The organism is Methylobacterium sp. Leaf112 (assembly GCF_001423295.1).
Taxonomy (GTDB): Bacteria; Pseudomonadota; Alphaproteobacteria; order Rhizobiales; family Beijerinckiaceae; genus Methylobacterium.
The window spans coordinates 1-57,671 of sequence record NZ_LMNG01000023.1; the positions used below are offsets into that span (position 1 = coordinate 1).

46 protein-coding genes, 1 tRNA gene and 4 pseudogenes (1 of these 51 running past the window's edge) are annotated in these 57,671 nt (G+C 70.2%); 24 read left to right on the forward strand and 27 right to left on the reverse strand.

Annotation, left to right across the window (positions count from 1 at the left end; translation table 11 throughout):
- Positions 1-163: 163 nt before the first annotated feature.
- The 3 genes and pseudogenes from ASF52_RS10430 to ASF52_RS22005 all read left to right on the forward strand — a co-directional run.
- Positions 164-660: pseudogene (locus tag ASF52_RS10430) on the forward strand (transposase); the annotation flags it as partial.
- A pseudogene (locus ASF52_RS10435) lies at positions 661-1,624 on the forward strand (IS3 family transposase); the annotation flags it as partial.
- A 25-nt stretch (positions 1,625-1,649) separates the two neighbouring features.
- Positions 1,650-1,796, forward strand: a complete 147-nt coding sequence (locus tag ASF52_RS22005; RefSeq protein WP_082515301.1) for an IS3 family transposase — start codon at positions 1,650-1,652, stop codon at positions 1,794-1,796.
- A 172-nt stretch (positions 1,797-1,968) separates the two neighbouring features.
- On the opposite strand, the gene ASF52_RS10440 is transcribed toward ASF52_RS22005, so the two are convergent.
- The gene (locus ASF52_RS10440; RefSeq protein ID WP_056172142.1) at positions 1,969-4,032 is read right to left on the reverse strand and encodes a M23 family metallopeptidase; all 2,064 of its coding nucleotides are present in this window, start codon (positions 4,030-4,032) and stop codon (positions 1,969-1,971) included.
- A gap of 442 nt (positions 4,033-4,474) precedes the next feature.
- Positions 4,475-4,822 (reverse strand): hypothetical protein, encoded by a 348-nt coding sequence (locus tag ASF52_RS10445; protein WP_056171537.1) that lies wholly within the window; start codon positions 4,820-4,822, stop codon positions 4,475-4,477.
- 146 nt (positions 4,823-4,968) lie between these two features.
- Here ASF52_RS10445 and ASF52_RS10450 point away from each other — a divergent pair.
- Positions 4,969-5,045 (forward strand) — tRNA-Arg (locus ASF52_RS10450).
- Between the two features lie 207 nt (positions 5,046-5,252).
- On the opposite strand, the pseudogene ASF52_RS22010 reads toward ASF52_RS10450, so the two are convergent.
- Positions 5,253-5,827: pseudogene (locus ASF52_RS22010) on the reverse strand (IS5 family transposase); the annotation flags it as partial.
- 728 nt (positions 5,828-6,555) lie between these two features.
- Here ASF52_RS22010 and ASF52_RS10455 point away from each other — a divergent pair.
- From ASF52_RS10455 to tssG, 7 genes are all read left to right on the forward strand, one after another.
- Entirely contained in the window at positions 6,556-7,356 is an 801-nt protein-coding gene (locus ASF52_RS10455; RefSeq protein ID WP_244473777.1) for a MetQ/NlpA family ABC transporter substrate-binding protein, read from the forward strand.
- Between the two features lie 91 nt (positions 7,357-7,447).
- A complete protein-coding gene (locus ASF52_RS10460) occupies positions 7,448-8,248 on the forward strand; it encodes a MetQ/NlpA family ABC transporter substrate-binding protein (protein ID WP_056171539.1) in 801 nt (266 codons plus the stop codon).
- Between the two features lie 2 nt (positions 8,249-8,250).
- Positions 8,251-9,384, forward strand: coding sequence for an ATP-binding cassette domain-containing protein (locus tag ASF52_RS10465; protein WP_082515281.1), 1,134 nt, complete (start codon positions 8,251-8,253; stop codon positions 9,382-9,384).
- Positions 9,365-10,018, forward strand: coding sequence for a methionine ABC transporter permease (locus ASF52_RS10470; protein WP_056172147.1), 654 nt, complete (start codon positions 9,365-9,367; stop codon positions 10,016-10,018). Before ASF52_RS10465 ends, ASF52_RS10470 begins: the two co-directional genes overlap by 20 nt.
- Entirely contained in the window at positions 10,015-11,388 is a 1,374-nt protein-coding gene (locus ASF52_RS10475; protein WP_056171541.1) for an LLM class flavin-dependent oxidoreductase, read from the forward strand. Before ASF52_RS10470 ends, ASF52_RS10475 begins: the two co-directional genes overlap by 4 nt.
- An 808-nt stretch (positions 11,389-12,196) precedes the next feature.
- Positions 12,197-14,005: a type VI secretion system baseplate subunit TssF gene (tssF, locus tag ASF52_RS10480; RefSeq protein ID WP_056171543.1), complete on the forward strand. Its 1,809-nt coding sequence runs from the start codon at positions 12,197-12,199 to the stop codon at positions 14,003-14,005.
- Positions 14,002-15,036 carry a type VI secretion system baseplate subunit TssG gene (gene tssG / locus ASF52_RS10485; protein ID WP_162241023.1) on the forward strand — a complete coding sequence of 345 codons (1,035 nt, stop codon included), beginning with the start codon at positions 14,002-14,004 and terminating at the stop codon, positions 15,034-15,036. The genes tssF and tssG overlap by 4 nt, the downstream gene beginning before the upstream one ends.
- A 51-nt stretch (positions 15,037-15,087) precedes the next feature.
- Here the strand turns inward: tssG and ASF52_RS10490 are convergent, their stop codons facing one another.
- The 8 genes from ASF52_RS10490 to ASF52_RS10525 all read right to left on the reverse strand — a co-directional run bounded on the left by ASF52_RS10490 (position 15,088) and on the right by ASF52_RS10525 (position 27,578).
- A complete protein-coding gene (locus ASF52_RS10490; protein WP_082515282.1) occupies positions 15,088-16,173 on the reverse strand; it encodes a serine/threonine-protein kinase in 1,086 nt (361 codons plus the stop codon).
- A complete protein-coding gene (tagF, locus tag ASF52_RS10495) occupies positions 16,151-17,614 on the reverse strand; it encodes a type VI secretion system-associated protein TagF (protein WP_056171549.1) in 1,464 nt (487 codons plus the stop codon). Before tagF ends, ASF52_RS10490 begins: the two co-directional genes overlap by 23 nt.
- Positions 17,615-17,630: 16 nt before the next feature.
- Positions 17,631-20,534, reverse strand: a complete 2,904-nt coding sequence (gene tssM / locus ASF52_RS10500) for a type VI secretion system membrane subunit TssM (RefSeq protein WP_056171552.1) — start codon at positions 20,532-20,534, stop codon at positions 17,631-17,633.
- The gene (gene icmH / locus ASF52_RS10505) at positions 20,531-21,994 is read right to left on the reverse strand and encodes a type IVB secretion system protein IcmH/DotU (RefSeq protein WP_056171554.1); all 1,464 of its coding nucleotides are present in this window, start codon (positions 21,992-21,994) and stop codon (positions 20,531-20,533) included. The genes tssM and icmH overlap by 4 nt, the downstream gene beginning before the upstream one ends.
- 187 nt (positions 21,995-22,181) lie before the next feature.
- Positions 22,182-23,519: a type VI secretion system baseplate subunit TssK gene (tssK, locus tag ASF52_RS10510; protein ID WP_056171558.1), complete on the reverse strand. Its 1,338-nt coding sequence runs from the start codon at positions 23,517-23,519 to the stop codon at positions 22,182-22,184.
- Positions 23,520-23,541: 22 nt separating this feature from the next.
- Positions 23,542-24,804, reverse strand: coding sequence for an FHA domain-containing protein (locus ASF52_RS10515; protein WP_056171560.1), 1,263 nt, complete (start codon positions 24,802-24,804; stop codon positions 23,542-23,544).
- 70 nt (positions 24,805-24,874) lie between these two features.
- The gene (locus ASF52_RS23475) at positions 24,875-26,257 is read right to left on the reverse strand and encodes a TrbI/VirB10 family protein (RefSeq protein ID WP_056171562.1); all 1,383 of its coding nucleotides are present in this window, start codon (positions 26,255-26,257) and stop codon (positions 24,875-24,877) included.
- 103 nt (positions 26,258-26,360) lie between these two features.
- The gene (locus tag ASF52_RS10525; protein ID WP_156630064.1) at positions 26,361-27,578 is read right to left on the reverse strand and encodes a DotH/IcmK family type IV secretion protein; all 1,218 of its coding nucleotides are present in this window, start codon (positions 27,576-27,578) and stop codon (positions 26,361-26,363) included.
- 296 nt (positions 27,579-27,874) lie between these two features.
- Between ASF52_RS10525 and ASF52_RS23480 the strand changes: the two genes are divergently transcribed.
- Genes ASF52_RS23480 through ASF52_RS10535 form a run of 3 tightly spaced genes read left to right on the forward strand, consistent with a single transcriptional unit; the run spans position 27,875 to position 29,741 of the window.
- Complete coding sequence (locus tag ASF52_RS23480) at positions 27,875-28,009, forward strand: hypothetical protein (protein WP_274533789.1); 135 nt, start codon at positions 27,875-27,877, stop codon at positions 28,007-28,009.
- Positions 28,006-29,160 carry a type IV secretory system conjugative DNA transfer family protein gene (locus ASF52_RS10530; RefSeq protein WP_056171567.1) on the forward strand — a complete coding sequence of 385 codons (1,155 nt, stop codon included), beginning with the start codon at positions 28,006-28,008 and terminating at the stop codon, positions 29,158-29,160. The genes ASF52_RS23480 and ASF52_RS10530 overlap by 4 nt, the downstream gene beginning before the upstream one ends.
- Positions 29,157-29,741 carry a YcbK family protein gene (locus ASF52_RS10535; protein ID WP_056171570.1) on the forward strand — a complete coding sequence of 195 codons (585 nt, stop codon included), beginning with the start codon at positions 29,157-29,159 and terminating at the stop codon, positions 29,739-29,741. The genes ASF52_RS10530 and ASF52_RS10535 overlap by 4 nt, the downstream gene beginning before the upstream one ends.
- Before the next feature lie 77 nt (positions 29,742-29,818).
- Here ASF52_RS10535 and tssE read toward each other — a convergent pair whose 3' ends face one another.
- From tssE to tssA, 6 genes are all read right to left on the reverse strand, one after another.
- A complete protein-coding gene (gene tssE / locus ASF52_RS10540) occupies positions 29,819-30,289 on the reverse strand; it encodes a type VI secretion system baseplate subunit TssE (RefSeq protein WP_056171572.1) in 471 nt (156 codons plus the stop codon).
- 8 nt (positions 30,290-30,297) lie between these two features.
- A complete protein-coding gene (locus ASF52_RS22585) occupies positions 30,298-31,107 on the reverse strand; it encodes a type VI secretion system accessory protein TagJ (protein ID WP_156630068.1) in 810 nt (269 codons plus the stop codon).
- Positions 31,108-31,135: 28 nt separating this feature from the next.
- Entirely contained in the window at positions 31,136-32,548 is a 1,413-nt protein-coding gene (gene tssC, locus ASF52_RS10545) for a type VI secretion system contractile sheath large subunit (RefSeq protein ID WP_244473779.1), read from the reverse strand.
- A gap of 7 nt (positions 32,549-32,555) precedes the next feature.
- Positions 32,556-34,049, reverse strand: coding sequence for a type VI secretion system contractile sheath large subunit (tssC, locus tag ASF52_RS10550; RefSeq protein WP_056171574.1), 1,494 nt, complete (start codon positions 34,047-34,049; stop codon positions 32,556-32,558).
- A gap of 2 nt (positions 34,050-34,051) precedes the next feature.
- Positions 34,052-34,588, reverse strand: coding sequence for a type VI secretion system contractile sheath small subunit (gene tssB, locus ASF52_RS10555; RefSeq protein ID WP_056171576.1), 537 nt, complete (start codon positions 34,586-34,588; stop codon positions 34,052-34,054).
- 120 nt (positions 34,589-34,708) lie between these two features.
- On the reverse strand, positions 34,709-35,785 hold the full coding sequence (gene tssA / locus ASF52_RS10560; protein ID WP_056171578.1) for a type VI secretion system protein TssA: 1,077 nt from the start codon (positions 35,783-35,785) through the stop codon (positions 34,709-34,711).
- A gap of 243 nt (positions 35,786-36,028) precedes the next feature.
- On the opposite strand from tssA, the gene tssH reads away from it, so the two are divergent.
- From tssH to ASF52_RS10575, 3 genes are all read left to right on the forward strand, one after another.
- The gene (gene tssH, locus ASF52_RS10565) at positions 36,029-38,695 is read left to right on the forward strand and encodes a type VI secretion system ATPase TssH (protein WP_082515283.1); all 2,667 of its coding nucleotides are present in this window, start codon (positions 36,029-36,031) and stop codon (positions 38,693-38,695) included.
- A 66-nt stretch (positions 38,696-38,761) separates the two neighbouring features.
- The gene (locus ASF52_RS10570) at positions 38,762-39,238 is read left to right on the forward strand and encodes an Hcp family type VI secretion system effector (protein ID WP_056171580.1); all 477 of its coding nucleotides are present in this window, start codon (positions 38,762-38,764) and stop codon (positions 39,236-39,238) included.
- A gap of 116 nt (positions 39,239-39,354) precedes the next feature.
- On the forward strand, positions 39,355-40,368 hold the full coding sequence (locus tag ASF52_RS10575; protein ID WP_156630070.1) for a LysM peptidoglycan-binding domain-containing protein: 1,014 nt from the start codon (positions 39,355-39,357) through the stop codon (positions 40,366-40,368).
- A gap of 34 nt (positions 40,369-40,402) precedes the next feature.
- On the opposite strand, the gene otnI is transcribed toward ASF52_RS10575, so the two are convergent.
- The gene (gene otnI, locus ASF52_RS10580; RefSeq protein WP_056171584.1) at positions 40,403-41,194 is read right to left on the reverse strand and encodes a 2-oxo-tetronate isomerase; all 792 of its coding nucleotides are present in this window, start codon (positions 41,192-41,194) and stop codon (positions 40,403-40,405) included.
- Positions 41,195-41,352: 158 nt separating this feature from the next.
- On the opposite strand from otnI, the gene ASF52_RS10585 reads away from it, so the two are divergent.
- The 3 genes from ASF52_RS10585 to ASF52_RS10595 all read left to right on the forward strand — a co-directional run bounded on the left by ASF52_RS10585 (position 41,353) and on the right by ASF52_RS10595 (position 46,875).
- Entirely contained in the window at positions 41,353-42,603 is a 1,251-nt protein-coding gene (locus ASF52_RS10585) for a molybdopterin molybdotransferase MoeA (RefSeq protein ID WP_056171587.1), read from the forward strand.
- A 521-nt stretch (positions 42,604-43,124) separates the two neighbouring features.
- Complete coding sequence (locus ASF52_RS10590; protein ID WP_056172148.1) at positions 43,125-43,820, forward strand: TerC family protein; 696 nt, start codon at positions 43,125-43,127, stop codon at positions 43,818-43,820.
- A complete protein-coding gene (locus ASF52_RS10595) occupies positions 43,813-46,875 on the forward strand; it encodes a PAS domain S-box protein (RefSeq protein ID WP_056171588.1) in 3,063 nt (1,020 codons plus the stop codon). Before ASF52_RS10590 ends, ASF52_RS10595 begins: the two co-directional genes overlap by 8 nt.
- A 6-nt stretch (positions 46,876-46,881) precedes the next feature.
- Here the strand turns inward: ASF52_RS10595 and ASF52_RS10600 are convergent, their stop codons facing one another.
- The 4 genes from ASF52_RS10600 to ASF52_RS10615 all read right to left on the reverse strand — a co-directional run bounded on the left by ASF52_RS10600 (position 46,882) and on the right by ASF52_RS10615 (position 48,878).
- The gene (locus ASF52_RS10600; RefSeq protein ID WP_056171589.1) at positions 46,882-47,133 is read right to left on the reverse strand and encodes a hypothetical protein; all 252 of its coding nucleotides are present in this window, start codon (positions 47,131-47,133) and stop codon (positions 46,882-46,884) included.
- Positions 47,134-47,210: 77 nt separating this feature from the next.
- Positions 47,211-47,690: a 30S ribosomal protein S9 gene (gene rpsI, locus ASF52_RS10605; protein ID WP_056171590.1), complete on the reverse strand. Its 480-nt coding sequence runs from the start codon at positions 47,688-47,690 to the stop codon at positions 47,211-47,213.
- Positions 47,691-47,692: 2 nt separating this feature from the next.
- Complete coding sequence (gene rplM / locus ASF52_RS10610) at positions 47,693-48,166, reverse strand: 50S ribosomal protein L13 (protein ID WP_056171592.1); 474 nt, start codon at positions 48,164-48,166, stop codon at positions 47,693-47,695.
- 271 nt (positions 48,167-48,437) lie between these two features.
- Complete coding sequence (locus ASF52_RS10615; RefSeq protein ID WP_056171594.1) at positions 48,438-48,878, reverse strand: PaaI family thioesterase; 441 nt, start codon at positions 48,876-48,878, stop codon at positions 48,438-48,440.
- A gap of 29 nt (positions 48,879-48,907) precedes the next feature.
- On the opposite strand from ASF52_RS10615, the pseudogene ASF52_RS10620 reads away from it, so the two are divergent.
- A pseudogene (locus ASF52_RS10620) lies at positions 48,908-49,357 on the forward strand (CoA-binding protein); the annotation flags it as partial.
- Positions 49,358-49,525: 168 nt separating this feature from the next.
- Here ASF52_RS10620 and ASF52_RS22590 read toward each other — a convergent pair.
- From ASF52_RS22590 to ASF52_RS10630, 3 genes are all read right to left on the reverse strand, one after another.
- Positions 49,526-51,394: a hypothetical protein gene (locus ASF52_RS22590; protein WP_156630072.1), complete on the reverse strand. Its 1,869-nt coding sequence runs from the start codon at positions 51,392-51,394 to the stop codon at positions 49,526-49,528.
- Positions 51,395-51,469: 75 nt separating this feature from the next.
- The gene (locus ASF52_RS10625) at positions 51,470-52,750 is read right to left on the reverse strand and encodes an MFS transporter (protein WP_056171598.1); all 1,281 of its coding nucleotides are present in this window, start codon (positions 52,748-52,750) and stop codon (positions 51,470-51,472) included.
- Positions 52,751-52,923: 173 nt separating this feature from the next.
- Positions 52,924-53,271: a DUF3140 domain-containing protein gene (locus tag ASF52_RS10630; RefSeq protein ID WP_056172150.1), complete on the reverse strand. Its 348-nt coding sequence runs from the start codon at positions 53,269-53,271 to the stop codon at positions 52,924-52,926.
- A 231-nt stretch (positions 53,272-53,502) separates the two neighbouring features.
- On the opposite strand from ASF52_RS10630, the gene ASF52_RS10635 reads away from it, so the two are divergent.
- The 3 genes from ASF52_RS10635 to ASF52_RS10645 all read left to right on the forward strand — a co-directional run bounded on the left by ASF52_RS10635 (position 53,503) and on the right by ASF52_RS10645 (position 56,699).
- Entirely contained in the window at positions 53,503-54,780 is a 1,278-nt protein-coding gene (locus tag ASF52_RS10635; protein WP_056172152.1) for an O-acetylhomoserine aminocarboxypropyltransferase, read from the forward strand.
- A gap of 198 nt (positions 54,781-54,978) precedes the next feature.
- Positions 54,979-55,374: a response regulator gene (locus ASF52_RS10640; protein ID WP_056171599.1), complete on the forward strand. Its 396-nt coding sequence runs from the start codon at positions 54,979-54,981 to the stop codon at positions 55,372-55,374.
- Between the two features lie 29 nt (positions 55,375-55,403).
- Positions 55,404-56,699 carry an O-acetylhomoserine aminocarboxypropyltransferase/cysteine synthase family protein gene (locus tag ASF52_RS10645; RefSeq protein ID WP_056171601.1) on the forward strand — a complete coding sequence of 432 codons (1,296 nt, stop codon included), beginning with the start codon at positions 55,404-55,406 and terminating at the stop codon, positions 56,697-56,699.
- Between the two features lie 174 nt (positions 56,700-56,873).
- Here the strand turns inward: ASF52_RS10645 and ASF52_RS10650 are convergent, their stop codons facing one another.
- Positions 56,874-57,602, reverse strand: a complete 729-nt coding sequence (locus tag ASF52_RS10650; protein WP_056171603.1) for an RNA methyltransferase — start codon at positions 57,600-57,602, stop codon at positions 56,874-56,876.
- A gap of 4 nt (positions 57,603-57,606) precedes the next feature.
- Positions 57,607-57,671: the final stretch of a formaldehyde-activating enzyme gene (locus ASF52_RS10655; RefSeq protein WP_056171605.1), read on the reverse strand. It continues 484 nt past the right edge of the window; 65 of the gene's 549 nt are visible here — the last part of the coding sequence; its start codon lies off the right edge, out of view; the stop codon is at positions 57,607-57,609.

The window sequence follows — 57,671 nt, forward strand, 5'->3', positions numbered from 1 at the left end:
CGATCTCCTGGTAGTAGCCCTCGACGTTGGACGGCATTGGAAATGCCCTGGCATCCCGCGAAGGCTGTTGGAAATGCCCTGGCATCCCGCGAAGGCTGAACTGATCCTCCCCCGGTCTCACGGACACCTCTGATACGCTCGTTACGGGCGGGGAAGGTGTTTGATGGCAAAAACGAGACGCGAGTTCACCCCCGAGTTCAAACGCGAGGCGGTAGCGCTGTTGGAGAGCAGCGGCCGACCACAGATGCAGATCGCGGCCGAACTCGGGATCCAACCCTCCATGCTAAGGCAGTGGCGCACGACGCTGATGGGGAGCCCTCCATCGCTGCGCGCAGCCGGATCGCCAGGAACCGCATCCGCGAGCCCGGTGGCTTCCCCCTCCGACCAAGCGGCCGAGATTGCTCGCCTGCGGCGTGAACTCGACCGGACGCGCATGGAGCGCGACGTCCTAAAAAAAGCGATCGGCATCTTTGCGGAGATGCCCAAGTGACGTTCGCCTTCATCGAGCAGCATGCGAGCACCTGGCCGGTGCGTCTCATGTGCCGCGTGCTCGAAGTCTCCTCCAGCGGTTACTACGATTGGCGATCATGCCCCGAGAGCGCCCAGGCGACGTCCAATCGGCAACTTTTGGATGACGTCCGGCGCCTCCACGCCGGGCATTGCGGAGATGCCCAAGTGACGTTCGCCTTCATCGAGCAGCATGCGAGCACCTGGCCGGTGCGTCTCATGTGCCGCGTGCTCGAAGTCTCCTCCAGCGGTTACTACGATTGGCGATCACGCCCCGAGAGCGCCCAGGCGACGTCCAATCGGCAACTTTTGGATGACGTCCGGCGCCTCCACGCCGGGCATCACAGSCGCTACGGCTCGCCTCGGATCCATGCCGCCTTGCTCGCGGAAGGACGAACGGCCAGCCGCGGGCGGGTGGAGCGTCTGATGCGCCGTCATGGCATTCGGGCTCTGGCAGGGCGTCGATTCCGGCCCTGCACGACCGACAGCCGTCACGACCTGCCGATCGCGCCCAACCTCCTGAAGCAGCAGTTCTCGGCGGCATTGCCCAACACGGTCTGGCTCGCCGACATCACCTACCTCCCCACCGGAGAGGGCTGGCTCGATCGCGCCCAACCTCCTGAAGCAGCAGTTCTCGGCGGCATTGCCCAACACGGTCTGGCTCGCCGACATCACCTACCTCCCCACCGGAGAGGGCTGGCTCCACCTGGCCGCCGTCCTCGATCTCGCCACCCGCAAGATCGTCGGCTGGTCCATGCGCGAGCACATGCGGACGGAGCTGACCTCGGCCGCCCTGATGATGGCCACCCAACGGCAGCGACCGGGGGCCGGCCTCATCTGTCACTCGGATCGCGGCAGCCAATACGCCGCCGAGGCCTACAGAGCGCAGCTCGCCGACATGAAGGCGACGCCCTCCATGAGCCGGACCGGCTGCTGCTACGATAACGCCCCGATGGAAAGCTTCTTCCACACCCTCAAGGTCGAACTCGTCCACCAGCGACGATGGGCGACCCGGGACGAGGCCCGACGCGACCTGTTCGCCTACATCGAAGGCTACGACAATCGACAGCGCATCCACTCGGCACTCGGTTATATCACGCCCGAGCAAGCCGAACGGATAGGACTCTCGGGGCGACGAGGACATGCTCGTCCACCAGCGACGATGGGCGACCCGGGACGAGGCCCGACGCGACCTGTTCGCCTACATCGAAGGCTACGACAATCGACAGCGCATCCACTCGGCACTCGGTTATATCACGCCCGAGCAAGCCGAACGGAACGCGAGCTAAACCCCCCGTCCGTGGAACCAGGGGAGGATCAGCCCATTCCTCCTCGGAAACGTCGGACGGGTGAGCGGCGTGCGAAGCGGTCACGCCTCCTTCGTCTGGATTCCCATCTTCACCGCTCCATGACAGCCTCGAGGATACGTCTCGCGACGTCGCACGGGCACCGTGAAACCGCTCAGCGGACGGGGTCGCGCTGCGCCATCGCGGTCGCGGAGCGCGATTTCTGCATCACGCCCTCGATCTGCTCCCGCTGACGGGTGAACTCCGCCAGCATTCGGCCGTCGAGCTCGCGTCCACGGGGAACGCGGATCTTCATGGGGTCGACGAAGTGACCGTTGATGATCACCTCGTAATGGAGGTGTGCGCCCGTCGACAGGCCGGTGGACCCGACATAGCCGATCACCTGCCCCTGCCGCACCTTCGCGCCGGCCGTGACCCCGCGGGCGAAGCGAGACATGTGGTTGTAGGTGGTGACGTAGCCGTTGATGTGCTGGACCTCGACCCGCCGTCCATAGCCCGAATCCCAATCGGCCTTGATCACGGTCCCGTTGCCCGCCGCGACGATTGGTGTGCCGATGGGGTTGGACCAATCGACGCCGGTGTGGAGCTTGGCGTAGCCGAGCACTGGGTGGCGCCGGTAACCGAAGCCCGACCGCATGATGCCGTCGGCGATGGGTTTGCGGATGAGGAACTTCTTGAGCGACCGCCCCTGTTCGTCGAGGTAGTCGATGGTGCCGTCGTCGGGTGACTGGAACCGGTAGACCTTGCGCGGTTCGCCACCGAGGTTGAGCGACGCGTAGAGAAGGTCCGGTCGCTCCGACGCGGTCTGTCCCGTCTCCTCGTCGAAGGTGTAGAACACGTCGAGGGCGTCGCCCGGCGAGATTCGGCGCTGGAAATCGACATCGTAGCCGAAGATCCGCACGAGATCCTCGACGGTGGTGCGCGGCAGGTCGTGCCGGGCCGCCGTCTCGTAGAGGCTCTGGTAGAGCCTCGGCCCCGAGCCGCCGTCCTCCTCCTCGTCCTCCGCCGCCGTCTCGGTCTTGCCGGAGGCCTTCGCGGCCGGCGCCCCGTCCGTGGGCGGGGCGACCGACACGAAGGCGCCCCGATCGTTGATGGCCGCGATGCCCTCGATGCCACCCTCTCCGTAAAGGATGAGCCGCGTCACCTGCCTTGGATCGCCGGGCTTCGGGCCGGGCGCGATCTGCAGGCGGAACTGCTGCCCCTCGGTGAGTTCGGCGATGCGTCCGCGCCCGCCCAGGGCCGAGACGATGCCGCGGATCTGCTCCTCGCTGGCCTGCCCCGTCGCACGCAGGACCATGTCCAGGGTCTCGCCACGCTTGAGCGCGAGGTCGCGCTCGTCGACGAGGGATACGTCGCCGGCCCGCAGTCCGACCTTGGCGAGCTTCGTCACGTTCTCGGGCACCACGAGCACGTCGATGGACTGGAACGGACTTTTCCCGACGGGTGCGGCCGGCCCATCGAAATCAGGCGTGACCCCACCCTGCTGCAGGGTGCGCGACAGCATGATCTGCGGCGCCACCGGCACGGCACTGCGCCGGCCGGCCTCGGTGGTGAGGCGGCGCTCCTCCTCGACCTGCGCGACGACATCGTCGTCCGTGAGGGCGGGTGCGCCGGGATCGACAGCGAGGCCGACCAAGTCCTGCTTGACCACCGACACCTCGCCGCCCGGCCCCTCGGCGAGGCCGGGATCCGCGGCACGCTCCGCCGGTTCGTCGGAGGTGAACTTCATCGGATCGAAGCGGGGCATCTCGGCCGCGAACACGCCCGTCGTCATGGATAGGGCCGTGGTGACGCGGACGAAGGGGCGGACCTTGATGATCTCCCGGTCGGCGAGCCGCACGGTGACGGGCGCCCGAAAACTCTGCTTGGCCGAGGCGATCATCAGGTTGCGCACGAGGCGGTCGCCCTTGCGGGCCAAGGCGATGTCGTCATCGCTCGGAGCCGGACGGACGACCACGGCCGCCCGCTCGGGGATCGCCGCGAAGGAGATGTCGCTCTGAAAGGAGACGTGGATCGCCGCACCGATGAGACCCGCTCCGGTCAGGCCCGTGAGGGTGCTGGCGCAGAGCCAGCGCAGATTGACCTCGCGTCGGTCGATCCGCGGTGCATCGGGCCCGAGCAGGTCGAGGGGCGGTTCGATCCCGTTCTGGGAGCGCGGAGTCGCACGCGCATCCTGGGTCGGGGCCGGATGGCCGATCTTGAGGCGACCGCGCTTCACGAAGAACCCTTGCGACACTGCCGGGCGAACTGGGGGCGCCCTTGCCCGGCGGGTCTAGGATGTCGAAGGTCAGCATGTCGAGAGTGAGGCGAGGCGCGGCGACCGCACGGCGCGATCGCCCCTCGCCCACACCCGTGCCTGCGATCCTTCACGGTTCAGGGGCCAACCGGGCCCGCCGCGCCGTCGCGGCGACCTGTTCGGGCGTCGGAGGATTCGCGGGACGACGATTCCAGCACAGTGGCGTGCTCCGCCTTGTCGCGCTTCCCGCACCCCCGCTGGCGTAGTGGAACTCGCCGGCCCTGAGCTTGCCGAATTGGCCGCCGTTCCCCCCGCTCGCACCCGGAATTTCCCGGGCGGCCGCGATGGTGCCAGGCGCAACCGTGTGCTGGAAGTGTTGCCTCGTGCGGTTCGAGACGACCTGGGCGTGGTTTCCTTCGGAAACTCAGGTCTCGACGGTCGCCCCGAGGCCGTCCCGGCAGCCCTGCGCCACGAACTCGCTCCCGCTGTCGAGGCTCGGCGGAGCTTTCTGGGCTTGGCAGTCGTGCTGACCCGGGAGGTGGCTCCGTGTCTCGGCCATGACGTAGAGGCGGCCGTGCAGCGGGGCATTCGACTCGATCCAGTCGAACAGCGCGATCTGGAGGCGGTCGACGAAATCCTCGCCCGACGCCGCCCAAGCGAGGCGCCGACAGGTTGCTCGACGAAACGCGCGTGCGTGCAGGGTCGGGGCCGGAAAACAATTGGCTTTGGCCGAAGGCGGTACCGTCGACCGGCAGGAGCGGGTTCGTCGCAATGGCGGCTGGCGCTGGACCGCCAGGGCTTGCGCATTCGGCGAGGCGCTGTCGATCTCCCACCGGGGCCGCGAACCGGGCCGGCCTTTCCCTGCTCACACACCCGTTGCACCCAACGGCGCCATGGGCTAGATCTTCGCCGCGGTCAGCACCCGTAGCTCAGCTGGATAGAGCGTTGCCCTCCGAAGGCAAAGGTCACACGTTCGAATCGTGTCGGGTGCGCCAATCATCAAGCCATTGGTCTCGCTTATGATTCGGCCCCGCGTTTCAACCTCCCCATGGCGTCGTTGATCGACCTGTCGCCCGTTTTGTCACAGGTAACGGGTTTCGAATCACGGCTGCCATTCGTCGGCGCAGTCGATCCTGGCAGGTTCAAGTGCGAGGCGCTGCCCCGCCTCGTCACGATCATTCTCTTCGAAAAGTGAAACCGTATCGTGGGCAGAAGCGCAGGCGCGTGAAGCCCAACGGCGAAGGCGTCTCTGCAAAGTCATGTGAGCCAGAGCATGCTGATGCCAGGGCGAATCGCTCGTGGCGCTCGCCCGCCATCAGCACCGTAGTGCTGGGTGCACAACCGCCTTCGGCGCGCAGAGGCAGCTTGGTCGACAACCCGCCCTGGCTGCGCCCAGGGGCGCCCCCCGCCTTCGACCGTGCCCTCATCCCCCAATGGCGCCGGACCGGCGTGCAGGTGGACGCGCACCACCGTGGTGTCCACGAAGTGCAGGTCCCAGTCGAGGTCGCCTCGGGCATCGGCTTGCGCCTGCAGGCGCCGCCGCACCCGGTCGAACACGGCTGGCCTGCCGCCCGCGATGGACCCGGCTCGACCCGGTCCCGACAGCACCATAGCGGGCCGGCAGATCCGCCCAGGGTGCGCCGCTCCGCAAGATCCACAGCGTAGTGTTCAGAATTTGCCGGTTGTCCTCGGAAGAAGGGCCCGTGCGTAGCTGCTGCGGAGGCAGCAGCGGAGCGATCGGCTCCCACTGCGCACCGGTCAGTTCGTAGCGTCGCATCCCGTCCACCTGGGGTCGATCACCCCGCCGATGAACCCTTCGCAGAGACGCCCTATGACGCGGTGTGTCGGCTGATCTGCCAGGTGGCGGCGCGCGCAGGGGGGGCCGGAGGCGAGGTCCGAGCCAGCACCGGGGCGTGTCGACGGCTGGAACCGGACCTTCGAGCCGGTATCGATCGCGGAGGCGCGCTGGGGCCCGACCACCTACGGCCACGATACCAACGGTCAGGTGACGGAGGCGCGGCGACGGACTGGCGGAGCGCTTCGATGACGATCTGGCCCTGAACGGGGCGGCGTTCCACGTGGTGGATGCGGGTCGGGGCGGTCTGGCGCAGGCGGCACGCCTGCCGGAAGCGGCAACCGACAAACGCCCGGGGGCGCCTTCGACGCGACGGGATCAACCCGGAGACGGTCGCCGAGTAGAAGAAGCGGGCCTGGGTCGCCGACCAGCGCACGGGATCGAAGAATCGCCGTTCGCCGGTACTGACGGTGCTGAGCGCTGTGTCGAATTTGTCTGGAAGCCCAAGCCGACGCGACACGAAGTTTCGTCGGCAAGGCTCGTCTCGGCGTCGTGCAGGGAGAAGATCGATGCGCTTCGAGCACGGCATGTGAAAACAACAGTCTGCAAAGTGGCAGAATTTTGATATTCAGTACTCTTGATGCGAGCCGTTCCTTTGGAGATACAGAGATCGTCTTTCCTTTTTCTAACAACAGCGAGAAGCGTGCGCCGTGCTTGCACCGACCCGTCGCGTCTTCCTGTCCGGCGCCCTGGCCCTGAGCATCGCACCGGCCCGCGCCGCATCGACGCCCCTGCGGGTCGTGGCCTCCTCGCTGCCGCATACGGAGATCCTCGAATTCGTCGGCGAAAAGCTCGCCCCCGAACTGCCTCTGAAGATCATCGAGATCTCGGGCGATCTGCGCCCGAATGCCCTGCTGCGTGACGGCGACGCCGATGCCAACTTCTTCCAGCACGTCCCCTTCCTCCGCTCGGAGGAAGCCGCCATGGGAATGCGCTTCGCCGTCGTCGCGGCGGTGCATGTCGAGCCCCTGGGATTGTACAGCCGCCGCGCCACGTCGCTCGCGGCCCTCCCGAGTGGCGGTACCGTCGCCCTGTCGAACAGCGTCTCCAACACCGGCCGCGGGCTGTCGCTGCTTCAAGCGAACGGCTTGATCCGACTGCGGGCGAGGGACGCGGGCGTGGCCGCGACCGTGGACGACATCGTCGAGAACCCGAAGAACTTCCGCTTCGTCGAGATCGCACCTCCGCAACTGCCGCGCTCCCTCGACGACGTGGCGCTCGCGGTGATCAACGGCAACTACGCGTTGGAAGCGGGGCTGGAGCCCGCGCGGGATGCGTTGGCCCTCGAAGCCGCCGAGGGCAACCCGTATGCGAACGTCCTCGTCACCACCGAGGGCTTGGCGAAGGATTCCCGCGTGCTGCGCCTCGGAACCCTGCTGACCTCGGCCGAAGTCGCTGGGTTCATCCGCAACCGCTACCGCGGCTCGGTCGTCCCTGTCCGCCCGTCCTGACCGGCGCGGGTGGGGTGAGACCGGCCGCCACCCTTCGAGATCCACAGCCTGCCCTGCCTTCGCCGAGTCGGGCGACCGGAGTCCACGACCGATGCGCTTCCTGAAGACCCTCGCCATCGCCTTCCTGTCCATGGGTACGATGGCGGCCCAGGCAGAGACCTTGACGATCGGTACCGTGCCGGGCGCCTACAGCGACGCCATCACCGCGGCCGCCAAGGAGGCCAAGGAGCAGGGCATTGTGGTGAAGGTGATCGAGTTCAGCGACTGGACGACGCCCAACGTCGCCCTCGATGCCGGCGACATCGACCTGAACTTCTTCCAGCATCGCCCCTTCATGGAGAACGCCGCGAAGCAGAAAGGCTACCGGTTCGACATCGTCGGGCTCGGCATCCTGCAGAACATCGGGCTGTTCTCGCTTAAGCATAAGAGCCTCGACGGGATCCCGGCGGGGGGCAAGGTCGCCATCGCCAACGACCCGGTTAACCAGGGCCGAGGCCTGCTGCTGCTGCAGAAGGCCGGCCTCATCAAGCTCAAGGACGGTGTCGGCTTCCTCGGTACCGTCGACGACATCGTCGAGAACCCGAAGAAGCTGAAATTCACCGAGGTCGAGGGTCCGCAATTGGTGCGGATCACCGGCGATGTCGATCTCGCCCAGGGCTACCCGCATTTCATCGTCGCCGCCGGGGCCTTCGACCCGAAGAGCGGGCTGATCTATTCCGGGATCGAGGACAAGCTGTTCGCCGTAAGCTTCGTCACGAAAGCCACCCGCAAGGACGATCCGACCATCCGAAAATTCGTCCAGATCTTCCAGAACTCCGAGGCCGTGAAGCAGAAGATCCACACATCGTTCGCCGGCAGCGAAAAGCTGTACCTGCTCGCGTGGCAGAACTGACCATGGTGAGCCTGGCTTTGGATCGCCTCGGGGCGACGGGTTCGGCCCGGTCGAAGGCGATCGGCCTGGACGCGATCCCCGCCGCCCGGACCGAAGCGGGCCGGCGCTGCACCGGCACCGTGCGGTTCGAGAACGTCTCGAAGACATATCGCTCTGCGGGTGGCGAGGTCCGTGCCCTCGACGACGTCAGCCTCGACGTTCCGTCCGGCGCGATCCTCGGCATCATCGGCCGCTCGGGTGCCGGCAAGTCGACCTTGCTCCGAACCGTCAACCGTCTGGAGGCGCCGACGTCGGGACGGGTGCTGGTCGACGACGAGCCGATCGAGGCCCTTCGGACGGACGGCCTCGTGGCCCTGCGCCGCCGCACCGGCATGATCTTCCAGCACTTCAACCTGCTGTCGGCCAAGACCGTCCGGCAGAACGTGGCCCTGCCGCTCAAGGTGGCCGGAATCCGCCCGTCGGAGATCGAAGGCCGGGTGGAAGCGGTGCTGCGCCTCGTCGGTCTCGAAGGCAAGGCGGAGGCCTATCCGTCGCGCCTCTCGGGCGGGCAGAAACAGCGCGTCGGCATCGCCCGCGCCCTGGTCAGCGACCCCGAGATTCTCCTTTGCGACGAGGCGACCTCGGCCCTAGACCCGGAGACCACCCTGTCGATCCTGGGCCTGCTGCGGGATATCAACCGGCGGCTCGGCCTGACCATCATCCTCATCACCCACGAGATGAGCGTGATCCGCGAGATCTGCACGGACGTCGTGGTGCTGGAAGCCGGGCGGATCGCCGAGTCCGGTCCGGTCTGGCGCGTGTTCGGCGCCCCGGAACACCCGGCGACGCGGGCCCTGCTCGCGCCCCTCACCCGCGACCTGCCCGACGATCTGGCGGAGCGGCTCGTGCCGCATCCCGTCCCGGGCGCCCAGGCCGTCCTGCGGATCACCTATTCCGGGGGGTCTGCCCCCGACCTGTCGGCCCTCGTCGCGGCGACGGGCGGCCCGCTGCGGCTCCTGCAGGCGAGCGTCGAGCGCATCCAGGGACACGCCGTCGGCCGCCTGCTGATCGCCGCCGAAAACCGGCAGGCAGAGGCCCGCCTGAGAGCCATCGGGGTCACCGTCGAGGGAATCGGCTATGTCGCCGCAGATGATTGACCGCCTCTGGCAGGCGGCGTTCGACACGATGGTCATGGTGGGCGTCTCGGCGGGAATCGCGGTGGCCGCCGGCATCCCGCTCGCGCTGTTCCTCGTCACCTCCGGGCCGGGCGGAATCTTCCCGGCACCGCGGACGAACCGCTTCGTCGGCCTTCTCGTGAACGGCTTTCGCGCCGTGCCCTTCATCGTGCTCCTGGTCGCGCTGATCCCGTTCACCCGGCTCGTCATGGGAACCACGATCGGTGTCTGGGCGGCCATCGTTCCCCTCGCGGTCAGCGCGACACCCTTCTTCGCGCGAATCGCCGAGGTCTCGCTGCGGCAGGTCGATCCCGGACTGGTCGAGGCGGCCCAGTCCATCGGCTGCCGCCGACGCCACATCCTGCTCCACGTGCTGCTGCCCGAGGCGCTTCCGGGAATCGTCGGCGGCTTCACCATCACGATCGTGTCGATGATCGGGGCCTCGGCCGTGGCCGGCGCGGTCGGCGCGGGTGGGCTCGGCGACGTGGCGATCCGCTACGGCTACCAGCGCTTCGACACCACGGTGATGTCGGTGGTGATCGCGATCCTCATCGTCCTCGTCTGCCTCGTGCAGTTCGCGGGCGACAGCGTGGTGCGGAGGCTCCAGGCACGATGACGGGCGCCGCCAAGCAGATCCGGCTCAACGCGTTCAACATGAACTGCGTCGGTCACATCAACCACGGCCTCTGGACCCATCCGCGCGACCGCTCGGCCGAGTACAACACGCTGCGCTACTGGACGGACCAGGCCAAGCTCCTGGAACGCGGCCTGTTCGACGGGATGTTCATCGCCGACATCCTCGGCGTCTACGACGTCTACGGCGGCGGCATCGACGTGACGGCACGGGAAGCCGTGCAACTGCCGGTGAACGACCCGACGCTGATCGTTCCGGCCATGGCGGCGGTGACGGAGCATCTCGGCTTCGGCGTCACCGTCAACGTCTTCGCGGAAGCGCCCTACACCTTCGCCCGGCGCCTCTCGACGCTCGACCATCTCACCGGCGGGCGGGTCGGCTGGAACATCGTCACCGGCTATCTCGAGAGCGCCCATCGCGGCCGGGGCGAGACCCTTCCGGCGCACGACCGCCGCTACGATTACGCCGATGAGTATCTGGAGGTGCTCTACAAGCTCTGGGAGGGAAGCTGGGACGACGCGGCGGTACGCCGGGACCGCGGGGCACGGGTGTTCGGCGATCCGGCGTTGATCCGGCCGGTCTCCCATCGCGGCGAGTTTCTTTCGGTCGACGGCTACCACTTGTGCGAACCCTCGCCGCAGCGGACGCCCGTGCTCTATCAAGCGGGCGCCTCCGGCCGGGGCCGCGCCTTCGCCGGGCGACACGCCGAGTGCGTGTTCATCTCGGCGCGGGACAAAGCGGCGGCCCGAGACGCCGTCCGGGCGATCCGGGCAGAGGCCGCCGCCGCCGGGCGCGACCCACAGGACGTGAAGGTGTTCATCGGCATCGCCGCCATCCCCGGCCGCACCCGTGCCGAAGCGGAGGATAAGCGCGCCGAGTACATGCGCTACGCCAGCGCCGAGGCCGGGCTCGCCCACTTCTCCGCCTCCACCGGCATCGATTTCGCCCGCTACGGCCTCGACGAGCCGATCCCCTACGCCCCCGGCAACGCGATCCAGTCGGCCACCGCGGCTGCGGCCAAGCGCGGGCTGACCAAACGCGACCTCCTTGCGGAACTCGGCCTCGGCGGCCGCTACGCGGTGCTGACCGGGGACGCTACGTCCATCGCGGACGAACTGCAATCCTGGGTCGAGGAGGGCGAAGTAGACGGGTTCAACCTCAGCCGCATCGTCGTGCCGGAAAGCTTCTCGGACTTCATCGATCTCGTGATCCCCGAGCTTCAGGACCGCGGCCTGTACAAGACCGCCTACGCGCCGGGCTCGTTCAGAAACAAGCTGTTCGGCGCGGGCGACCGCCTACCCGCCCGCCACGCCGCCCAAGCCTACCGAGGCGCCGCCGCCGTGAGCGGCTGACGGCAGACGCCGCGATACCGGCGGGCATGGCCGCGGCGATGGACGGGCGAAGCAGAACACCCCCAAACGCGTCTTGGAGATCGTCGCAGGGAGAGATCCGCAAGTGTCCGGCCGGCGCCGTCGGCCAAGGCAGCGGTGGGATCGTGCTCACAGGCTTCATCCCCCTGATGTCCTCATCCCCCGTGGTATCCTCATCCTCCGTGGTATCTTCATCCCCCGTGGTATCCTCGGGCCGCGTCGTACGGGTAGGCCCGGACGCGTTCACCGACGCGCGCGGGATTCGCGGCGGCGCCGTTGTCAGGCCGCCCGCCGCGCCCGGGGAGGCAGCTCGCGAAGGTGGACTTGGCCGGGTGGGTCCGGGTCGCCGCACAGGAAGGCGAGTGCACCAGGCACCGCGATCGGTGCGCCGCGATCGCCCGGGGTCGCATCCCGAACCTATGTCTTCGCATGAGAAAGCGCGATCCCCGCAGGGAAACGACAGCGCGAGCGCGCGGCGGTCGAACATCCGCGGGCACGCTTCACCGGCTCGGAGCCACCTCCTCAAGACAACCCAGGGTCGCATAGAATACGGATCGCTGGTTCCGGGACGGGACGGCTCGGCACAACAGGACGTCCAGGATCGATTGCTGCGCGACCCAGCACGTGTACCTATGGCTGGATCGGAAGTACAAATCTGTATTTGCGACGATCTCATGAAGACCATCATCGTCCATGTCCCTGCACAACCAAGCAGACCGGCGCGATTTTCCGTGATTCGACCGATCGTCCGGTGTAGGTTTTCTACCGTCCGAGCCTGGAGAGCGCCCCCGTGAACGACCGCCTCTACGGCTTTTACAATTCCGAACTCGAGGCCCTGCGCGGCCTCGGCGGCCGGTTCGCCGAGCGGCATCCGAAAATCGCCGGGCGGCTGCGGCTGTCGCCAGATGCCATCGACGATCCCCATGTGGCCCGGCTGATCGAGAGCTTCGCCTTCATCGCTGCGCGCCTGCGGCTCAAGCTCGACGACGACTTTCCCGAGCTCACCGAGACACTGCTCGAATTCCTCTATCCGCACTACCTCGCGCCGATCCCGGCGCTCGCCGTGACGCAGGTGGCGTTCCCGCCAGACCTCAAGGAGGTCATCACCCTACCGCGCGGCGCCGTGGTCGAGAGCGAGGTGCTGGGGGGCGACGTCTGCCGGTTCCGGACCACGCAGGACGTGGAGCTCTGGCCCGTCCGGGTCGCCTCGGTCGCCCTGACCGGGCGCCCCCTCGTCGCGCCGCCCTGCCCGCATGTCGAGGCGCCCGCCAGCCTGCGGATCGTCCTGGAGACCGTCGATCCGGGCGTGACCTTCACGGATCTCGGCGTCGACCGCCTGCGCTTCTACCTGCGGGCGCCCTGGCAGCCGGCGGTGGCGCTCTACGAACTCCTGCTCAACGACTGCCTCGAGATCGCCCTCGCGGATCACGCCGAGGACGGGGGAGCCGTCTTCATCGGGCCGGACGCGATCCGCGCGGTGGGGTTCGAGCCCGCCGAAGCGGTGCTGCCGCCCGCGCCGCGGTCGCATCCGGCCTACCGCCTGCTGACGGAGTTCTTCGCCTATCCGCAGAAGTTCCTCTTCCTCGACCTGTCGCGCCTCTCGGCGAAGACCCTGCGGCGGGCCGGCAACCGCCTGGAGATCTTCTTCTATCTCGGCCGGCATGCGCAGGAGCTCGAACGGGCCTGCACCGCCGGAACCTTCGCCCTTGCCTGCACGCCGGTCGTCAACCTGTTCGAGCAGCGCGCCGAACCGATCATGCTCACCCAGGTGGCGAGCGAGTACGCTCTCGTGCCCGACGCGCGTAGGCACGCCTCGCGCGAGGTCTACGCGGTGGAACGCGTCACCCTGACCGACCGCGCCGGGATGACCCGCGACGCGAGTCCCCTGTTCGGACGGACGCTGGCCCAGCACGACGCGGTCGGCGCGCTCTACTGGCAGCTGCGCCGCCGGCATCTGGCGGAAGGGGGCGAAGGCACGGATGCCCGGCTCGCCCTCGTCGATGCGGCCGCCTCCCCGGCCTCGCCCACGGATGCGGTCCTCTCCGTCGACACCACCTGCATCAACCGGGACCTGCCCGCCCGCCTGCCCTATGGCGGCGAGCACCCGGTCCTCACGGTGCTGCGCGGACCGGGCGAGGTCGGGCGCCTGAAAGCCCTGACGCCCTTCACCGCCACCCTGCGGCTCACGCCGGGCGACGGCCTCCTGTGGCGGCTGATCTCGCACCTGACGCTCAACCACCTGTCGCTCTCCAACGGCGAGGGCGGACCGGAGGCGCTGCGCGAGATCCTGCGGCTCTACGACTTTCGCGATGCGCCGGAGACCCGCACCCTCATCGACGGGATCGTGTCCGTCACGCACCGGCGCGCGACGGCGCGGGTGGCCGAGGGCGGTCTCGCACGCGGCCTCGACATCGAGGTGGAGATGGACCGCCGCTACATCGATCCGGGCGCGGCCTTCCTGCTCGGGCAGGTGCTCGACCGTTTCTTCGGCCTCTACGTCAACCTCAACAGCTTCACGCGCCTGACCCTGCGGATGCGCGGGGCCGCCCGGGCGCTGAAGACATGGCCCGCCCGCTCCGGCGCCAGGCCGCTCGTATGAGCCCGCGCGTTGGAAAGGCCGTCCCGGAGCGGCTCGGCGACAAGCTCGCCGCCGAGATCGACCGCTTCGAGCCGTTCGAGGGCTTGCGCCTCGTCGAGGCGTTCGGCCCCGGGCCCGCGCCGGACGAGGCGGAGGCCCCGGCCGATCGGCCCCTCGCGACGGGCGCCCTGACGAGCCGGCACGTCGCCACGCCCCTCGTGCCGGGCGGTCGCTTCGGCCTGGACCGGAGCGGGATTCCCGAGATCGCCTTCGTCGGGCTCGCCGGCCCCCTCGGCCCGCTGCCGCCGATCTACACCGAGGTGGCGCTCAAGGAACGCAAGGCGCGCAATCCGGGATTCGCGGCCTTCCTCGACGTATTCGTCGCCCGGATCACGACGGCCTTCCTGGACACCTCCGAGAAGTATCGGCTTCCGGCCCTGGTGGCGCGCCGCGGCAGCGGCGGGGCCAACCGCATGACGGAGGCGTTGCGCGCCCTCATGGGCCTCGGCCTGCCGTCGCATCGGGGCCGGCTCGCCACCCCGGACGCCGAACTCCTGCCCTATGCGGGCCTGCTCGGGCGGGACGTGCGCTCGGCCGCGGGCCTCGAAGTGCTCCTGGCCGACCGGCTCGGCACGCCGATCCGGGTCGCGCCGTTCATCGCACGGTGGCTGCCCATCGCCCCCGCCGAGCAGAGCCGCCTTGCCGGGCCGAACCCGGCCTTCGGACGCCTCGGCGTCGATGCCGTCGCGGGCTCGGGGATCATGGATGCCTCCAGCACCTTCCGGGTGGTGGTGGGGCCCCTCGACGCGGCGACCTTCGCGGCCTTCGCGCCCGACGGGACGCGGATGGCGGAACTGGTGGAGCTCGTGCGGCTCTACATGGACCCCGGCCTCGACTTCGACGTCCAGATCATCCTGCGCAGGGACGACGTGCCCGAGTGCCGACTCGGCCCGGCCGCCCCGTCCCTCGGCTGGAACGCCTGGCTGCGCCAGCTGCCCGCCGAGCGCGACGCCGATCAGTCGGTGCACGATCCCATGCGGGGCGCGCACTGAGCCCGACGCCGGGTGTCGTCCGGCCGGACGCTCGCGCGGCTCGCTCGCGCGTCAGCGCCGCCGCAACACGCGCGGCAGCCAGCCGCACGCACCGAGCCGCGACAGGACCTCCTCCGCCGAGGGCCGGCGGTCCGGATCGGCGCGCAGCAGGGCCCGCACCAGGCGCCCCAACCGGCCGTCGAGGCCGCTGTCCGGCGGCCGCAGCCGCGCCGCCCGCGCGCTCTCGCGATCGGTGCCGAGGGGCGGCCGCTCGCCCCGCGCGGCGCAGGCGAGGAGGAGGCCGAGGGCGAAGAGGTCCGCGGCCGGACCGCCGGGCTGCCCGTCGAGCTGCTCGGGGGCGGCGACGGACCACTTGCCCGCGAACGCGATCTCCGGATCGGGCTCGCCGATCCTCCGGGCGACGCCGAAATCGATCAGCGTGGCGCCCGCGGCACCACCGCACAGCATCACGTTCTCGGGCGAAAGATCGCCGTGCACGAAGCCGGCCGCATGAACGGCCGCGAGGGCGCCGGCGATGCGCCGGGCCAGGACCGCGACCTCGTCCGGCGCCAGGCCCCCCCGGGCCCAGATCGCCCGTGCCAGCGTCTCGCCGTGGAGCAGGTCCATGACGATGAAGGCGCGGCCGTCGGCGTGCCGCAGCAGATCGCGCACCTGCGGGATGGCCTCGTGGCGCAGGCTCATCAGCGTGCGGGCCTCGGCGACGTGGAGACGGGCGATGACCGGATCGCGGACGCGATCCGGCCGCAGGATCTTCACGGCGTGGTCGCGCCGCAACTCGCGATGGCGGACCTGGTAGATCTCGGCGATCCCGCCCCGTCCGATGCGGTCGCGCACCACGTAGGTGTTGGCCAGGACCGTATCGGGGCTGAGCGAGGCGGTGTCCGGCGCGTCCGGCGCGGCGGAAGGCTGCGCGCGCGACGCCTGCGCCAGGGCGGAGCCGCCGTCGCCGAGGCGGTCGAGGGCGGCGCGCGCCGCGTCCACCAGCGCCCGTCGCTCGGGTTCGAGGCGCGGACGGCCGTCGCCACCGGCGACGATGGCCTGGACCAGGGCGTCGAGGCGCACCTGGACCCGCAGGGTTTCACGCCGGGCGGCCTCGCCCTCCACGCTCGCCGCCTCACCCATCGGCGCCGACGACATCGACGACGACGGCCGAGATGTTGTCGCGCGCACCGGCGATCAGCGCGTCGTCGATGGCGCTTCCGACGGCCTCCTGCGGGGTGCCGTGACCGACGGCGTGGCCGAGCCCGGCCTCGCCGAGCGCTCCGACCAGCCCGTCGCTGCACAGGACGAAGCGGTCCCCCGGCCGGATCGTCCCCTCGACCCAGTCCGCCGCGAACGCATCCTCCGCCCCGACCGCACGGGTGACCATCCTGCGGCCCTCGCGGGTCACGTGGTCCTGCGTCAGGGGCCGGAGCGCATGGCCGCGCAGGAGATAGGCGCGGCTGTCCCCGACCCAGACCACGGCGTAGCGGCCCCGGTGGACGAGGAGCGCCACCACGACGGCCGCCACGATCTCCTCGGGCCCGAGCCGGCGGGCACGGGCCCGCAGGGCGGCGTTCGCCTCCAGGAGGAGATGGTCGATCTCCGCCCGCTCCGGCGCGCGGCCGAGGGGGGCCGGCATCGCCTCGAGCCGGTCGGCGACGACGCCGGCCGCGTAGTCCGCCGCCGCATGGCCGCCGGCGCCGTCGACCACCGCCCACAGGCCGAGGTCCGACCGGTTCACCACGGCGTCGTCGTTGCGCCGCCGCCGAGTCCCCTTGTGCGACCGGGCGGCCCCGACGAGCTTGACCAGCCCCGGATCGGGCTCAGGTTCCGGGGGCCCGGCGGACTTCGACGCGGCGGGCGGCCCGGCCCGTAGGCCCTCGTGCCAGCCCCATTCGCGCCAGCGCCCGTCGAGCAGAGCGGCGAACTGATCGGGTTCCGGCGCCGCGTCATGGAGGAGCAGGGACGGCGCCACGGTGCTCGAGCCTCGCGTCCACCAGGCGGAGAAGGGTCGGTTCGTCCCCGCCAGCATCGCCTCGACGGCGTCGGCATAGGCCTGGATCGGGCCATCCGCGCCGTCGCGCGCGAAGCGGCTCGGGTTCGGCCGGGCCGGCTCGTCCGGTATCGGGGCCGGCGGGCCGAACGCGCGCACGGCCTCCTCGAAGGCCTCGAAATCGTAAGCGTCGTCGAGACAGCTCCGGGCCAGGGCCTCGACACCGTCGAACCAGGCTTCGGCGGCGCGCACGAGCCGCCACGGGCTGGCCAAGCCCGGAAGTTCGAGGGCGATCACCAGGGGGAAATAGCGACCGACCCGGTCGACGGAGGGCATCAGGACGCCGGCCGTCGCATGCGGCCCGAGGGTCCCGGGGCCGGCGACGAAGCGCCAGACCGGGGCGACGAGATAGGTCGGCAACCACTCCGTTCCGAGCTGGCGCCGGCTCGTCACGATGGCGCGGGACAGCCATTGGTCGAGGGCGGCCTGCAGGGCCTGACCCAGGCGGCGGTTCACGAAGTCGCCCCGGGTCGGGACCTTGCCGAAGAAGCCGAGCTGCGGCGGGCCGGGCGGCGCGGCGCCGGCCGCGCGCTTCACGGGCATGGGCCACGCCCCCCCGTCATGGAAACCTCGGGCAGCGGAAGCTCCGCAGGGCCGCGAGCCCGAACGGATTCGGCAGCGCCAGGCTGCGGATCTCGAAGGTCACGGCGTGGCTCGCCGTGCCGTAGTTCACCCGGGTCCGGTCCGGCGCGACGGCCTCCGCGCGGCCGGCATCGAGGAGCCGGAGCAGGGCCCAGGGTCCGGTGAAGGAGAGGGCCTCCGGGGCGCCCGGCTGCACGCTCACCCGCGCCGCCGGGCCGGCAAGGCCCGGCGTCGGCCAGGTGAAGCGCAGGGGGCGCGCGCTGCCGCGCGAGAAGGCCGCCTCCTGGCCGTCGCTGACGAACGAGGCGGCTGTCGCCTCGGGATCCAGGCGGATCGGCGTCACCTCGAAGGCCAAGGCGGGCTGCGCCCCGGCCGCCGGAAAGAAGGCCTGCCGGACCTCGTCCGCGTCCTCGAAGCTGCGCAGGAGGGCGGCGCTGCCCGCCGATCGCCATCGCCAGGGCTTCCCCGTCCCGTCGACGGCATCCGCCATGTGGGTGCGGAAGAAGGTGGCGAAGACGCCCTCCGGTCCGAACACCGCGGCGAACTCCCCCAGCGGCGTATCGGCCGCCGCATTCCGATCGAACGGGAAGCGCCTGTCCGTCGCGGCGCGGCAAGCCTGCTCGCCGGCCTGGCTCCAGCGGCGGGCGAGATCGACCACCTGCGCCTTGCCCTCGGCTCCCGCGATGAGGGTCTCGTCGAGGGCGATCGGCACCAGGGGACGCGCCAGCATCGCCGCGACGTGCCCGTCGAGGCTCGTCCGCAGGACCGCGTGCTTCTCCTCCGGGTAGAGCCGCGCGAACAGCCCCTCGAGCCGCGCGTCGGCGAAGGGCTTGTCGAGGGAGTCGGCGCCGCCGAGCATGCGGTAGAGACGCAGGGTCTCGCCGATATCGGCTCCGGCCGATCCGGCATCCGCATCCTTCGCGCCCCTGTCCTTGCTTACCGCGTCCTTGGTCCCCGCGTCCTTGGCACCCAAGTCGGCGACACCGGCCTGGATCGATTCGCGGACCAGCCTCGGCGAAGCTGCGCCGGCCACGCCCGGGACGGCCTCCCGCGCCACGGCGGCGGGCGGCCGGGGCATTCCTCTCGGCACCACCGGCGCGTCCGGGTTCGGTTTCGGGGCAGCGTCGGCGTCCCCGGCCGCGCCGGCCTCGCGCAGGGTGTTCCCGAGCGCGACCAGGATGCGCGGCAGCAGGAAGCCCGTCAGGGCGCGCTCGTAGAGGTTGGCCCGCCCGGCCGAGATCTTCTCCGCCTGGTCGAAGGTATCGAGCAGACGTGGAGTGCCGGCCTCGGTGAAGGGCGTGGCCGCATCGCGGGCCTGGCTCAGCACCACTTCGGCGCGCACGAAGTCGGTATCCGCCACGGCCTCGACGGGTAGGGTCCCGGCCCCGGCGGTGTAGACGGCGAGGCGCGCATCGGTGTCCGAGAGCATCCGCTCCTGGCGCAGGTAGGCGACGAGCCAGGTCAGGGACAGGCCGAGGACGAGGGCCGCGGCCAGGCCGCCCGCCGCGGAGCGCAGGATCCTGCGGCGGCGCTCCAGGGCCGGATTGGTCGAGACGAGGTTCGCCTCGTTGAAGATCACCTCCCGCAGCAGGCGTGCGAGGAAGTAGCTGTGCTGCCCGTCCGCCGAGGCGGCACCGAAGCGCGGCAGGTCGATGGCGAAGCGCTGGCTCGCCGAACGCGTCACGAGGTCGAGGCCGCTGCCGCTCTGCTCGGCCGAGGCGAGGTAGAGGCCGCGCAGCCGCGGCGGGGCGTCGAAGCGCGATGACGCCGCGATCTCGCCGATGGTCTCGTGGAGCGGCTCGGCGATGAGGGCGAGCTGGCTCGGAAAAGCGAAGATCTGCGCGCGCCGCTCGGGGTCCGTCTCGGCCTGCAACCGGTCGAGGAGGAGTTGGTCGAGGCGTCCGACGAGCCGGTCGAAGGCGGAGCCGAACCGGTCGGCGAGGTCGCGGCCCTCGATCCCGCCGCGCGGCGGCGGCAGGGTGACGCCCCAGACCTGCTCGCGGCCGGTCCGGGCCATGTCGTCGAAGAAGGCCGTGAATCCGGCGAGGCGGTCCGCCTTGGTCAGCACGAGATAGACCGGCACGCGAAGGCCGAAGGCCTCGTCGAGTTCCCGCAGGCGCTTGCGGATCGTCCGGGCGTGATGCAGCCGCTCGGTGGCGGAGGCCTGCACCAGCAGGTCCATCCCGACCATCACGATGGCACCGTTGAGGGGCTGGCGCCGCCGGTGCTTGCGCAGCAGCGTGAGGAACCCGCGCCAGCCCGCCGCATCGGCCTCGCCGTCGCCCTCCTGCGCGGTGTAGCGCCCGGCGGTGTCGATCAGGATGGCCTCGTCCGTAAACCACCAGTCGCAGTGGCGGGTGCCGCCGACGCCCTCGACGGATTCGCCGACGCTGTCGGCGAGGGGAAAGCGCAGGCCGGAATTGCGCAGGGCCGTGGTCTTGCCGGAGCCGGGCGGGCCGATCAGCGCGTACCAGGGCAGCGCGTAGACGGAGGCGCGCCCCATGGTCTTGCGCAGGAGCTTCAGGGCGTCGCGCAGCCGCGACTTCAGTTCGGCGACGTCGTCGGCCGCGGCCCGGGCGGGATCGGCCTCGGCCCCGGCCGCGACCGCGTCGATGAGCGCCGCGTCGCGCCGCTGGCCCCGGACGAGGCGGACGAGGCAGTAGAGCACGAAGCCGACGGCGATCGCCCCCACCGCGTACAGGCGGGTCTCGAAGCGCTCGAACGGCCGCCAGCGGCCGAACGAGACGCCGTCGCCGTAGAAGAACACCACGCAGGCGGCGACGAGCGCCCAGATCAGGGCGACCAGCCACCAGGCCTTGACCCGGCTGGCATAGGTCGTCGCGTAGGACCGGATCTCGTAGATCCAGTTGAGGATGTTCATGGCGTGGCTCCCGCCCTCGACGGTCCCGGGGCCGGTGCGCCCGATGCAGGACCGTCCGATGCAGGACCGTCCGACACGCCCCGGGCCGGCGTGTTGCGGCGGATCAGGAGTTCGGTGCGCCGGTTCTCGGCCCGTCCCTCGCGGGTGTTGTTCATGGCGATGTTCTCGGCAGAGTCGTTCGGGCGGGTCGGCTGCGCCTCGCCGCGGCCCTCGGCCCGGATCGCGTCGCTGCCGATGGAGCGGCCGAGGATGGCCGCCACGGCCTCGGCGCGGGCGACGGAGAGCTGGTAGTTCGAGGGGAACCGCACGGTCTGGATCGGGACGTTGTCGGTGTGCCCGACCACCTGCACCGTGACGTCGTCCGTCCGGATCGCCGCGCCGACGCGCTCGAAGAGCTGGACGAAGGCGGGAGCCACCGTCGCGCTGCCCGAGTCGAACAGTCCGGCGTTGCGGATGCGCACGATCGCGCCGGAGCCGCTCGGCTCGACGTCGATGGCGCCCCGGTCGATCTCCGGCTTCAGCACGCGCCCGAGCCCGGCCGCGAGGGATGTGTCGGATGCCGGGGGCGCTTCGGCGATCGGTTCCGCCGGAGCTCGGGCCGACGGCACGCGACGCAGGCTCGGCGTCCCGCGCGGCGGCGCGTCGAGAAAGGCCGCGAAGGTCGCGTCCGAGCGCCGGTTGACGGCCCATTGCAGGGCGAGGAACAGGCCCGCGAGGGCGAGGATGCCGAGTCCGGCCCCCGCCCAGAGCAGGAGCTGCCCGCGGATCGGGGGCAGGCGCGCATCGACGCCGCGCCACTCGGGCGACAGTTCGCGCTCCACCGGCCCGCGCAGGGTGCGGTAGAGCCCCTCCCGGATACGCCCGATCTCGAGATGCCCCTGCGGATGCACCCGCATCCGCCCCTCGAAGCCGAGGGAGAGGCAGTGGTACATGAGCAGCAGCACGTCCCGGTTCGAGCCGGGGTCCTTGTGCAGGTGCGCCAGGAGGTCGAAGAAGCGCTCACCGCCCGTCACGTCGGTGTGGAAGGTCGAGACCATGCCCTGCCGCGCCCACAGGCTGTAGGCGCCCCAGGACGAGTTCAGCACCACGTCGTCCACCGTCGCGCAGAGGGCGTAATGCGCAGCCTGCGCCCGCTCGCGCGTGACCGCGACGCCGAGGATCGCCGCCTCGAAGGCCTTGACGGCGGCGATCACCTTGAGGCGCAGGGCCTCGAGATCCGGCGGGCTCGACAGGCTGCGCAGGCGTCCGACGAGGCTGAGGATCGGCAGGGCGGCCGCCACCATCGGGGGCACGCCGGACCGGGCGAGATCGAGGCTGCCGAGGGTCTCGATGGCCGCGTCCGGGGGGGCCGCCGCCGGCTGCGGGTCCACCCGGAGCACGGGCTGGGGACGCACTCCGCCGGGCGTCGGCTTGACCACCGTGGATTCGCCCGCAAGCCCGCGGGCCTCAGCTTCCGACACCGTTCGCTCCCGCTCGCTCCAAAGTCGTCCACCGGCTCGCGACGGCCCGCGGGCGAGGGCCGCGGCCGACCGCTCCGCGCACGGCCGAGGTCACCCGCGACACTGCGCCAGAACCACCGCCCGTCCCAAGGGAAATTCTACCGAGGATCGCATAAAACCGAACAGACACCGTTTGCGTGTTTCGCGCTCAGCCCTTGATCGCCCACAGTTCGAGTTCGAGATCGGGGAAATTGCCGGCGAGGTGGATGGCGACCGCACTCGAATGCTCGAGTTCCCGCCAGAGCGGGCCGGTGGTGTCGAGCTCGAAGTAGACCGTGCCGCCGCGATAGGGGAGCTGGCGCGGCGCGACGGCCAGGGGCCTGACCGCGATGCCCGGCAGGGCGACGTTGACGAGCTGGGCGATCTGCTCGACGGGACCGATCTTGACCTGGTTCGGCAAGGACCGCCGCAGGCTCTCGGCCGGCATGTTGGCGCGCACGGCGAGGACGAACCCGGCGCCGAGCAGCAGGGAGCGGTCGTTGATCGCGCCCACCCGCACGCCGTGGCGGCGCTCCTGCAGGTCGATGGGCACGGCCACCTGATCCAGGAGTGCGGAGAGCGCCGCCCGCAGGTCGGAGAAGACCGCCGCGAACGTCGCCGCCAGATCCTCGTGGGAATAGTCGGGAAAGCGCGTGGCGCGCTTCGAGGGCGCCGTGAAGGTCGCGAGTTCGCCCGCCAGGGCGAGGCAGAAGCCGTAGAACGCCTCCGGCGGCAGACGACCCGCCTGGGCCGCCGCGTGGCGCAGGGGCGGATCGGCCCGGTTCAGGGCCTGGAGGAGCAGGAAGTCGGCGACCTCGGCGGTGCCGCGCACCGTCGGGTCGGCGATCCGGGCCGCGATGGCTTCGGCCCGATGCGAGACGAGACCCTGCAGCTCGTTGACGAGGGCGGCCAGGGACGCCTGCGCGGCGCAATTGAGGCAGGGCGCGATGAACCGGTCGTCGAGGACGATGCTGAGGTCGGAGCGGACCTCGACCACCCGGGCGACGGCGAGGCGTTCCGTGCCCGCGAGCGGTCCGTTCGACGGGGCATAGGCGAGGCGCAGGCGCCCCACTTCGAGGCTCGCGCTCGTGAAGCTGTCGCCGTTGGCGTCCGGCGCGTCGTAGGCGGTCCGCCGCAGGCGGGTGGCGGCGTCCTCGCGGCGCTCGGCGCCGATCTCGGGACTTCCCGGCTGGCGCATGGGAATCGCGAGGTAGATCGTGACGTCGCGGGTGCCGGGCAGCAATTCGAGGGGCGGCGGGAGGTCGGCGTCGCCGGGCGCCTCGAAGGGGGTTCCATCGGGGAAGATGCCCCGGGCGTGCGCGACCGCGAAGCGCCCGGCGCCGAGGGTCTCGCGATTGATGCCGATGTCCGAGAAGCCCCAGGGATAGGGAGCGAGGTCCCGCGTCAGGCCGCGCACGAAGCGTTCCGTCCAGCGGTCCGCCTGCTGGAAGTGCTGGACGCGGAGGAACATGCCCTCCGACCAGACCACACGGTTCTCGCTCAGCATGGATCGGGGCTCCGGGGCTCTGTCAGGTCCTGCGGGCGTAGGCCCGACGCAGCGGCGTCAGCACGACGTCGGCCGCGGGGGCGTCGGGTGCGCCGCAGAGGTTGGCGTGAAGGGCGACGTAGCGGTCCCACGAGGCGGCGCGCAGGAGCGGGCCCACGGCGAGGCGGGTCCGCTCGCGGGCCGCGTCCTCGAGGAATTCGGGCTGGATCTGCGCGCCGAGATCGGCGGCGGCCTCGCCGACGGAGAGGCCGAGGGCACGGCTCGCCTGGGCGAGGCGGGCGAGGCGGCCGGTGAGTTCGTCCGTCGCCCCGGCATCCCCCGTCGCGAGGGCGGCGGCGAACAGCGAGGGCAGGTCGGCCCCCGACGTCTCCCGGTCGGACAGGCCGAGGTCCCGTTCGGCGGTGCGATGCACCGCCTCGAGGGCGGCGAGGACGTCGATGAGGCGACGCAGGATCTGCCCGCTGCGGACCATCGCGGCGCGGTCGCGGGCGGGCGCGACGCCCTCCGGCATCAGGCCGCCGAGGCCGGCGCCTTCCACCAGGGCGGCCTGCGCATCGCCCCAGTCGGGTCCCGCGGCGGCGCCCGACGCGGGCGGCGCATCGTCGCCCAGATCCCAGTCGGCCGGCAGGATCGCCCGGACGCCGCCGAGCTGCAGCGCCTCGCTCACCGGCGAGAGGTGCTCGCTGCGGCTGGCGAAGTCGCTCAACGGCTGCAGCATGGCCTCGGGCTCGTCCGTCAGGGACGTCGCGGGCGGAGCCTGCCAGCCGAAGGGCTGCACGACCTGCGCATCGACGGCCCCGCCCGGCAGGGTCGAGAGCCAGTCGCTGGCGCTGCCGCCGAGGCTGCGCGCGGCGCGGCCCTCGCTCGCCTCGCTGGTGCCGGCGAGGATCCCGGTCACGCCCTCGGCGGTGCCGGGCGCGATCCGGTCCGTCCCGCCGCGCGGGTCGGGCAGGGTCGCGTCGGCGGTCCGATCGAGGGCGATGCGATAATCTCCGATGCGGAAGACGTCGCCCGGCCCGAGGAGGCGCCGCTGGTCCCGTCCGACGGGGCGCGTCTCGGCGGCGAAGAACACCCCGTTGCTCGACAGGTCCACGAGGTACAGGCCATCGGGTCCGTTCTCGATCCGGCAATGCACCTTGGAGATGTGGCGGTCGGGATCGGCGAGGATCCAGTCGTTGTCCGGCGCCCGGCCGATGGCGAACGGACAGGCGGACGGTTCGAGGCGCCGCGGGTCGATCCCCGGAACGCCCGCGGGCGTCTGCAGGACGCGCAAGGTGAACGTCATCGTCCCATGAGGCTCCGCCGGAGCCCCCGTTTCGTGAGCCCCCGAATCCTGCGATTCCCCGCCCGCACCGCTAGTTCGCCCGCATCAGGACGCGGGTGTCCCGCTCGCTCCGGCCCGAGCCGTAGACGGCGTCGCGCGGCAGGGCCGGCGGCTCGAGGAAGACGACGCCGATGCCCAGGCCCGGGGCGCCCGCGATGGTGGCCGGCTTGTTGAAGTTCTGCGCGCCGATGGCGGTGGCGGCCTGGCCCAGGGGCAGGAGCGCGCCGATGGCGGCCTGCGTGCGGATGCCCCCGCCCTGCGAGGAGACCGCGAGGCCCGTGCCCGGGTCGATGGCGATGTTGCGGTTTCCCTGCAGCAGGAGTTGGCCGGCCTGGCCGGCGCCCTGGATCAGCGCCCCCGCGAACAGGCCGGCGTAGCGTTCGAAGACGTGCTGGTCGACATCATTCGAGACGCCCGTGCGCGCGTCGCGGGCCGAGATCGCATAGGCCTTCAGGGGGAACTGGCGCCCGTCGTTGAGGACCATCTGGCTGAACTGGATCGCCGCCTGGTTGCTGCTGTAGACGATCTGGCCGATCAGGCGGACGCCGTGCAGGGGGCCGGGCCGCTGCGCCCCGTCGACATCGTAGATCGTGGCGAAGATCGGCGCCTGCGGATCGTCGGAATTGAAGCCCTGGTCGAGGGACGCGTAGACCGTGTCGCCGGCGCGCGCGACGGCGTAGCGCCGGACCGGCGCCCCCCCGAACTGGCCGTTCGGACCGGCCTGCCCCGGATATCCCCCCTGCCCCGGATATCCCCCTTGCCCCGGATAAGCATTCTGGCCCGGATAACCGCCCTGGCCTTGCGAACCGCCGCCATAGCCCGCCTGCCCCGGGGCGCCGCCCGGCCCAGCGGAGCCGCCCGGAGACCCGGACTGGCCGCCGCCGGCGCCGCCGAAGCCGCCCGGCTGTGCCCCCGCCTGCGGGTAGGTCGCCTGCTGGATCGGTGTGCCGCCGCTTGGTGCGGGCGATCCGCCGCTGCGGGTCGGGCCGGCACCGGAGATCCCACCGCCGCCCGCTCCCTCGGCCCGCCCGTAGCGCTGCAGGGTGAAGCCGCCGCTCGGTGGCGCCATCAGCGCCTCGATCTGAGCGTTGATCCGCGCCTCGATCGCCGGGTCCGAGAGCGCCTGACCGGGGGGTCCCTGGTAGACGACGCTCGGTGCGGCCGGCGCCTGCCCCGGCAGCGACCCTTGCGTGAACGGCATCGCCGCCTGGGGCGGCGGCTGGACGGGGCTGGCGGGCGCCTGGACAGGGCTGGCGGGCGCCTGGACAGGGCTGGCGGGCGCCTGGACAGGGCCGGCAGGCGCCTGGACTGTGCCGGCGGGCGCCTCGGCCTGGACGCGGATCAGCAGGGTGGCGTCGGGTGTCGCGCCGGCCAGAGCCGCACCGAAACCGAGGGCCAGGACGAGGGATGGCATCGTTTCACCTAGTCACGAGGGCGGGGTCACCAGGGCGGAGACACGCGGACGGGGTCGCACGGCATGCGGCCGATCCGAGGCGGTCCCGGTCCGGCGAACGGAATCAGTACGCGATGGTGATGGCGCGCTCGCGGCCCTCGGCATCGGTCACGAGAAGGCGCGGCACCGGCCGGTCGAAGCGCCAGACCCGTAAACCATCCGTGGTCTGGGCCATGGCGTCCTGAACCGGGTTCACGACGACGACGGGTCCGCGCACGTAGAGCCGCCCGCCGTAGCTCCAGGCCGACACCACGGGGTCGTCGACCCGCAGGCGCAGGGCGGAGCGGGGCGGGACGCCGGTGCCGAAATCGTCCATCAGCCGGTCGGGGTCCGGCGGGCCGCCCGCGCGCCGAACCCGGGTCGAGACGAGGCGCGCGGGGCCGGCATCCGCCCCCGCGGCGGCGGCCACGAGCGCCGTGTGCCGGGCGTTGACGGGCCCCTCCCGGAGGAGCCGGCTCGCCGCCGCGGTGGACGCGGCCTCGGCGTCCGGCGCCCGGCCGGCGGCCGAGGCGCCGCGCCCGCGCACCGTGATGGCGACGGGCAGGTCCACGGTCTCGATCCCGCGTCCGCCGCTGCGCACGATCAGCACGATCGGCAGGGGGTAGTTCTCGATGGTGATCGAGATGTTGCCGTAGGTGGAGACCCGGCAGGGCATGATGTGGATGGTGCTGGGGCGCTCGGCCGGCGCCACGGCCTGGCCGCCGCAGCCGCCGCCGTCGACGGCGAACATGCGCGGGTCGTAGGCGGTCGCGGTGATCGGCCAGGGATGGCCGCCACCGTCGAGGATCGTGATCGGCGTGACCATCCCGAAGGCGAGGTGCACGACCTGGGGCGCCGCCATGTCGACCTGAGGCTGGATGCTCATCAGCTTCGGCCGGACCTTGGGCGGCGGCTCGTCCGAGTAGCCCGACGCCATGGCGGCGCTCTGCGCATCGATGATTCGGTTTCGGATCGCTCCGATGTTCCCGGGGGTGAGGATCGCACCGCCCGACCGGTCGGTCATGGCGCTCTGGAGCGCGGAGACCTCGGCCGGCGTGAGCTCGCGCGGCGGCGGAGGCGTCGCGGCCCGCTGCGCCTGGGGGGCCGGGCCGGGGGGCGCAGAAGCCGAGGAGGGCCCAGAAGCCGAGGGCGGCGCGGGAGCCTCGCCCGCGACCGGGCGGGCGGGTTCGGCCTGCGCCACCTGGGTCGCGGCACGCGCCTGCGCCAGGGCCGGCGCCGCTCCGCCCGGCGCCAGAACGCAGAGCCACACCACCAGGGGTGGCGAAAATTTCCTGCTGATCAAGCCCGAAAGCCTCTTCGCCTCACGCACGTCACCACCCCTCGGTTGTGGCGGGATCGGCTCACCTGCCGTGCTTCGGCGCCGAAACGCAATGCCATTCCTGCCACACCCCGGGTTTTCGGCAACAACTCGGCGGAGCGGGAACGCCTGAAAATCGCAGGGCGCCAGGGGACCGTGCTTCGGTTCTGTGCTCCCCCGGACACAGGGCCCGGCAATCACCGGCGGACCCGCCGAATCGGATTGACGCGGGCGCTTCCGAACGGGGATGACAACTTCTGGTTATTGCAGGGAGCCCGGGTATGAAGTCGCTACGCCTGCTCGTCCTGGTTGCGGCGGCCCTCGGCCTTCAGGCCTGTTCCTCGACGGGCGGCACGGGCTCGCCCGAGAGCACGCGAAGCTTCCTCAAGGACGAGATGGGCCGGCGCGGTCTATGAGGCTCGTTCGTCCGCTCCTCGCCGCGACGATGTCGCTCGCTCCGGTCGCCGCGACCGCTCAGGTGAGTCCGATCCTCGCGGCGACCCAAGCCGCGGCCCCCTTCGTGCCCGGCGCCTTCGCCCCCGCGCCCTATCCCTACGGGGCGCCGGCCGGGTACGGCGGCTTCTATCCTCCCCCGTATCCCGGCTACGGATCGCCCTACCCCGCCACCAATCCCGCCCTGAACCAGATCACCCAGTCGCAGGGGAGCCCGAACGTGCCGAGCCGCGCCGGCGCGACGCAGATGCAGGGTCTGCTCGGCGGTGGCCAAGGGGGCGGTCAGGGCGGCGGTCAGGGCGGCGGCGGCCAGGGAGGAGGATCCGGCGGTGGCGGATCGCCGGGCGGCGGCGGCGCTGCGATGCTTCCCGCGCCCGATCCGGACACCAGCTACGAATTGCTGCAGGATCCGGGCTCGCCGGTCTACGGCCGCTACGGCGGCCTGCGCTCGAAGAACGGCGACATCCGCCAGCAGGTGATCGCCCAGGCGGCCCGCGGCGTCGGCGTGCGCCAGGGCTTCGCGGACGAGACGGCCCAGATCAACGCCGAACTCGACGGCGCCTACGGCGCGGCCCTCGACCGGCGCTACGACTTCGCGCCCCTGATGATCGACCGTACCCTGGTGCCGCCCGTCATCGTCGAGCTGCGCCGCCTCGGGGAGCGGGCCGACGACCGGCGGCTCTACCTCACCCTGGGCGCCTTCGAGATCGTGCGGCCGGCGCGCCTCGCCCTCGCGCCTCCGGGCTGGCGCGACTACCTCTACAACACGGGCGTGCCGCCGACGCTGCCGCCATCGGCATCCGAGGTCCGGCCCGAGGGCGGCGCCGAGGAGGGCGTCTGGGGGATCGCCTTCGAATCCGGCGTCGCGGTCGGGATCGCCGAGGCGCGCGCCAGCTTCACCGCCAACCTCGACCGCCTCGAGCGGGACCATGCCGGGATGGGCCGCTATCACGACCTCGCCCGCAGCGGCGCCGTCAGCCTGCCCGTGGTCGGAACGTCGGCCCGCCGGGTGCGCGTGGCGGCGGACGGCGCGCGCGCCTTCGTGGGCGAGCGCGTCGTCAGCCTGCAGGTGAGCCCCCGGTTTCGCGCCGCAGCCCCCGCCGCCTTCCGTTGAGGCGCTTCGCGCGCCGCACCGTCCTGGGCGGTCTCCTCGCCGGAGCGTGGCCGGGCGACGCCGCCTATGCCGACGCCCTCGCGTCCCTGCGTGACCGGCCCAACGGCCGTGACCGTCTCTGGCTGCGCCGCGCCGACGGCTCGGAGATCGTCAGCCGGTTTCGGGACCCGTCCGGCGCCTACGACCGCGCGCAGATCCTCCTGCTGTCATGGTTCATGCGCGACATCCGCGACGACGAACGGGCGGTCTGGATGGAGCCGCGCCTGTTCGACCTCCTCGCCTCGGTCCAGTCGAGCATGGCGGCGGTCCACGGCGCCCCGCTCCCCCTCCTGGTGACCAGCGGCTACCGGACCCCGGCCCACAACGCCGCCCTGGAGAACGCGGCGCGCCAGTCGATGCACGTCTACGGCTATGCCGCCGACGTGCAGGTGAAGGGGTACGCCCCCAGCGCCGTCGCCCTCGCGGCCTCCTTCGTCTCGGACGGCGGCATCGGCCTCTACGACAGCTTCACCCATCTCGATGTCTGGACCCGCCGCAGCTGGGGCGGCGAAGCCAGGAAGCCGCCGGAGCCGTCGCCCTGAGCGGGGGCGGAGTGGTTCTTCCGCGGCGCGGGCCATCGGTCGCCCCGGCGCCCGCGATCACGCGACACCCATTCCCCTCAGTGCGGGCTCTCCACGGCGAAACTTCGGATCGCCGGGTCGAGCGAGGTCTCGAACGCGACCGGCTCCGGGCCGGCGCCGAGGTGCGCGACGGCCTCGATGCGGATGCGCAGCAGGCGTTCGAGGGGATCGCGGCCCTTGACGACGCTCACCCGCACGGAGTGGAACCGCGGCTCGAACGCCTTGATGGTGGCTTCGAGGGCGCGGGCGAGGTCGGTGCGCTGCTCGGCCGTGGCGAGCGGCGCGCCGACGAAATCCTCGACGCCGTAGCCGGGCAGCGCTCCGCGCAGGGCGGTGAAGGCCGCCGGCAGGGTCGTGGGCCTCCGGCGGGTGTTGAGGAGCGATTCGAGGTCGCGCCGGAAGCCCTCGCGGATGCGGCGCAGCGCGTCGCTCCGCGCCCGCGGCGGGTCCGCCGCCCGCTCGGGCTCGTCGTCGATCAGCCGATCGAGGAGGGAGGCCTGGAGGCGCATGCCGCGGCTCAGCGCGGCGCGAAGGCGACGCGGCCGAGGCTCAGGAACTCGCGCACCGCCTCGCCGACGAGCCAGACGCGCTGGCCGCGCCCCCGCACCGTGCCGCCGGGCAGGTCGATCCAGGCGGTCTCGCGGGCGAGACGCGCCGCCTCGCCGGCCTCCGGATCGTGATACTGCGCCAGGACGAGGAAGGTGGTCTCGCGTCCGTCCACGAGGCGCGCCTCGGCCCGGCGCCAGAGCAGGTCGGTCGGGCGCCGGGGCGGCGCGAACACCAGGCTCTCGACCCGCTCCGGCGCGAGCCAGAGGTAGCGCCCGGCGAGCGTCAGCGCCTCGAATCCGGCCTGAGACAGGTCGCACACGTCGCGGACCTCCTGCATCGCGCCCGCGTCGACGGCGGCCAGAATCGGCGGCATCGCCTCGAGGGCGAGGCGTGCGGCCTCGGCGGCCGCGGCATCGCCCGCCCGCACGGCGAGGGCCAACCGCATCGCCTCCCCCTGACGCGCGGTCGGGCCGTCGATGAAATCCGGGAGGGCGCCCTGGTGGTGCCAGGCCTCCCGCGCCACGGCGGCCCGTAGCAGGTGGCGCATGGCGACGAGGGCCGTCGCCTCGGCCGGCGCGTGTTCCATGGCGACCTGAAGCTGCGCTTCGGCCCGGTCGAGGGCGCCGGCGAGCACCAGCAGTTCGGCCAGGGCGAGGCGCGCCGCGGCCTGCGTCGGCCGGGCCTTCACGCCCTGCGAGGCGACCGCGATCGCATCGTCGAGGCGCCCGGCGTCGAGGAGGTCGGCGAGACCGGTCGGCGCGTCGTCGGTCGTGGTCATGGTCAGGCCTCTGGCGGGGGAAACGGCGTCACGCGCCGCTCTGTGCGGTGGTGACCTCGGCGACGAGCTGGAAGCTCGCCGCGACGTCGTCGAGCTGGAAATGCGGCTGCAGGCGCAGGGTGCACCCGAGCACGCCGGGGCGGCCGGGGATCTCGCGTACTTCGACGCCGGCGTCGCGCAGGGGATAGCGCGCCTTCAGTTCCGGAGCGGCCGTGTCGTTGCCCAGGCGGTACCGGCCGAGCCAGTCGACGATCAGGCGCTCCACCGCGGGGGCGTCGCCGAGGCGCCCGACCTGATCGCGCATCATCACCTTGAGCGTATGGGCGAAGCGCGCGGCGCAGAGCACGTATTGCAGCATGGCGGCGAGCCGGGCGTTCTCCTCGGCCGCGGCGCCCAGGCTGTGGGGCGGCCGATGCAGGGACGGGTTGGCGTTGAACACCAGGGAGGCCGTGAACGGCACCCAGCCCACCGGGATGATGCCCTGGTCCGACAGCTGGCGTTCCTGGCTGGCGGTGAGGCGGATCTCCACGGGGGGCTGCGCGGCGAGGCCCGGCCGATCGGTGCCGAAGGAGAGCGTCGGCAGGTCGGTGACGAGGCCGCCGCCATCCTGGTCCTGCGGGGCGCCGCGCAGGTCCGCGAACCAGCCCGACAGTCCGAAGGCGCGCAGGACGACCCGGGCGAAGGCGTAGATCGGGCTGCCCCACAGGAGGGCATGGCCATCGGCCCGCACATCCTCCTCGAACGGGAAGCCGTCCACCCGGCCGCGATGGTGGGCGCGGTGCGGCCGGCGCATGAGCACGCGCGGCGCCAGGATGCCGAGGAACCGGCAATCCTCCGTCTCGCGCAGGCTCTTCCAGCGGAGGAAGTCGGGCCCGTCGAAGGCGCCGCCGAGCTGCGGCAGCCCGTCGAGGTCCGTGAAGGCGTCGACCGCGAGGGTTTCGGGCCGCAATGCGGTGAGGAACGGCGCGAAGGCCGCGGCCGCCACGCCGGCGATGCCCTTGAGCGCGGCGATGTCGTCGGTGCGGTCGACGGGATCGAAGCGGTGGCCGACCGCATAATCGCCGAGCAGCAGCCCGAACGGCTCGCCCCCCGGCATGCCGAATTCCTGCGCGTAGACGAGCTCGAACAGGCGGCTCTGATCGAACTCGACCGCCCGCTCGAAATCCCGGCACAGGTCGCGCCAGGACACCGAGAGCAGTTTGACCTGGACGTCGCCCGTCTCGGTCGCCACCCCGACCAGGTAGGCGAGACCGCGCCAGCGCGCCTCGAACGCCTGGAACTCGGCATGATGCAGGATCGCGTTGACGGACGTGTTGAGCGCGCGGTCGATCAGCGCGACGAGGCGGTCGGCCTGCCTGCGCGCGGCCGCGCCATCGGACGGGGCCGCCTGCCCCATCCCCCCGAAGGACGATGCGGGCTGTGCGCGGTCCGCGTCGAGCACCGGGCGATCAGCCCTGCCGCGGGATGCGGGCCACCATGCGCAGGGAGGTCGTGAGCTCCTCCATCTGCAGCCAGGGCCGCATCCACGTGATGGCGTTGTAGGAGCCGGGCCGGCCGGGGATTTCCTGGACCTCGACCTTGGCCTCGCGCAGGGGATAGCGGGCCTTCATCTCCGCGCCAGCGTCGTCGTTGGCGTTGACGTAGTTGCCGATCCAGCGGTTGAGCCACTTCTCGCAGTCCTCGGCCTCCATGAAGGAGCCGATCTTGTCGCGGGCGATGACCTTCAGGTAGTGCGCGAACCGCGCGGTGGCCATGATGTAGGGCAGCCGGGACGAGATCGCGGCGTTGGACGTCGCCTCCGGGCGATCGTACTTCTCGGCCTTGTGGGTTGTTTGCGCGCCGAAGAACACGGCGTAATCGGTGTTCTTGTAGTGGCAGAGCGGCAGGAACCCGAGCTTGCCGAGTTCGGCGTCGCGCCGGTCGGTGATGCCGACCTCGGTGGGGCATTTGAGGTCGAGGTCGCCGTCATCGCTCTGGAAGACGTGCATCGGCAGGGATTCGACCTTGCCGCCGCTCTCGGCGCCGCGGATGGCGGTGGCCCAGCTGGTCTTGGCGAAGGCGTCGGTCAGGCGGGCGCCGAGGACGAACGCGGCATTCGACCAGCAATACTGCGCGTGGGTGAGGGATGTGCGCTCGCCGACGAGCCCGCCGGGCGTCTCCTCGAAATCGAACTCGTCCACCGAGCGGGTCTCGCGGCCGTAGGGCAACCGCGCGAGGACGCGCGGCATGGTCAGGGTGACGAAGCGGGAATCCGGCGAATCCCGGTAGGAGCGCCACTTGGCGTATTCCACCGTGTCGAAGATCTTCTCGAGGTCGCGCGGCCGGGCGAGATCGCGGAAATCCTCGAAGCCGAACAGCTTCGGGCTCGCGGCGGCGATGAAGGGCGCGAACGCGGCACCCGCCACGCCCGAGAGCCCCTGCAGCATCTCGATGTCCTCGAAGTGGTTCGAGAACTCGTAGTTGCCGATGAGCGCGCCGTACGGCTCGCCGCCGGGGGTGCCGAACTCGTTCTCGTAGATCGCCTTGAAGATCTGGCTCTGGTCGAACTCCGTCGCCTTGAGCAGATCCTTGCCGAGCTCGCGCTTCGAGACGTTGAGCACGCGGATCTTGAGGTTGGCCGACGTCTCGCTGTTGTGGACGAGGTATTTCAGGCCGCGCCACGATCCTTCCAGCTTGAGGAACTCGGGATCGTGCATCACCGCCGCGAGCTGCCGCGAGATCCGCGCGTCGATCTCCGCGATGGCCCGGGTCAGGGTGACGGTGAGGTTGCGGTCGAAACTCACGGTGCCCGCGAGGGCGGTCTGCGTGAGGGTGCGCAACAGGCCCTCGGTCCGGTCCGGCTCCGTCTGCTTCGTCGCCGCGATGGCCGTATCGAGCAGGCTGGTGGAGCGCGTGACCGATTCCGTGGTCGGGAGGGTGCGGGGATCGGCGGATCGCGACATCGTCAGAGAGCTCCGTCGGGGGTGTGGGTCGGCGGCGAGCCGGGTGCCTCGCGGTCGAGTTCGCCGACGAGGCGGCGCAGTTCGCCGTTGTCCTGCAGGATGCGTTCGAGCAGGAGCTCGAGATCCTCGGATCGGTCGGCCTTGGTCATGAGATCGCGCAATTCGTTGCGGGTCTCGAATAGCTTGGCCAGGGCCGGCACCTGCCTGACGATGGCGGCGGGCTCGAAATCGTCGAGCTTGTTGAAGCGCAGCTTCAGCGCCATCTGCGTCCCGTCGTCGGCGAGCGTGTTGTCGACGAGCAGGTTGAGGCCGGGCGCCATGCGCGCCATGACCTCGTCGAAATTGTCCCGGTCGATCTGGACGAACTTGCGTTCCCGGAACGGCTTGAGCGGCTCCGCCGGATTGCCGGTGAAATCACCCAGCACGCCGACGACGAAGGGAAGCTCCTTCTCGATCAGGGCGCCTTCGGTCTCGACCTCGTACTTGATATGGACGCGCGGCTTGCGCACGCGTTCGAGCTTCTCATGAATGCTGGACACGCGAACCTCTTCCTGTGCTGGAGCCGGGACGGCGATCTGGGCAGCGGGAGCGCCGCGGCGATCCGCGCGCGACGATCCGTGGCGGAGCCGAACCGGCCGGGATTTCGGACCTGGACGGCCTCACGGCACGGGCCTTTCGGCACCGGATTCGATTCCGGCCTGTCGGAGGAACTGAACCCGGCCCGCCGCATCCGGGATCAGCTCGGAGAGCAGATCGAGGAGGCTCATCCGGCCGCGCCGCACGATGGTCTCGAGGGCGTAGGAGATCGGCGAGTGCGGCTCGGCCCGGCGGAAATAGGCGGCGATCCGAAGGAGCTCGTCGAAGGCCTCGTCCCGCGTCGCGATCTCGGTCTGGACGCCCTTCGGGGCCGGGCGAGCGGCCGGCCCGTCGGGAGCGGGCGCCGGATCGGGGGCGTCCTGCGGCACCGGCACGGCCACGGTCGCGGCCGGGCCGTACCAGGATTCGCCGAGCATCCTCCGGTAGACGTCGAGGACGTCCTCCAGAACCGTGCGGATGTTGGACAATGGCGGCGCGTCGGCGCCGCAGAAGGCATCGAGGGTCGCGCTCATGCGCTGAAACGCCTCGTAGGCCGCGCGGGCCATGTCGGCATGGGCGCGCAGGGCCTCGGAGCCCGCCGCCGCCCGCGCCTCCAGGAAATCCTGGCCGGACCGGTCGGCCTCCCGCCCCGAGCGCTGCATGTGCCAGAGGGCGTTCGCGCCGTAGGCGTGGTTCGGAAGCAGCGAGATCATCCGGATCGGCTGAATCAGGACCCCGTCGCCGCCCACGCCGTTCAGTCCGGCCAGGGGAGAGAGCCGGCCCTCCGCATCGTCCTCGTCGTTCGAATGCAGGTCGGGCCAGTACCGGTCGATCAGCCCGTCGACCAGGGCGAAGCCCTGCGCCAGGCCGGAGAAGCCGTCCTGCCGGACGAGCGCCTCGGTGAGCCAGGCGGTGACCTCCAGATCCTTGCTGTGGTTCGCCAAAGCCTCGGCGGCAAGCTGACGGACCGTGGTCCAGGCCGCGGGCACCGAGGTCGGCTCACCCGACGCCTCGGCGGTGCGCTCCGCCGCGCGGGCCTGCGACCGCGCATCCTTCAACCGGAGGTACAGCGCGTCCGAACCGAGATTCGCCCTCAGATCCGAGCCGGCGGGCTCGGGTCCACTGAAACGCTCCAACAGGGTGGCGAGATCGATCGGCATCGACGCTCGATAAAGCGCATCTATCTACGATTGTACAGGCCTTGACCGCTCGCGGCAGAGTTATAATAACTGACGCCCGGGGCGTTCGGCGGACCCCGGCTCGGATCCGACTGGCCGGAGCCGCTCTAGCCTGACGACACAAGTAGAATTCGAACTCCACCTTCACGACCAAGGCTGAACCCCAGTCGAAGACAGCGATCGCAGCGGCTTCATGGTCCGGCGCGGCGGAGCAGACGAGATCCCATGCCGACATTCGACCTTCACGTCGTGGTTGCAAGACTGGACCCGCCGCTTCGGCAGGCCCTGGAGAAGGCCGTCGGCCTCGCGGTCGCCCGCGAGCACGGGGCGGTTGAGGTCGAGCACTGGCTGCTGGCCCTCGTCGACGGATGCCGGCCGTTCACCGATCTCTTGAGCGAACTCGACTGCCGGACCGCCTCGGTGTCGAACGAGGTCGCCCATGCACTGGATCGGATGCGCCGCAGCGGCGGCGGCGCCCCCTCCCTGTCGCAGGCGACGATCGGGTGGATCGAGGAGGCTTGGCTGACGGCCTCCCTCCGCTACGGCCGGGATACGGTCACGGCGGCCGACCTCGTCTCGGCGCTGACCACCTCGACCGCGCTCAGGGCCACGGTCCGGGACATCGCCCCGTCCCTTCGGGTCGATCCGGGCCGGATGGCGGACATGGCCGCGGCCGTTCCGGCATCGGTCCGAGAATCGGGTGGCCCCCCGGTCGACGGCCGTTCGCCCGAGGACGCCGAGATCGAGCGCTACACGGTGGACCTCACCGCTGAAGCCCGGGCGGGCCGGATCGATCCCGTGATCGGGCGCGAGCCGGAGCTGCGCCAGGTCATCGACATCCTCCTGCGGCGGCGGCAGAACAATCCGATCCTCACGGGCGAGGCCGGGGTCGGCAAGACCGCCATCGTCGAGGCGCTCGCCCTGCAGATCGCCGCCGGCGCGGTTCCGGCCCCCCTGGCGGACGTGTGCATCCGTGCCCTCGATCTCGGTCTCCTGCAGGCCGGCGCGGGCGTGAAGGGCGAGTTCGAACGCCGGCTCACGGCGGTCATCGCCGCCTGCAAGGCGGCGCCGACACCCGTCATCCTGTTCATCGACGAGGCGCACACGCTGATCGGCGCGGGCAACCAGGCCGGCGGCAGCGATGCGGCGAACCTCCTGAAGCCGGCCCTCGCCCGCGGCGAGGTCCGGTCGATCGCGGCCACCACTTGGTCCGAATACAAGCGCCACATCGAGCGGGACCCGGCCCTGACCCGCCGGTTCCAGGTGGTGAAGGTCGACGAGCCGGGCGAGGAGAACGCCGTGCGGATGCTGCGCGGTCTCGTGCCGGTCCTCGAAGCCCACCACGGGGTGACGATCCGTGACGCCGCCATTGTCGAGGCCGTGCGCCTGTCGGCCCGCTACCTGCCCGCGCGGCAGCTGCCCGACAAAGCCGTGAGCGTGCTCGACACGGCCGCCGCCGCGGTGGCGATCAGCCGTTCCTCCGACCCGGCCGCCCTGCAGGATCTCGTGGCCGAGGCACGATACCTCGAGACGGAGCGGACCTCGCGGGCCCGGGACGGCGACAAGGGGGACGGGGCCAAGGGGGACGGGACTGGCGGGCCGGGATCGCCGGGGGAACTCGACGCCCGCATCCGCGCCGTGGAGGAGCGCCTCGCCGCCGTCCGCGACAGGCTCGGGCGGGAACGGGAACTGATCGCGGCGATCGAGGCCCTGGAGGCCCCCGGGGAGATCGCGCGTCCGGGCGTGTCCGAGCGGCACGCCGCCCTGACGGCCGACCTCGCGGCGCTGCAGGGCGACGCCCCCCTCGTCCACCGGGAGGTCGACCGCGAGGCCGTCGCCGCCGTGATCGCGCGCTGGACCGGGATTCCGGCCGGGCGGCTCCTGCGCGACGCGGCCCTCGCCTCGCAATCCCTGGAAGAGCGCCTCAAACGGCGGGTGACCGGGCAGGACGCCGCGCTCGCGACGATCGCGGCCGCGACGCGGACCGCCACCGCCGGCCTCGCCGATCCGCGCAAGCCGCCGGGCGTGTTCCTCATGGTCGGGACCAGCGGCGTCGGAAAGACCGAGACCGCCCTGGCGCTGGCCGAGGCGCTGCACGGCGGCGAGGCGAGCCTGACCGTCGTGAACATGTCGGAGTTCAAGGAGGAGCATAAGGTCTCCTCCCTGATCGGGGCACCGCCGGGCTACGTCGGCTACGGCGAGGGCGGCGTCCTCACCGAGGCGGTCCGGCGCCGGCCCTACGGCATCCTGCTCCTCGACGAGGTCGAGAAGGCGCACCCGAGCGTTCAGGACGTGTTCTACCAAGTCTTCGACAAGGGCTCCCTGCGCGACGGCGAGGGCCGCGACGTCGATTTCCGCAACACCACCGTGATCCTGACGGCCAATGCCGGGTCCGAGACCCTCGCCGCGCTGGCGGCCGACCCGGAGACGATGCCGGAGGGCGAAGCCCTGGTGGAGGCGATCCGGCCCGAGCTCCTGCGCCATTTCAAGCCGGCGTTCCTCGGGCGCGTGACCATCGTGCCCTACCGACCCCTGACGCCCGAGATCCTGGCGCGGATCGCGCGGCTCCAGCTCGAGCGGGTGCGCGAGCGCGCGGCGGCCTCGCACGGGACCCGGCTGGTCTGGGAGGACGGAGTCGAGGCGCGGATCGTCGCCCGCTGCCTCGCGGCGGATATCGGCGCGCGGGCCATCGAGGGCACCCTGACCCGCGAGATCCTGCCGGCCTTGTCCGACCTGATCCTCGAACACGCCCTCGACGGACGCGTGCCGCGGGAGATCGCCCTCGGCGTGGCGTCCCACGGACAGTTCACCGCCTCGGCCGACGGGGCCCCCGCCGCAACCGCCGGGGCCGCGACGCCCCCGGTCGCACCCTCGCACGGTCCGCCTTCCTAGGGCGCCGGCGAACGTTCCCGGGCGACACCGCCCACACCGCTCCACACGAGACAGAGGGCCCAAACCATGCCGATTTACCTGCAGATCGACGGAATCCAGGGCGACGCCACCCACGAGACGCACAAGCGTTGGATGGACATCGAGTCGCTGCACTGGAACGTGACGCGCAACATGAACACCTTTGCGGGCTCCGCTTCGAACCGCGAAGCCTCCGAGCCGACGGTGAGCGAAGTCACCCTGACCAAGGTCAGCGACAGCTCCACCACCAAGCTGTTCCAAGAGGCCTGCTCGGGCCGCAACGGCAAGACGGCGACGATCCACCTCGTCACCACTGGAAACCCCGGCGACACCTACATCGAGTTCACGCTGCACAACACGCTGATCGCCGGCTACACCGTCGGCACCACGGGCGACCGTCCGGTGGAGACCGTGACGCTGAACTTCACCAAGATGGACGTGAAGTACACGCCGTTCGACGACAAGAACGCGCAGCAATCACCCATGATCGCCTCCTACGACCTCGCCACCGCCCGCTCGTCCTAACGGGCCGCGGCCACACACGCATCGGAACCGGGCCGCGCCGGCGTGCGGCTCGGGTGGATCGAGATCCGGCCTTCGCCCGCCCCGTGGCGCGGCGGCGGACCAACACGGGGAACCCGATGAAGCCTGTCCGCTACGTGCTGAAGGCGGGCGACACGCTCTGGCGTGTCGCCGAAGCGCATTACGGCGATCCCGCCCGCTGGCCCGATCTCTACGCGTTCAACAATCGCCCGGACATCCTGGCGATGACCGAGCGGCCCCTCGTCAACCCGGACCGGCTGGTTCCGGGCCAAGCCATCTTCCTGCCCGCCAGCCGGGAGCGTGCGACGCAGCGGAGGGCGCCCGCCAGCCAGGCGACGCGCTCGCCGGGGGTGCGCGGCGGGGGGAGCGCGGCAGGGCCGATCGCCGACGGCTTGGCCCGGAACGTGGCGGCCGAGACCCTGGTCAACGATTTCGCCCACGGCTTCCACCTCGCGGACGAGCGCCTCGCGGTGCGGGGCGAAGCGTTCGGCGCCACGCTCCGGATCAGCGGCGCCATCGCGCTGCAGCGCAACGGCCCTGTCCCGCTGGTGAACTACAGCCTTCGCAGCGCCGAGACGCAGGCGCGGACCCAGTCGGCGATGCTGCTGGGGCGGCTCCTGGCCGCGCGCGGCACCCGGCTGGGCTGGAACGCCGGCGCCGCCCGGGTGCGCTACCACGCGCCGCTGCTCGATCTGGCGTCCGTCGCAGCCCCCGAGGCCCGGCTGACATCGGGCGTGACCGCCCGCGGCGAGCCGGTGCTGACGGCGGAGATCACCCTGCCGGACTTCGCGGGCCGCATCGCCAACCACACCTTCGTGGGTCAGGGCGTCACCCTCGCGGTGGAGTTGCGGGCGACGCGGAGCGCCACGGCGGGCGCGGCCGCCCCGACGGGCGCGCGCGGCGACGATCCGTCGACCTGGACCTGGGCGAGCGCCGCGCCGAGCGCGGGGGTGATGCTCGTCGGAACCATCCTGTCGGAGGCGTGCGTGACCCCGGGCGGCGGCCTCACCGACATCGTGACCATGCTCGGGTCGTCCGTGGCCGGGCGCAGCCTGCCCGCCGGTCTCGCCGCGGCGGCCCTGCCGCGCACGCCGGTGCGGATCGGCGGCTGATCCGGCCGCGCGGCGGTGCGGGCGAACGACGGCCTCACCCGCCCACGATCTGCCCGGCCCGGTAGGGGGTGAACCAGCCCAGGCCCGCCTCGGTGCCGGCGGCGGGGTTGTACTCGCAGCCGACGAAACCGGCGTAGCCGAGGCGGTCGAGTTCGGCGAATAGGAACGCGTCGTTCATCTCGCCGGTGCCGGGCTCGTTGCGGGCGGGCACGCTCGCGGTCTGGACGTGGCCGACCAGCGGCAGGAGGGCGCGCAGGCGGGTGGTCACGTCGCCGTGCAGGATCTGGCAATGGTAGAGGTCGAACTGGAGCCGGAGGTTCGGCAGGGCGAGGTCGCGGATGAGATCGACCGCCGCCCCGAAATCAGCGAGGAAGTACCCCGGCATGTTGCGGGCGTTGATCGGCTCCAGCACGAGGTCGAGCCCCGCACGGGCGAGCCGTTCGGCGGTCCACGCCACGGCCCGGCGATAGGCGTCCCGCGCCGCCGGGTCGCGCGGGTCGGCGAGGCCCGCCATGAGGTGCAGCCGGGCGACGCCCGTGGCGGCGGCGTAGGGCAAGGCCGTCTCGATGCCGGCCTGGAGCTCAGCGAATCGGTCGGCCAAGGCCGCGAGGCCGCGCTCGCCCGCGTCCCAATCGCCCGGCGGCAGGTTGAACAGGGCCAGGGTCAGGCCGTGCCGGGCGAGGCGGTCGGCGATCGCCTCCGGCGGATGGCCATAGGGGAACAGGCACTCGACCGCCGTGAAGCCGGCCTGCGCCGCCGCGGCGAACCGGTCGAGGAACGGCACCTCGGTGAACATCAGGGTGAGGTTGGCGGCAAAGCGCGGCATGGGTCCTGGCACTCCCGGGCATTCGAAGAGGGCGTTCGCAACCGGCCGGCCGCGTGCCCGCACATTGCCCTTGGCGAGTCGGCAGGTTAGCCCGGCAGCGTACAGATCCGAAACGGTCCGCGCTTCGGGCTCGGGCCGGAGAAGCGGGGTCCGGCGGCATGGCGCAACTCACCGACAGCAGCCTCGTGGGTCGCGGACGATCCCTCGCCCTGTCCCTCGACGAGGCCGTGGCCCGCGTCGCCGCGCTCCCCGTGCGCGCCGGCATCGAGAGCGTGAGCCTCGGCGAGGCCGACGGCCGGGTGGCGGCGCACGCGCTCACCGCCCGCCGCGACGTGCCGCCCTTCGACAATTCCGCCGTCGACGGCTACGCCGTGCGGGCCGTCGACCTCGCCGCCACGGGCGAGACCCGCCTGCCCGTGCGGGGCCGCATCGCCGCCGGGCAGACCGGCATTGCCCTCCCCGGCACCGCCATGCGCATCTTCACCGGCGCGCCGATGCCGGAGGGCACCGACACGGTGTTCATGCAGGAGGATGTCCGCCGCACCGGGGACGAGATCGTGCTGCCGGCCGGTCTGGCACCGGGAGCCAATTGCCGCCAGAAAGGCGAAGATGTCGGCACGGGCCAGCGCATCGTCGCCGCGGGCCACCGCCTGACCCCGGCCGACATCGGCCTCGCGGTCGCCGCCGGCCACGGCCGGCTCGACGTGCGCCGGCGCCTCCTGGTGGGGCTGTTCTCAACGGGCGACGAACTCGCCGAGCCCGGGGCCGCCCTCGAGGCCGGCGCGATCCACGATTCCAACCGGCCGATGCTCGCCGCCCTGCTGCGCCGCCTCGGCGCCGACGTGCGCGATCTCGGTATTCTGCGCGACCGGCCCGAGACCCTCGGCGCGCGCCTCGCGGCGGAAGCCGGCCGGCACGATTGCCTCATCACCACCGGCGGGGTCTCCGTCGGTGAGGAGGATCACGTCCGCCCCGCAATCGAGGCCGTCGGGCGGCTCGATTTCTGGCGCCTCGCCATCAAACCCGGGCGCCCCGTCGCCATGGGGGACATCGCCGGAACGCCGTTCGTCGGCCTGCCGGGCAATCCCGTGGCCGCCTACGTCACCCTCCTCTTCGTGGTGCGCCCCCTCCTCGCCCGGCTCGGCGGCTGGGACTCGCCCCCGCCCCTGGCGGTCGCGGCCCGCGCCGCCTTCGACCACGCCAAGAAGGCCGGCCGGCGCGAAATCCTCCGCGTCGGCCTGCGCCGAACCGACGACGGTACCCTCGAGGCGGTCCGGCCCGCGGGCGCGGCGGCGGGCGGTTTGTTGTCGCTCGCGGCGAGCGACGGCCTCGCCGTCTTGTCCGAGGACCTGACCGCCGTGCGCGTGGGCGACGGGATCGCGGTCTATCCCCATACGAGCCTCGCGTGAGCTTGCCGTCGCGGGCGGCGTTGAGGGGACGACCCGCCTGGCCACGGGATCGGGTGCGGGCGCCCTCCCCCGGGAGGGCACCGGGTTCGGACACGGGCCCGCGGGCGCGCGTCGGAAGCCGCCCTCCGCCAGCGTGAGGCACGAGGGCGCTCCCTCTCTTGTAAGGCGTGGCGGCCCGCGTCATCCGCGCGAGGAACCGAGGCCACAGCCCGTGTGGCGTCAGGCTGACAACCGCGGTGGACGAGGTCCCCGTCGGGCCGAGGCTGGCGAAGCGCCCGGACCGTCGACGCCGTCCCGGACGTTCGACGGGTCTCGGACACGTCAGAAATCCGCTGGGGTGAGGGCTGCGTCGCGCCGAGAAGTGTGAATCCGCGAGCCGCGACGGTAAGGGAGCACTGGCGCGACGGCACGCGAGTAGGCACTTCACATGGGGACGGTACGAGACCGGGCTCATGTCCCCCGTTCGGGCGCACGCCCGGAACGGCATCCGCTTCCGCCAGACGACGCCCCATAAGGTTTCGATGATCACCCTCGACACGCCCTTCCTCGTCTCGGTGCTGCAGATCGTGTGGATCGACCTGCTGCTCTCCGGCGACAACGCCGTGGTCATCGCCCTGGCGTGCCGGGCCCTGCCGCCGCGCCAGCGCCGCATCGGCATGCTGCTCGGTGCCGGAACGGCGGTCGCCCTGCGCATCGTCTTCGCCCTGGCGATCACCTGGCTCCTTGCGGTGCCGCTCCTGCGCGTGGTCGGCGGCGTGCTGCTGGTCTGGATCGCCGTGAAGCTGGCGCTCGGCGAGGACGAGGATGCCCACACGGTGGACGAGAGCACCTCCCTGTGGCGGGCGGTTCGGACCATCGCCATCGCGGATGCGGTGATGAGCCTCGACAACGTCGTCGCCATCGCGGCCGCCGCCAAGGGGCATGTGGAGCTGTTCGTGTTCGGGCTGCTGCTGTCGATTCCCCTCATCGTCATGGGCGCCACCCTCATCAGCCGCCTTCTCCAGAAGTATCCCGCCATCGTCTGGGCCGGCGCGGGCCTGCTCGGCTGGATCGCCGGCGAGATGATCGCCACCGACCCCTTCGTGGTCGAGCGGATCGCCGCGGTGCCGCATGCCGCGACCTGGGCGGCCGCGGCCTGCGCCGCCTTCGTCATCGGCGTCGCCGCCCTCCTCACGCGGCGCCGGACCCAGGCTGCCGACGCGGTGCAGCGTGGCTGAAGACCGCTCTGGCACGCCCCATCGTCCGCGCCTCTCCGCCGCCGCATGGGCGGCGGGCTCCGCTGCCCTCGCCATCCTGCTGCTCGGCAGCTGGCAGCTCGTCCAGCCGGCCGAGATCGAACGGGCGGGGGTCGATGTCGCCGGGGTCGACTTCGCGGTGGCCGGTGGCTTCGTCCCGGCCCTGATCGTCTGCCTGTCGGTGGCGGCCCTCCTCGGCCTCGCCATCGCGGCCGAACGCCGTACCCGGCGGCTCACGGCCGAGGCGGACGCGGCCGAGGCCCGCTTCCTCGACGCCTTCGAGGCGGCGCCGGATCTCCAGCTCCTCGTGTCGGTCGCTGCCGATAGCGAGGCGACCCTCCTTCGGGCGAACGCGGCCGCGCGCCGCCGCCTCGCGCAGCCCGGAGATCAAGCCTCGCCGGCAAGCTTGGCCTCCCCGGCAAGCCTGGCCTCCCCGGCAGGCTTGGCCTCCCCGGCAAGCCTGGCCTACCCGGAAAACCTGCCCTTCACGGATGTGTTCTCACGCGCGGACGCCGAGGCCATGCGGCCGCACCTCGAACGCGCGGTCGCCACCGGCCTGCCGGTGCGGAGCGAGGGTCGGAGCCTGCGCCTCGGTGGCCTCGACAGCACGGACGCCCTCTACGTTCCCCTCCGGGGGGCGAAGGGCGCCGCGCTCGTCTGCATCACCCTGCGCGACACTACGCGGCTGAAGGCCGCCGAGGCGGAGGCGCACGCCGCGACCCACCTTCTCGGCATGGCCGAGGAGGTCGCCCATGTCGGCCACTGGCTCATCGGCCTGCCCGGCTTCGCGCTGACCTGGTCGGAGGAGGTGTTCCGCATCCACGGCGTCGACCCGGCGACCTTCGTGCCGACCCTGGCGGCGGCGATCCAGGCCTACCATCCCGACGACCGGGCGCGCGTGGAGGCCTGCATCGCCGCCGCGATCCGCGACCGGACCGGCTTCGAGATCCGCCTGCGCATCGTCCGGCCGGACGGCGACGTGCGCGAGGTGTTCGCCCGCGGGGTCTATCAGGTGACCAATGCGGGCGGCGCCGAGGCGACCCATGCGCTGTTCGGGGTGTTCGCCGACCTCACCGACCGCAAGCAGGTGGAGCGGGCGCTGGCCGACAAGTCCGAACTCCTCGAGGCGACCCTGGAGGGCATCGATCAGGGCCTGATGGTGATCGCCGCCGACGGCACCGTGCCCATGGCCAACCACCGCGCCCTGGAGATCCTGCGCCTGCCGCCCGAGATGATCGCCAGGCGCCCGGATTACCGGGCCGTGCGCCGGCATTGCCGCGCCACGGGCGCTTGGGGCATCCTGATCCAGGACCCGGCCCACTGGCACCTCGACGGCGAGCGGCGCACCACGGACCTGCGCTCCGAGCGGCGCCGCGTCGACGGCAGCGTCATCGAGATCCGCTCCCTGCCGATCCTCGGCGGCAAGGGCTACGTCCAGACCCTCACGGACGTCACCGAGCGGCGCCTCGCCGAGGACCGCCTGCGCGACAGCGAGGCGCGCTACCGGCTGCTCGCCGACCACGCCTCGGACCTCATCCTCCTCGAAGACCCGAGCGGGCGCCACCTCTACATCTCGCCCGCCGTCACGCCGATGCTCGGCTACACCGTCGACGAGGCCAACGAGGCGGGCCTGCGCACCCTCGTCCACCCGGAGGACATCGCCAACCTGTCGGCGACCCTGCACGCCCTGTCGTCGGCGCGCCCCACGGGCTCGGCGGTCTATCGCCTGCGCCACAAGGACGGGTCGGACATCTGGGTCGAGGCCGCGTTCCGGCGCATCGAGGAGCACGGCGTCCAGATCATCCACGCCATCCGGGACGTGACCGAGCGCCAGCGCCAGGAAGCCGACCTGGAGCGCGCCAAGGTGGCGGCGGAAGCCGGTGCGCGGGTGAAGGCCGAGTTCCTCGCCAACATGAGCCACGAGCTGCGCACGCCGCTCACCGGCATGCTGGGCGTCCACGATCTGCTCATGGGCGAGGCGACCTTGAGCGTCTCGCAGACCCGCCTCCTCGGCCTCGCCCAGGAATCGGGCCGCTCGCTGCTGACCATCGTCAACGACATCCTCGACTTCTCGAAGATCGAGGCCGGGCAGCTCACCGTCGAATCCCTGCCCTTCGGCCTGCGCGCCCTCCTGGAGGCGTGCCGCGAACTTTCCGTCGAGGCGGTGCGGGACCGGTCCGTGGCGATCTCCGTCGAGGTCCCCCCCGGGATGCCCGACTGGTTCATCGGCGACCCGACGCGCCTGCGGCAGGTGGTGCTGAACCTCGCCACCAACGCCATCAAGTTCACCCCGGACGGCAGCGTCACCCTGCGGGCGCGCCACAGCGGTACCGGCGCCGTGCCCCTCGTCACCATCGAGGTGGTCGACACCGGCATCGGCATCGCGGCCGACGCCCTCCCCCACCTGTTCGAGCGCTTCTCGCAGGCCGACGGCTCGATCTCGCGGCAATACGGCGGCACCGGCCTCGGCCTCGCCATCAGCCGCCGCCTCGTGCGCCTCATGCGCGGCGAGATCGGCGCCACCAGCCGGGTGGGCGAGGGCTCGACGTTCTGGTTCACGGTGCCCCTGCCCCTGGCGCAGGCGGCCGATGCCGGAACCGGGCGGACGGCGCTGACGGCCCCGGCGCCCCTGGCGCGGCGGCTGCTGCTGGCGGAAGACAACCCCATCAACCAGGAGATCATCGGCACGGTACTGCGCCAGAAGGGCCACGCCGTGACCGTGGTGGGCGACGGCGAGCGGGCGGTGAGTGCGGTGGCGACGGAGCCGCCCTTCGACCTCGTGCTCATGGATGTGCAGATGCCCGGCCAGGACGGTCTGGCGGCGACGCGGGCGATCCGCCGGGCGGAGGCCGACGAGGGCCGCGCGCGGCTGCCCATCGTGGCGCTCACCGCCAACGCCATGGCGGAGGAGATCGCCCGCTGCCGGGCGGCCGGCATGGATGCCCACGTGGCCAAACCCGTGGACTGGGCCCTGCTGTTCTCCGCCATCGACGGGCTGCTGTCGCAGCGCGCATCCGGGCCGGACGCGCGCCCGTAAAGGGACCTACCCTTCGAGCACGCCCCAGGACGGCTTCCACACGGCGCCGGGATCGATCACCACGATCTCGAGGCTGCCCTCGTTGGCCACGTGCACGGCGATGCCGAAGGCCTCGGCCACGGGGAGCGGCCCGGTGGTGCTGAACAGCCGGCCGTCGGCGAGCTTGACCTCGCCCGTCACGTCGCCGCACTTCTGGTCGAGGCACAGGGTGACGGCGCTCGCCACGGGGGCCTCGACGCGCCGGAAGGGTTTTGCCATCGCGGGCTGCTCCTGCTGAGTGAACGCAAAAAGGGCGGCTGTGACGCCGCCCTCTCCGTAGGATCGATATGGGCCGGTCAGCGCTTCGAGAACTGGAAGCTGCGGCGGGCCTTCTTGCGGCCGTACTTCTTGCGCTCGACCACGCGGCTGTCGCGGGTGAGGAAGCCCTCGCGCTTGAGCGGCGAGCGCAGCTCGGGCTCGTAGTAGGTCAGGGCCTTGGACAGGCCGTGGCGCACGGCGCCGGCCTGACCCGAGAGACCGCCGCCATGCACCGTCACGGTGATGTCGTACTGGTCGACGCGGTTGGCGATGGTGAGGGGCTGGCGCAGGATCATGCGCAGCACCGGACGGGCGAAGTACACCTCGACGGCGCGGCCGTTGACCACGACGGTGCCGTTGCCGGGCTTGATCCAGACGCGGGCGACCGCGTCCTTGCGCTTGCCGGTGGCGTAGGCGCGGCCCTGGGCATCGAGCTTCTGCACGTGGACCGGGGCGGCGTCCTCGGGGTTCTCGACGTTGCCGCGGGTGAGGTCGGAGAGGGACTGAAGGGTCGCCATGATCAAGCGCTCACGTTCTTGCGGTTGAGGCTGCCGACGTCGAGCGCCTGCGGCTGCTGGGCGGTGTGGGGATGCTCGGTGCCCTTGTAGACCCGGAGGTTGCCCATGATCTCGCGGAACAGCGGGCCGCGCGGGAGCATGCGCTCCACGGCCTTCTCCACCACGCGCTCGGGGAAACGGCCGTCGAGGATGAACTTCGCCGTCCGCTCCTTGATGCCGCCCGGGTAACCGGTGTGGTGGTAGTACACCTTCTGCTCGCGCTTGCGGCCGGTGAACTTCACCTTCTCGGCGTTGATGACGATGACGTTGTCGCCGCAATCGACGTGGGGCGTGTACGAAGCCTTGTGCTTGCCACGCAGGCGCATCGCTATGATGGAGGCGAGCCGGCCGACGACCAGGCCCTCCGCATCGACGATGATCCACTTCTTGTCGACATCGGCGGGCTTCAGCGAAAAGGTCTTTTGCGCGCTGCTCATCCCGTGACGTTCCAGTCTGATCTTGAAAAGGGTGCGCCGCCGCGTTCGGGACGCGACGGCGTTGGTACGGTCTCTAGGGGGTGACGGCGGGCGCGTCAAGCCCGGATGCGGTTTTGGACTGCGAAATGGCGAAAACCACAATGTTCTGAGCAGGTTCGCGGAAGTGGTATTCTGGTACCGCAACTCTCTCCTGGCCCCTCTCGTGGGAGGCGCCGCGGTTCCAGCGGGGAATGCCCGCACCATCGTCCCCTTGGGGGAACGGCTTCGTGCCTCACCGCTCCGGCGGGATCGAGTAGGTGCCGGTGGCGTGGCAGACGAGGTCCTCCGAATCGGGGGCCGTGATCGCCACCTCACCCACCGCCAGCCGGCGCCCGAGCTTGAGCAGGCGCGCCTCGGCCACCAGCCCGTTCGGGCCGGGCTTTCGCAGGAAGTTGAAGTTGAGGCTCGTGGTGACGGCCAGCGCCACGGGGCCGATGTTGGCCAGGATCGCCGCGTAGAGGGCGTAATCGGCGAGCGCCATCATGGACGGACCCGAGACCGTGCCGCCGGGGCGCAGGTGCCGCTCGTGGTGGTCCATCCGCATGGTCGCGCGCAAGGGGCCGACGCCGACGAGGTGATAGGTCCGCCCGCCCGCCGCCATCTGGGGAAACGCCGCGTCGAGGAACGCCACGGTCTCGGGCAGGGACAAAGCAAGATTGGGGGCGTCGGACATGCGGTCGGGTCTCCGTTCCACCTTGCAGCATGCCGGGGCATGCCCGACAAGATGGGGGCATGCCCGATCACGATGCCTACGACCCCGCCCTGATCCGCCGGATCCTCACGGAGACCCGGAGCATCGCCCTCGTCGGCGCCTCGGCCAATCCCGCCCGGCCGAGCCACCACGTCATGGCGTTCCTGCTCGGACGCGGGTTTCACGTCACCCCGATCAATCCCGGGCTCGGCGGCCGGACGCTCCTGGGCCAGCCCGTCCTCGCCCGCCTCGCCGACCTGCCCGCCCCCGTCGACATGGTGGAGATCTTTCGCAGTTCCGACGCGGCCGGCGGCGTGGTGGACGAGGCCCTCGCCCTCCCCTGGCTGCCGCGCTTCATCTGGATGCAGGTCGGCGTGCGGGATGACGCTGCCGCTGCACGGGCGGAGGCGAAAGGGTGTGTGGTGGTGATGGATCGGTGCCCGAAGATTGAGTTATTTCGGTGATACCATTTTTCAGGCGTAATGCTTACAATCAATCATTCTAATAATATAAAGGCCCGTCTCTTTAATCACGCCTCGTCAACAGAAAATTGCATCAATATTAATCAACGGAGCTGCCAGATAATTCATCTCTCGCAGCTGCTCGATTAAAGCGCAACTAGCAAAGCTCTACCGGCGCTCAGTAAACGTGATATCAGGCTCTAATTCTAGAGAAATCCGTCCATGCCGAACGGTGCTTGGCGGCCAATCGACCGACGAAATGAGATTTGGCGCGAATTGGCATAGTTTATCTCGGAATAACTCGATCCATTCCGAAATCTTCTTATCTGGTCGCACAATGCCACACGATCCATTGAGAAGCTGTGCTACCATTTCAGCAGCACCGGCAATTGAGAGCGTAGTTTCAATCCCCTCAACTACCCAGCGTACCGAAACTGAAATTTTGCACAACCGGCCAGCTTCGACCTCAAGATAAATAGCGTCTGCGAGCGCGCACGCAACTTGCGTCCACTCGACCACCAGCGGTTGATCCTGAGCAAGAACTATAGTTGAAAGATTAATCGTTGTGCTCTGAGCTGAAAGGAGCCGAATGTCGGTAGAGGCACACCAACTACGCATCAAATTTTCGATTTGGCCACGCCCTACTTCGGCGAATGAAAAGCAAGCATTTTCGTCATTGAAACTCAAATCTGTCAAAACATGACGTCCTGCGACCGCAGACTCGTCAGTTAAAGCCAGCCCAACATAGCTACTGAGCGCCGGCAGTACGGGAATTTCAGCCGCCTCTTGAGGATCTGATTTTTCCTGGCCCGCTTTTTCCGTTCCGCCCAGATATTCTTCGATTAGATCGTTACCACGGAAAAAATCCGTAAGAACGCTTTTCCAAGTCGAAACTGGTATCGATCCATCTAGCCTAAATAGTTTTGTATAATCAGCATTTTTACCCGATCTATCGATCGATTTTTCGATCCTGACCAGATAGGCATCTGCGTCATAGGCGCGGATTGCTCCATCAAAATGAGAAATTACGGCTTGCTGAAGATCGTATTCGGCATGAGCGTAACGGCACCCGAATGTATTATTCGGAAGGCCAGGCGTTGTATCCTCAACCAACTCCTCTATCTCGAACGTCCTTACCATCCGAGGCGGTAGGTTTTCTGGTTGCCGCTCTTCTGGGTTTTTCCACCAAGCATGGGTCTTACTAACTGCAGAATAGAATCTGCTCTCTTCATTACTAACTTTTTCAGTGACACCAGATTTTATTTTGGAAATATCGTCGTCAAAGTGCGGCCCATGCCAATGCTCGAGCTCAATTACGCTTCGCACACTATCTGGATGTCCCAGCAAATTTGGATCAAGTCTTAAGCGTGGCTTCGCTGCTCCAGCAATCGCGGCACGATGGAAGCTTTGCAACACATACTGGTTCAAACTATTTCGGTGCGACAAGCTGCGTCGGAAAAATCTGTGGGCAAAGATTACAAGATTCTGTGTAGTTTCGTGAAAAACGCCTGGCTGTATCTGCTTAGTACGCTGTAGAAGCACATTATAATCAGTCAAGCCATCCTTATCCACAAAACTGCCGCCTATCTCAAACAATTCTGGATACATATCTTTCGCTAGATTTGTACGTCCAATCGCTGCTCCCTCAACAAAGCAATACCCTGATTCAGCAGTTAAATGATTTTCAAGGCGCTTTTCAAGTTCGCTGAGATAGGGCTGAACTCCATAGTAATGGTAAGCCATCCAATATTTTTGGAGTAATTCGCCCATCTGATCCCGCTCTTCCGTTGTCGTCCAGCAATTTATAACTCCGACTTGTCGAGCCAAATCTTTCGCTATATATACACCTGATGGACGAGCCCAGCCGATTGGGCGACATAAATCATGACTAATGTTGCTTGGCATCCCCGCTGGTAAGCCGCGGCTTTGGCACTCCTTTAAATGGCGTTCGAGCGATCCCATCAGCTCAGCCAGTGGAAAAAGCATTCTATGACGGTTGACTCCATCGGTATTAAAAATAGTCAGTATTTTATTCATTCTCTGAATATATCCTACTACATCAACATTAATATTTACACGAAATACGACGTCTTACGATCACCGCTAGGAACCTCACGATATGAGTGTCTGCCGTGTTTCCTCCATCAACCACACAGCCCCAAAGCTAACCCCAGCCGCCACAGCCAAGTAAAGCCCCACCCAACCCACACCGCCCCACTCACTCAACCGCTGCGCCAGATACGGCGCAGCGGACGCCCCCAGAATCCCCGCGAGGTTGTAGGTCACCGACGCCCCGGTGTAGCGCACGCGGGTCGGAAACAGCTCCGGCAGCAGGGCCCCCATGGGGCCGAACAGCCAGCCCATGGCGAATAGGCCGAGGCACAGGAAGCCGAGGACGAGGCCGCCCTGGCCGCTGCCGAGCATCGGGCCCATGAGCAGGCCGAGGCTGGCCGTGAAGGCGAGGCCCGAGAGGAGGACGGGGCGGCGGCCGTAAGCATCGGCGGCCCAGCCCGAGAGCGGGATGCCGATCCCCATGAACAGCACGGCCACGCACTCGAACAACAAAAAGGTCGGCCGGGTGAAGCCCAGGGTCGAGACCCCGTAGCTGAGGGCGAACACCGTCGAGAGGTAGAACACCGCGTAGCAGGCCACCATGGCGAAGGTGCCGAGCAAGGTCGCGCGGAGGTATTTGGTGAAGATCACCGCCAGCGGCACGCGCTCGGGCGCGGCCTTCTCCAGGGCGGCCTTGAAGATCGGGGTCTCGGTGAGCTTCAACCGGACATAGAGTCCGACGCCCACGAGCGCGGCGCTCGCCAGGAACGGGATGCGCCAGCCCCAGGCCTGGAAGTCTTCGGGGCTGAGCGCCAGGGCGAGCCCCAAAAACCCGAGATTGGCGGTGATGAAGCCCACCGGCGCGCCGAGTTGTGGAAAAATGCCGTAGAGGGCGCGGCGGCCCGGCGGGGCGTTCTCGACGGCGAGCAGCGCCGCCCCGCCCCACTCGCCGCCGAACCCGAGCCCCTGGCCGAAGCGCAGGACGCAAAGGGCGAACGGCGCCCACCACCCGGCGGTGGCATAGGTCGGCAGGCAGCCGATGAGCACCGTCGACAGGCCCATGATCATCAGGGAGGCGACGAGGGTCGCCTTGCGGCCGACGCGGTCGCCGAAATGCCCGAAGAACGCCGCCCCCAGGGGCCGGGCGATGAACGCGATGGAGAACGTCGCGAACGCCGCCAGCGTCTGCACCGCCGGATCGCCGGGCGGGAAAAAGATCGGCCCGATCACCAGGGCGGCCGCCGTGGCGTAGACGTAGAAATCGTAGAATTCGATCGCCGTGCCGACGAAGCTGGCGATGAGAATCCGCGCGGCGGAAACGGAGGGGCTGACGGTGCGCATGGCGCCGCTTTAGCGAAGCTTTTTGGGGGCGCCTAGCGCGGATTGGACGCGTGCTGCCTTACATCTTGGCGTGAAGCTCGACAGGGCCCCCTCTCCTGGAAGGTGTGGGGACCCGCACCATTCTTGCCAGGGCGGCGGACAAGTTCTCCCCGTCTCCCGATTTCTGCCGACCCTCACGTCTTCAGCGGATCGTGCCCCCAGTTCATCAGCGAGAGGCGCCAGGGCGAATCCTTCACGACGTCCTTGTCGTCGGGGCCGCCCTGCTTGAGGTGGCGGTGGATGTAGCTGACGACCTTGCGCATGTGCGCGTAATCGTCCTCCGTGAGATCCGCTTTTCTGGTGTTCAGCAATTCGACGATGCGGCGGCCGGAGGCGTGGCCGGTGGATTCGTCGCTGCCCTTCGCCTTCTGACCGACGGATTTGCTCTCGTCGGTGTCGAGAAACTTCTCCAGGGCGGAGGCGGTCATGTTGACGGCCTCCTTGAAGTCTTTCCACGTGCTCGCGTCGTCGTGTTCGGCCACCGCGCCATCTCCCGGGTTGGCTTCCATTCCCTCCACCGATCACGCGCATCGGGGCGGTGCGGTTCCCGGCCGTGGCCGCGTGCCCCAGGGCGCCGGCGCTTGACCTGCCGGGATCGTCCGCTACAAAGAACGCATGTTCGTTTAAGCGGAACGGGGCCAGCCCCTTTCGCTGGGGTCGAGGCCGGCGCTAGAACGGTGCCGCTGCGGGCCCGCCGGCCCGAGGAGGATTTCATGACCGACCGCCTGCCCGGCTTCAACACCCTGGCGATCCATGCGGGTGCCGCCCCCGACAAGACCACGGGCGCGCGGGCGACCCCGATCTACCAGACGGCGTCGTTCGTGTTCGACGACGTCGACCACGCCGCCTCGCTGTTCGGGCTCCAGGCCTTCGGCAACATCTACTCGCGCATCACCAACCCGACCAACGCGGTGCTGGAAGAGCGCATCGCGGCGCTGGAAGGCGGCACGGCCGCGGTGGCCGTCGCTTCGGGCCACGCCGCCGAGTTCCTCACCATGAACGCCCTGATGCAGCCGGGCGACGAGTTCATCGCGGCCAACAAGCTCTACGGCGGCTCGATCAACCAGTTCAACCACGCCTACAAGAACTTCGGCTGGAACGTGGTCTGGGCCGACACCGACGACCCGGCCTCGTTCGAGCGCGCCATCACGCCCCGCACCCGCGCGATCTTCTGCGAATCGATCGCCAATCCCGGCGGCGTCGTCACGGACATCGCGGCGCTGTCCGACATCGCCAAGCGGCACAACATTCCGCTGGTCGTCGACAACACCATGGCGACGCCGTACCTCATCCGCCCGTTCGAGCACGGCGCCGACATCGTGGTGCATTCGGCGACGAAGTTCTTGGGCGGCCACGGCAATTCCATCGGCGGCCTCGTGGTCGATGGCGGCACCTTCAACTGGGCCGGCGACGACCGCTATCCGACCCTGTCGAAGCCCCGGCCCGAATACGCCGAGATGGTGCTCGCCGAGAATTTCGGAAACTTCGCCTTCGCCATCGCGATCCGGGTGCTCGGCCTGCGCGACCTCGGGCCGGCGCTGGCGCCGTTCAACGCCTTCCTCATCCTCAACGGCATCGAGACCCTGCCGCTCCGGATGCAGCGCCACTGCGACAACGCCCTGGCGATCGCCAACCACCTCGCGCACCACCCCGCCGTGGCGTGGGTGAGCTATCCGGGCCTGGAGACCGACCGCTACCATGGGCTCGCCCGGCGCTACTCGCCCCTCGGCTCCGGCGCGGTGTTCACCATCGGCCTCAAGGGCGGGTACGAAGCCGGCGTCAAACTCGTCTCGAACCTGCAGCTGTTCTCGCATCTGGCCAATATCGGCGACACCCGGTCCCTGGTGATCCACCCGGCCTCGACCACCCACCGCCAGCTCACCGACCCGCAGAAGATCACGGCCGGCGCCGGGCCGGAGGTGGTGCGCCTGTCCATCGGTCTCGAGGATCCGGCCGACCTCATCGAGGATCTCGATGCCGCGTTGGCCTGAGCCCGGCGCATCGGGCGCGCGCGCCGGCGCGGGCCGGGGCGTGGACCGGGCCGATCCTCGGCGCATCGGCGCCTGCGCCGGCGCACCGCGTCATACCCGCGCCGGTGAAACGATCGTGCGCCGCGCCCCGTTGTTGACGGCATGGATGACGGGGAATAGGCCCCACTCACCCCGTAGCGCGAGATCGTCCGGCTGCCGATGACGCACTCCCCTGACCTCCCTCAAGATTTGCCCGTCGTGCTCCTCGTCGAAGACGACGGCCTGCTCCTGATGGAGGCGGCCGACACGCTGGCGGATGCGGGCTTCACGGTGGTGGAGGCGAGCCACGCCGACAAGGCTTTGACGGTGTTGGAGAATCGCAGCGACGTCGGCGTGCTGATGACCGATGTCGACATGCCGCGCGGCTCCATGGACGGCTTCGCCCTCGCCCGCCTCGTGGCCCATCGCTGGCCCGACATCCCCGTCCTCGTCGTCTCCGGCATGGGCACGCCCGGGCCCCACGACATGCCGGACGGCGCCCGGTTCATCCCGAAGCCCTACGAACCCTCGACCCTCGTCCGCACCCTGCGCGCCTTCGTGCACCGGGCCGCCTAACTTCCTGACAGAATTCGAGAAAAGGCCCCATGGCCAGCGAGACCAGACCCCACCGCTTCGCCACCGCGGCCATCCATGCCGGCGCGGCGCCCGACCCCGCCACGGGCGCCCGGGTGCAGCCGATCTACTTCACCAACGGCTTCGTGTTCGAGTCGACGGAGCAGGCCGCCGACATCTTCGCCATGCGCCGGACCGGGTTCTCGTACTCGCGCGGCTCCAACCCGACGGTGGCCGCCCTCGAGCGCCGCGTCGCCGCCCTGGAGGGTGCCGCCTCCGCCGTGGCGGTCTCGTCCGGGCAGTCGGCCCTCCTGCTCATCCTGATGACGCTGATGCGCAGCGGCGACGCCTACGTCGTCTCCCCGCGCCTGTTCGGCGGCTCCCTCGGCCTCATCACCCGCCTCGACAAGCGCTACGACATGAAGGCGCAATTCGCCCAGGGTCTCACCCCGGCGGATTTCGAAGCGGCGATCACGCCCGAGACGAAGGCCATCGTCTGCGAATCCATCGTGAATCCGTGTGCCACCGTGATGGATCTGGCGGGCATCGCGGAGGTCGCGCGCCGGCATAGGCTGCCGCTCATCGTCGACAACACCCTCGCCTCCCCGGCGCTTATCCGTCCCATCGAGCATGGCGCCGACATCGTCATGCACTCGACGTCGAAGTTCCTCGGCGGTTCCGGTCAGACCATCGGCGGCGTGATCTGCGACGCCGGCACGTTCGACTGGAAGGCGGCGGGCGACCGCTACAACCTCATCGCCGAGCCGTGGGAAGATTACGACGGCCTCGTCATCACGGAGCGCTTTCCCGATTTCAGCTTCGCGGTGGCCTGTCGCCTGTTCGGCCTGCGCGAACTCGGGCCCGGCCTCTCGCCGATGAACGCTTTCCTGACGCTGACGGGCATCGAAACCCTGCCGCTGCGCATGGCGCGCCACTGTGCGAATGCCAAGGCGGTGGCGGGCTTTCTCAGGGATCATCCCGCCGTCGATTGGGTCAGCTACCCGGCCCTGCCCGGTCAAGCCGGCGAAGCGCTGGCGGCGAAGTACGTCCCGGACGGACCGGGCTCGATCTTCACCTTCGCCCTGAAGGGCGGCGAGCCCGCGGCGGTCAAGTTCATCATGGGCCTCCGGCTCATCTCGCACCTCGTCAACATCGGCGAGATCAAGTCCCTGGCCATTCATCCGGCGACGACGACGCACCGCCAGCTGCTGCCGCACGAGAAGGCCGCCGCGCTCGTTGGGCCCGAGACCGTGCGCCTCTCGATCGGCTTGGAGAACGCCGAAGATCTCATCGCCGACATCGATCAGGCACTGGCACAGGTCGGCTGAATTCGTCTCGCGGTCCGCTCCTCATCTGCGCACACCTCGTGCTCCATGGGCGACGAGGATCGCAGCCTTCTTTCCATACTCCCGATGGTGACCGGCACCCGCAAGCGGCGCGTTAGCCTTCCGAAAGGGTGGAAGCCGAGACTGATCGAGCAATAACCAAGCTACGTCCGCCGATCACCCTCGACGATGACGCCCGCCGTTGAGGGCGCGAAGGGCGCCGCGCAAAGTGCGTACGTCCTGCTCCGTCATCGCCATGCGGTGCAGCATGTCCCGCATGTTGCGGGCGATGATCTCGCGCTTCTCCGGCGGATAGAATCCGGCCGTCGCCAAGCTGTCCTCCAGGGTTCCGACGAGGGACGCCATAGCCTCGCGGGTCGCAGGTGGCGACAGCATCTCGCCCGAGAACGGCAGCTTCGCGAGCCCCGCCGCACGGCGCCATTCGTAGCCGACGAGGAGGACCCCCTGGGCGAGGTTGAGAGACGGGAACTCCTCCGTCACCGGGAACGTCACGATGGCGTCGGCGAGGGAGACTTCGTCGTTGCTCAAGCCCGCCCGTTCTCGCCCGAACAGGATCCCGGTCCGCTGGCCGGCGCGGGCAGCGACGTTGCGCATGGCGTCCTCGGGCCCCACGACGCGTTTCATCTGCCCGCGCTCGCGCGCCGTCGTAGCCAGAACATAGTGAAGGTCGGCGATGGCCTCCGCGACGGTGTCGAACACCGCCGCACCATCAAGAATGTGGGTCGCGCCCGAAGCCGCCTCGCGCACACCCTTCTTCGGCCAGCCATTCTTCGGCGCAACAAGCCGGAGTTCGGATAGGCCGAAATTCGCCATGGCACGCGCGACCATGCCGATGTTCTCGGCCAGCTGCGGCTCGACGAGGACGACGACAGGCGCGCTCGGCATCGGACTAGATTTTCCCGTCGAGACCCATCTGATAGTACTTGTGAATGATCTTGTCCTGGTTCTCCAGAA

Bases quoted from the DNA above. Each gene is read 5' to 3' on its own strand.
- ASF52_RS22005 (WP_082515301.1), top strand. From the start codon at position 1,650: ATGCTCGTCCACCAGCGACGATGGGCGACCCGGGACGAGGCCCGACGC.
- ASF52_RS10460 (WP_056171539.1), top strand. From the start codon at position 7,448: ATGCGCTTCCTGAAGACCCTCGCCATCGCCTTCCTGTCCATGGGTACG.
- ASF52_RS10465 (WP_082515281.1), top strand. From the start codon at position 8,251: ATGGTGAGCCTGGCTTTGGATCGCCTCGGGGCGACGGGTTCGGCCCGG.
- ASF52_RS10470 (WP_056172147.1), top strand. From the start codon at position 9,365: ATGTCGCCGCAGATGATTGACCGCCTCTGGCAGGCGGCGTTCGACACG.
- ASF52_RS10475 (WP_056171541.1), top strand. From the start codon at position 10,015: ATGACGGGCGCCGCCAAGCAGATCCGGCTCAACGCGTTCAACATGAAC.
- tssG (WP_162241023.1), top strand. From the start codon at position 14,002: ATGAGCCCGCGCGTTGGAAAGGCCGTCCCGGAGCGGCTCGGCGACAAG.
- ASF52_RS10490 (WP_082515282.1), bottom strand. From the start codon at position 16,173: ATGTCGTCGGCGCCGATGGGTGAGGCGGCGAGCGTGGAGGGCGAGGCC.
- tagF (WP_056171549.1), bottom strand. From the start codon at position 17,614: ATGCCCGTGAAGCGCGCGGCCGGCGCCGCGCCGCCCGGCCCGCCGCAG.
- tssM (WP_056171552.1), bottom strand. From the start codon at position 20,534: ATGAACATCCTCAACTGGATCTACGAGATCCGGTCCTACGCGACGACC.
- tssK (WP_056171558.1), bottom strand. From the start codon at position 23,519: ATGCTGAGCGAGAACCGTGTGGTCTGGTCGGAGGGCATGTTCCTCCGC.
- ASF52_RS10515 (WP_056171560.1), bottom strand. From the start codon at position 24,804: ATGACGTTCACCTTGCGCGTCCTGCAGACGCCCGCGGGCGTTCCGGGG.
- ASF52_RS23475 (WP_056171562.1), bottom strand. From the start codon at position 26,257: ATGCCATCCCTCGTCCTGGCCCTCGGTTTCGGTGCGGCTCTGGCCGGC.
- ASF52_RS23480 (WP_274533789.1), top strand. From the start codon at position 27,875: ATGAAGTCGCTACGCCTGCTCGTCCTGGTTGCGGCGGCCCTCGGCCTT.
- ASF52_RS10530 (WP_056171567.1), top strand. From the start codon at position 28,006: ATGAGGCTCGTTCGTCCGCTCCTCGCCGCGACGATGTCGCTCGCTCCG.
- tssE (WP_056171572.1), bottom strand. From the start codon at position 30,289: ATGCGCCTCCAGGCCTCCCTCCTCGATCGGCTGATCGACGACGAGCCC.
- ASF52_RS22585 (WP_156630068.1), bottom strand. From the start codon at position 31,107: ATGACCACGACCGACGACGCGCCGACCGGTCTCGCCGACCTCCTCGAC.
- tssC (WP_056171574.1), bottom strand. From the start codon at position 34,049: ATGTCGCGATCCGCCGATCCCCGCACCCTCCCGACCACGGAATCGGTC.
- tssA (WP_056171578.1), bottom strand. From the start codon at position 35,785: ATGCCGATCGATCTCGCCACCCTGTTGGAGCGTTTCAGTGGACCCGAG.
- tssH (WP_082515283.1), top strand. From the start codon at position 36,029: ATGCCGACATTCGACCTTCACGTCGTGGTTGCAAGACTGGACCCGCCG.
- ASF52_RS10570 (WP_056171580.1), top strand. From the start codon at position 38,762: ATGCCGATTTACCTGCAGATCGACGGAATCCAGGGCGACGCCACCCAC.
- ASF52_RS10575 (WP_156630070.1), top strand. From the start codon at position 39,355: ATGAAGCCTGTCCGCTACGTGCTGAAGGCGGGCGACACGCTCTGGCGT.
- otnI (WP_056171584.1), bottom strand. From the start codon at position 41,194: ATGCCGCGCTTTGCCGCCAACCTCACCCTGATGTTCACCGAGGTGCCG.
- ASF52_RS10585 (WP_056171587.1), top strand. From the start codon at position 41,353: ATGGCGCAACTCACCGACAGCAGCCTCGTGGGTCGCGGACGATCCCTC.
- ASF52_RS10590 (WP_056172148.1), top strand. From the start codon at position 43,125: ATGATCACCCTCGACACGCCCTTCCTCGTCTCGGTGCTGCAGATCGTG.
- ASF52_RS10600 (WP_056171589.1), bottom strand. From the start codon at position 47,133: ATGGCAAAACCCTTCCGGCGCGTCGAGGCCCCCGTGGCGAGCGCCGTC.
- rpsI (WP_056171590.1), bottom strand. From the start codon at position 47,690: ATGGCGACCCTTCAGTCCCTCTCCGACCTCACCCGCGGCAACGTCGAG.
- rplM (WP_056171592.1), bottom strand. From the start codon at position 48,166: ATGAGCAGCGCGCAAAAGACCTTTTCGCTGAAGCCCGCCGATGTCGAC.
- ASF52_RS10615 (WP_056171594.1), bottom strand. From the start codon at position 48,878: ATGTCCGACGCCCCCAATCTTGCTTTGTCCCTGCCCGAGACCGTGGCG.
- ASF52_RS22590 (WP_156630072.1), bottom strand. From the start codon at position 51,394: ATGAATAAAATACTGACTATTTTTAATACCGATGGAGTCAACCGTCAT.
- ASF52_RS10625 (WP_056171598.1), bottom strand. From the start codon at position 52,750: ATGCGCACCGTCAGCCCCTCCGTTTCCGCCGCGCGGATTCTCATCGCC.
- ASF52_RS10635 (WP_056172152.1), top strand. From the start codon at position 53,503: ATGACCGACCGCCTGCCCGGCTTCAACACCCTGGCGATCCATGCGGGT.
- ASF52_RS10640 (WP_056171599.1), top strand. From the start codon at position 54,979: ATGACGCACTCCCCTGACCTCCCTCAAGATTTGCCCGTCGTGCTCCTC.
- ASF52_RS10645 (WP_056171601.1), top strand. From the start codon at position 55,404: ATGGCCAGCGAGACCAGACCCCACCGCTTCGCCACCGCGGCCATCCAT.
- ASF52_RS10650 (WP_056171603.1), bottom strand. From the start codon at position 57,602: ATGCCGAGCGCGCCTGTCGTCGTCCTCGTCGAGCCGCAGCTGGCCGAG.